Below are 45497 nucleotides of genomic sequence, written 5' to 3' on the forward strand. Positions count from 1 at the left end.
GCTGAAGAAGGTGCTGCGCGGCTACCTCGGGCCGATCGTGGGGTGAGCGGGCGTGGTGGGGGGGCCCGGGGGGGGGGGCCCCCCCGCGGCCCCGGACTGGTGCACCACCCAGTCAGATCTGCCTGCGACCGGAGCGCACGACCAGGCCGAGCCCGATGAGCAGCGTGAGCAGGCCGCCCAACGCGAGCCAGGTGACGTTCACGCCCGTCGCGGCGAGGTCGGCGGCCGTGGGCTGACGCGCCGGCCCGGCACCCGGCGCGGGTGGTTCACCGGGCGCGGGCGTGACGTCGGGCGGGGGCGTGACATCGGGTTCGGGCCGGTCCGGTCCCGGGGTCACTATCACCGTGCGCCAGGATTCGGCGCTCGCCCGGATGAAGAACGTGCCTCCGAAGATCACCTTCCAGGGCCCGACGACGTCGAACACGTACTCACCCGCCGGGACGTCCCGGAACTCGAAGGTGCCTTGGGCGTTCGTCGTGGCGCGGGCGGCGACCGAACCTGTGTCCCGGTCTTTGAGGTACACCTTCAAGCCGGGCACCGCCGGGCCGGTGTAGGGACCGCCCAACACGCTGGGTCGCGGCACGAAGCGCTCCTGCGCCACCCAGCCGGTGACCCTGGGCGCCACCGCGCCCAGGACCTTGGCGCGCACGGTGGTGCGGACGTTGCCGTTGTAGACGGGCGGCGCGCCGAACACGCACTCCACCGACAGGTAGCCGTAGTCGGCGACCGCGTCACCGATCGGGATCGGCACGTCGATGGTCAGGGTCGCGTTCCCGGGCACGGTGACGCCGGGGCCCGGGTTGTCGAGGTCCCCGAGGTCCACCTGGACGCCGCCGTTGGCCCACGACGACGCCAGCACTGCCGGGATCGACACCGCGCCGCTGTTGGTCAGGGTCAGCGTCATGCGGGCGATGTCGCCCATGCGGTAGGTCTGCCGGTCGAGCGTCGCCGACGCGGTCAGGACCGGTTCGACCCAGAGGGCACCGCGGAACAGCAGGTCCGGGTCGCGCACGCCGTCCACCCGCACCGTCTTCGGCGGGAACGACACCTCACCGGTGCCGAACAGGACGTCGTAGTCGCCGCGGGGCAGGTCGCGGAACGTGAAACGGCCGGCCGAGTCCGTTCTCGTGGTGTACAAGCCGGCCGGCCGCCCGCCTCTGACCTCGACCGGGAGGTCGGTGAGGGCTTCGCCCGCGTTCATGGTCGCGTCGCCGTTGCGGTCGGCGTAGACGGTTCCCGTGAAGGTGCCGCGGACGACGGTGACCGGGGCGCTGATCGTGGCGACGTTGTCGGCCGGGTTGGCGTCCGGTTCGTCGAGCGACCTGATCGTCACGACCATCGACGCCGGGTACTCCGTCGTCGTCACCCGACCGACGTACGTGGCCTGCACGGTCTGCCCGGGTTCGACGCGCACGCCGAAGTACCCGATCTCCTCCCAGTAGCGCTCGCCCGCCACGTTCCCGGTCGAGTCGATGGTCACGCGGCTCGCCGGCGCGGTGCCGACGTTGGTCACCGTGGCCCGTGCGGTGACCGGCTCGTCCGCGACGAACTCCGGTTTGTCGAAGACGACCGCGAGAACCAGGTCCACGAATCCTTGAACGGGTTCCGCAGCCGTGGGGTCGGCGGGTGCGGGTGACGGCGTGCTCGGGGTCGTCGTGGGCGAACCGGTCGGTGTGATCGACTCGGTCGGGACCGTCGTCGAGGTCTCGACCGGTGCGGTGGTGGTCGGCTCCGTTTCGGCCGGCGAGGTCGCGGCGGGTTCGGACGGCACCGAGGTGTCGCCGAGCGCCGGTCCCGTCGACGCTCCCGCGCAGACGACGACCGTCAACAACAGCGCGCCAATGGATCGCCGTAACCGTGACATCGTGGATCTCCCCTCTATCCGTCCTCTCTGTGAATTTCTCCGACCTCAGCGTCGTCCGTCATGCGAGAGCGGTGCAGAGGCGTCGGCACTGGACGGCCCGTCGGCGATCCCGGGCGGCACAGGGCCTTCCGCCCTGGTACCCGTGAGGTCAGACGGTCCCGGTCGACACCGGAACCGGACGCAGCTCGATACCCGCCACGCCGGGAACCGTGCGGACGAGGGCGGTCACGACGCGGCGCTCGGCCTCGTCGTCGAACTGGCCGGCCACCACGATCCGGCCGTCGGCCACGTCGACGTCCCAGCGGCGGGTGCGGCTGTAGGCGGTGAGCAGCCGGTCGACGCGGGCGGCGAGGACGTCGTCGTCCGGGGTGAGGACGCGCAGCAGGTCGCCGCGGCTCACCACACCGACCACCACTCCCCTGGCGTCCACCACGGGCAGGCAACGCAGCCGGTGTCCGAGCATCGCGCCGGCCAGCTCGGTGGGCGTGGCGGTGAGCGGCGCGCTGGTGACGTTGGTCGCCATCACCTGGTCGACGGTGGCGGCGACGCCCTGTTCGAGGTTGGCGAGCAGCAGGTCGGAGCCGGACACGACGCCGACCAGCAGCCCGCCCGGCCCGACGACCGGGAGCGCGGAGAAGCCGTGGTCGACCAGGACGGCGCTCGCGGCGCGCACGGTGGTGGACGGTTCGACCGTGTAGACGGGCCGGGTCATCACATCTGCGGCGTTCATACCCCGCAACGGTCCGCTCACCCGCCGATCGTCGGCAGGGCGCATCGGCACTTCCGGGCGATGCCTTTGGTCCTCCGGCACCGGCACGGCACGTCGGTCCCTGGTGGATCGGGACCTCCGACCCTGCGAGAGCACCCACCGCCGGTGCCACGGTCGAAAGCGAACCACAGAGACCAACAGCGTGGAGGTGAGTCGGATGGACCGCAGCCGGCCGGACGAGGAAACGATCGCGGCGGCGGTGGCCCTGGCCTGTCGCGCGCCTTCGGTGCACAACACCCAACCGTGGCGTTGGCGAGTGGGCGACCGGAGCGTGCACCTGTACGCGGACCCGTCCCGGCAGCTGCCCGCCACCGACCCGCGCGGCGCGGACCTGCTGCTCAGCTGCGGCGCCGCGCTGCACCACCTGCGCGTCGCCCTGGCCGCGCTCGGCTGGCGCGCGGTCGTCCACCGGCTGCCCAATCCGGCCGATCCCGACCACCTCGCAGCGGTCGAGTTCACCCGACGGGAACCTACCGACGCCGACGTGGCGATGGCCTCGGCCATCCCGCGCCGCCGCACCGACCGCCGACGCTTCTCCTCCTGGGACGTGCCCCGCCCGGTGCTGGACCTGCTGGCCGAACGGGCCATCGAGGAGGACGCCACCGCCCACGAGGTGACCGGCACCCGTGACCGCTTCGACCTCGCCACTGCGATCGGCAGGGCCGCGGCCGTGCAGGACGCCGACCCCACCTACCAGGCCGAGGTCCGCCGTTGGAGCGGCGGCCGCGCGAACGTCGACGGTGTCCCCGCCGCCAACGCGCCTGCCGGCGTTCCGCAGCACGGTGACGTGCAACTGCGTGAATTCCCCGGCGGCGAGCTCCTCGACGAGCGGCTGGACGAGTGGGAGGAAGACGGCGCCTCGTTGCTCGTCCTCGCCACGTCCTCGGACGACCGGCTGTCGCTGCTGCGCGCCGGCGAGGCCATGAGCGCGGTACTGCTGGAGGCGACCGCGGCCGGCCTGGCCACGTGCCCGCTCAGCCAGCCCTTGGAGGTCGCCGAGACCAGGGACCGGGTGCGCGACGAGGTGCTGGACGGCACCTCCTGCCCGCAGATCCTCCTGCGCGTCGGCTGGGCCGCGTTCAACGCCGACCCGCTGCCGCCGACACCCCGTCGCGCGGTCACCGAGCTGATCGACCAGTGGGAGCCGAGATGAGCGGCTGCGGCAGGTCTCTCGGTGGACAGGGCGCGCACGACTTCGCGATCGCGGAGTTCGTCGAGCACCTCGTCCGCCTGTGCATCACGTCGGTCTCGGTCAGCCCCGTCGCCGCCGCCAGGGCCGTGACCGGTGCGGCCGAGCGCCGGCTGGTGCTGGAGCGACGGCGGTGAAGCAGGTCCAGCGCATCGAGGTGCGGGGAACGGTGCAGGGCGTGGGGTTCCGGCCCCACGTGCACCGCCACGCGTCGGCGCTGGGCATCGACGGGGACGTGCGCAACGTCGACGGCCACGTGGTGATCACCGCAGCGGGCGAGCCGGAGGCTCTCGCCGAGTTCCGCAGGCTGGTCGGCGAGCGGCCGCCGCCGGTGTCGCACGTCGAGTCCGTGACGGTGTCGCCGCTGCCGGCCGAGGCGGCGCCACCGCCCGGATTCGTGGTGCGGGACAGCGCGGCCGACGGCGGCCCCGGCCCCCGGTGGCTGCCGCCGGACCTGGCCACCTGCGAGCGCTGCCTCGCGGAGCTGTTCGACCCGGCCGACCGCCGGTACCGCTACCCGTTCACCAACTGCGCCGAATGCGGGCCGCGGGCAACCATTGTGGAAGCGCTGCCCTACGACCGGGTCCGCACGACCATGCGCCGGTTCACGATGTGCCCGGCGTGCTCGGCGGAGTACCACGACCCGGGCGACCGACGGTTCCACGCCGAGCCCATCGCCTGCCCGGACTGCGGTCCGACGCTGTCGTGGGGCGCGTTGTCCGGCGATGACGCGTTGCGGACCGCCGTCGGCGCGCTGGCCGGTGGCGGACTGGTGGCGGTCAAGGGCATCGGCGGCTACCAACTGGCGTGCGACGCGACCGACGATGCGGCCGTGGCCAGGCTGCGTGCCGCGAAACACCGACCCACCAAGGCGCTCGCCGTCATGGTCCGGTCACACGCCGCCGCTCACGCGCTGTCCGTGGTGGAGGAGGACACGGCGTTGACCTCGATCGCCGCGCCGATCGTGCTGCTGCCGCGGCGCACGGATGCGGGACTCGCGCCCTCGGTCGCGCCCGGCCTGACCGAGATCGGCCTGTTCCTGCCCTACAGCCCGCTGCACCACCTGCTGCTGGCAGACCTCGACCGGCCGCTCGTGGTCACCAGCGGCAACCGGTCGGGCGAGCCGATCATCACCCGCGACGACGATGCCCGCACCGTGCTCGGCCCGCTTGTCGACGGCATCCTGTCGCACGACCGGCCGATCCGCTCCCGCTACGACGATTCGGTGGTCCGCGGTACGGCGCTGCTGCGGCGGGCGCGGGGTTACGCGCCCGACCCGCTGCCGCTGCCCGTTCCCGCTGCCGAGCCCGTCCTCGCGGTCGGGGCACAGCTCAAGCACACGACGACGCTCGCGGTCGACGAGCACGCGGTGGTCGGCCCGCACGTCGGCGACCTCTCCGACGTCGAGACCTACGCGGCGTTCGAGGACACCGCGCGGACGTTGTGCCGTTGGCAGGACGTCGAACCTCGGTACTGCTCGCACGACCTGCACCCCGGCTACCTGTCGACCGGGCACGCCGGGCGGTGGCCCGCCGACCGCCGCGTAGCCGTGCAGCACCACCACGCGCACGTCGTGGCCACGGCGGCCGAGCACGGCGTGCTCGGCGAGTTCATCGGTGTGGCCTACGACGGCCTCGGCTTCGGCGACGACGGCACGTTGTGGGGTGGCGAGGTGCTGCTAGCCGACTACCGGTCCTACCGCAGGGTCGGTCGGATCGGCGCCGCACCGCTGCCCGGCGGTGAGGCGGCCGTGCGGCGGCCGGCCCGGATGGCGCTGGGTCACCTGTTCGGCGCGGAGGACTTCGGCGTTCGGCCGATCAGGTCCGCCGCGCTGCTGGACCGGGTTGAGCCGCGGGAGGTCGAGCTGGTGCGTCGGATGATCGTCCAGGGCGTGAACAGCCCGCTCGCCTCCAGCGTCGGCAGGCTCTTCGACGCCGCTGCGGCCCTGCTGGGCGTGTGCGACGTCAACAGCTACGAGGGCGAGGCGGCAGTGCTGCTGGAGGCCGCCGCCTCCGGCCATCCCGACGGCGAGCCGCTGTCGTGGCGACTGCACCGTCGCGACTCGCTGTGGGTCTACGACCCCGTGCCGACGTTGCGCGACCTGGTGCTCTCCGAACAGGCGGTCGGAGTGGTCGCGGCCCGGTTCCACACGACGCTCGTGCACGCCACCCGCGCGCTGGTCGAGCAGACCGCCGACGCCACCGGCGTGCACACCGTGTGCCTCGGCGGCGGTGTGTTCCAGAACAGCCGGTTGACCACCGCCTTGGTGCGCGAGCTCGCGGACGCCGGGTTCGAGGTGCACGTCGGTGAGCGCGTGCCGGTCAACGACGGCGGTATCAGCTACGGACAGGCCGTGGTCGCCGCGGCCCGGCTGAGGGGGTGAAGGACGATGTGCCTCGGCATTCCCGGCCGGATCGTCGCGATCGACGACACCGGCCTGCGCAGTGGCACCGTCGACTTCGACGGGCTGCGCCGACCCGTGTGCCTGGTCTACACGCCGGACGCGACCATCGGCGACTACGTGATCGTGCACGTCGGCTTCGCCATCAGCCTGGTGGACGAGGTCGAGGCCGCCAAGACCCTCGCCGTGCTGCGGGCCATGCCCGACGCCCTGGCCACCGAACTGGGGCCGTCGTGAAGCACCTGGACGAGTACCGCGACCCCGTACTGGCCCGCCGGCTGCTGGCCGAACTGCACGCCACCGCCCACCACCCGTGGACCGTCATGGAGGTGTGCGGCGGCCAGACGCACACGATCGTGCGGCAGGGCATCGACGAGCTGCTGCTCACAGGCGTCCGGATGATCCACGGCCCCGGCTGCCCGGTGTGCGTCACGCCGCTGGAGGTGGTGGACAAGGCCATCGCCATCGCGGGCGGACCGGACGTGATCTTCACCAGCTACGGCGACATGCTCCGGGTGCCGGGCACGACCGGCGACCTGCTGGGCCTGAAGGCGAGGGGCGCGGACGTGCGGGTGGTCTACACGCCGCTGGACGCGGTGCGGATCGCGCAGGAGAACCCGGACCGGCAGGTGGTGTTCTTCGCCGTCGGCTTCGAGACCACCGCGCCCGCCAACGCGATGGCCGTGCTGCACGCCGCCGATTCGGGCGTGGCCAACTTCAGCGCACTGGTCAGCCACGTCCTCGTGCCGCCCGCGATCACCGCGCTGCTCGACGCGCCCGACAACCAGGTGCAGGCGTTCCTGGCCGCGGGCCACGTCTGCGCGGTGATGGGGTGGACGGAGTACGAGCCCATCGCCGAGCGCTACCGGGTGCCGATCGTGGTCACCGGGTTCGAACCGCTGGACCTGCTGGAGGGCATCCTGATGGCCGTCCGGCAGCTGGAGGACGGCCGCGCCGAGGTGGAGAACCAGTACGCGAGGGCGGTGCGGCGGTCCGGCAACACCTCCGCCCAGGAGGTGATCGGGCGCGTCTTCCGGGTCACCGACCGGACGTGGCGCGGTGTCGGCCCCATCCCGGCCAGCGGCCTGGCGTTGACCGAGGAGTTCACCGCGTTCGACGCCGAGCGCCGCTTCGCCACCGACGCGATCACCGCCCGTGAGGCACCGGACTGCATCGCGGGCGACATCCTGCGCGGCACCAAGGTGCCCACCGACTGCCGCGCCTACGGGCGCACCTGCACACCCCGCACACCGCTGGGCGCCCCGATGGTGTCCAGCGAGGGAACCTGCGCCGCGTTCCACAACGCCGGGCGCGGATCGGAGTCGAGATGACCAGCTGCCCGTTGCCCGTCGTGGAGACCGAACGCGTCCTGCTGGGTCATGGCTCCGGCGGGCAGCTCATGGCCGAGCTGCTCGCCGACGTCATCACCCCCGAACTCGGCGGTGACGGGCCGCTGGAGGACGCCGCCGTGATCGGGGTGGCCGGCGCGGACCTCGTGTTCAGCACCGACGGCTTCGTCGTGACGCCGAGGTTCTTCCCCGGCGGCGACATCGGCTCGCTGGCCGTGCACGGGACCGTGAACGACCTGGCGATGCGCGGCGCCCGCCCGATCGCGCTCAGCCTGGCCTACGTGGTCGAAGAAGGACTGCCGGTGGAAGAGCTGCGGCAGATCACCCGGTCCGCGGCCAATGCCTCCCAGGCGGTCGGCGTGCCGATCGTCACCGGCGACACCAAGGTGGTCGGTCGCGGCGCGGCGGACGGCATCTACGTCACCACCACGGGTGTCGGCGTGCGGCTGCGCGACGCGTGGCCGTCGGCTGCGGGCGGCGCGGAGGGTGACGTGGTGCTGCTGTCCGGACCGATCGGGCTGCACGGCACGGCGATCCTCAGCGCGCGAGAGGGCCTCGGGTTCGAGGCGGAGATCGCCTCGGACAGCCGTCCCCTGCACCGGCTGGTGGCCGCCATGATCGAGGCCGGCGGCCGTGACGTGCACGCGTTGCGCGACCCCACCCGCGGAGGCCTGGCCAGCGCGCTGAACGAGCTGGCACAGGCGTCCGGGGTCGCCATGGAGATCGTGGAGGCCGATGTTCCGGTGCCGCGTGCAGTCGCCTCGGCGTGCGAGCTGCTCGGCCTGGACCCGATGCACGTGGCCAACGAGGGCTGCCTGGTGGCACTCGTGGCCCCGGCGTCCGCACCGGTTGTGCTGGCGGCCATGCGCGCCCTGCCTGAGGGCGCCGGGACGGCCGTGATCGGCCGGGTGACCGGCGGGCGCGCGGGCCGCGTGACCGCGCGGACCCTGGTGGGCTCGTCGCGGATCGTGGACGTCCTCGTCGGCGAACAGCTGCCCAGGATCTGCTGACCCCACCAGGGACCCATGGACCGGCAGACCGGGCCCTTCGCCACTCCCCCGGTCGACCGGTCCCGACGAGCATCGAAGTACCACCGAGGAGGACGAGATGACGGTTCGCATTGGCATCAACGGGTTCGGGCGGATCGGACGGGACGTGATGCGGGCGGTGTTCGACCGCGGCGACACGGGCATCGAGATCGTCGCGGTGAACGACCTCACCACCCCGGAAGCGCTGGCGCACCTGCTGGCGTTCGACTCCACCTACGGGCCGTGGGCACACGCGGTGAGCGCCGGGGCGGACGCGCTGGCGGTCGACGGACACCGGGTGCGCGTCACCTCGGAGGCCGACCCGGTCGCCCTCGACTGGGACGTCGACGTCGTGATCGAGGCGACCGGCCGGTTCCGCACCCGCGAGACGGCCGGCACGCACCTCGCGCACGGTGTCCGCAAGGTGCTGATCACCGCGCCGGGCAAGGACGTCGACGCCACCATCGTGATGGGCGTCAACGAGGACACCTACGACCCGCAGCGGCACCACGTGGTGTCAAACGCGTCGTGCACGACGAACTGCGTCGCGCCGATGGCGATGGTGCTGCACGAGGCGTTCGGCATCCGCGAGGGCCTGATGACCACGATCCACAGCTACACCAACGACCAGTCGCTGCTGGACGGTCCGCACAAGGACTTCCGCCGGGCGCGGTCGGCGGCGGTCAACATGATCCCCACCTCCACGGGCGCGGCCAGGGCGGTCGGCCTCGTCATCCCGGAGCTGGCGGGCAGGCTCGACGGTCTCGCGGTGCGCGTGCCGGTGGAGGACGGCTCGCTCACCGACCTCACCGTGCTGCTGGACAAGCCTGCCACGGTCGAGGAGGTCAACCGGGCGTTCGCCGAAGCCGCCGACGGCAGGCTCAAGGGCATCCTGCGCTACACCACCGCGCCGGTCGTGTCCCGCGACATCATCGGCGAGCAGGCGTCGTGCGTGTTCGACGCCGGCCTGACCAAGGCAACCGGCTCCATCGTGAAGGTGTTCGGCTGGTACGACAACGAGTGGGGCTATGCCAACCGCACCATCGACCTGGTCCGCCACATCGCCGGGACGCTGCCGTGAGTGCCGTGCTCGACCTGGCAGGTCTCGACGCGCTGATCGCGGAACTGCGCTTCCAGGGTTACACGGTCGTCGGACCGGTCCTGCGCGACGACGCCATCACGTTGGCGGAACTGGACACCGCCGACGACCTGCCCGCCGGGTGGGGCGTGGAGACCGGGCCAGGTCACTACCGGGTCCGGCGGCGGGACGACGACGCGGTGTTCGGGCACTCCGCCGGGCCGCAGTCGTGGAAGACCTTCCTGCACCCGTCGCACCGAACCCTGCTGACGGCCGACGACGACGGCTTCCACTCCGTGGCCGACACGCGGCCCCGCTACGCGTTCCTCGGTGTGCGCCCGTGCGACCTCGCCGCGATCGGCAAGCTGTGCCAGGTCCTCGGCGAACGGGCTCCGTTCGTGGTCGCCGCCCAGTGCACCGAACCGGGTGAGCTGTGCTTCTGCGCGTCCATGGGATGCGGCCCGGACGCCCGGGACGGCTACGACATCGCGCTCACCGAGCGGATCGGCTCCGACGGGCACCGGTTCCTCGCCACGGCGGGCACCCCCGCCGGGAAGGACGTGCTCGACTGGCTGAACGCCGCCCCGGCGAGCGCGGCGGACGAAGAGCTCGCGCGGTCGGACGTCGACGCCGCGCGCCTGCGCATGGGCCGCGCCATGCCGGAACCGGACCTGCGCGACCTCTTGGCCGCCAACCGGGACTCCGCGCACTGGGAACGCGTGGCCGAGCGGTGCTTGACGTGCGGCAACTGCACCATGGTCTGCCCTACCTGCTTCTGTGTCACGGTCGAGGACGTCACCGACCTCGCCGACGGCCAAGCCGAACGCCGCCAGCGTTGGGCGTCGTGCTTCGAGACCGACTTCTCCTACCTGCACGGCGGTCCGGTGCGCACCTCCGGCGCGGCCCGCTACCGGCAGTGGATGAGCCACAAGCTGAGCACGTGGTTCGACCAGTTCGGCACGTCCGGCTGCGTGGGCTGCGGCAGGTGCATCGCCTGGTGCCCGGCGGGAATCGACATCACCGAAGAAGCCGCGGCCCTGGCGCGGGGGGCGTCATGATCCCGGACTTGGACACGGTGCCGCTGCTCGGCGCGCTCACCCCCACCCAGCGGGCGGTGCTCGCCGGCACTGGTGAACTGGAAACCCACCGACCGGGGACGCGGCTGTTCGAGGAGGGGCAGCCCGCCGACCGCGCCCGGGTGGTGCTCTGCGGCTGCGTGATGGTGGACATCCCGGTGCCCGGCCGGGGATCCGTGGCGGTGCAGAGCATCGGGCCGGGCGAACTGCTGGGCCTGTCCTGGTTCGTGCCGCCCTACCGGTGGCACTTCGGGGCGACGGTCGTCTCCCCGACCCGCGCCATCGCGTGGGACGCCGCCCGGTTGCGGGAGCTGGCCGAGGAAGACCCTGCACTGGGTTACCGGCTGTCCCTCGCGCTCGCCGAAGCCATGCTCAACCGGCTGCAGTCCACCCGCTTGCGGCTGCTCGACCTGTATCGGAACCCGCGGTGATCCCGCCGGCGGCCTGGCTGCCGACCCGGTACCGGGTGGAGCGGCGGACCAGGGAGACCGCGGACTCGGCGACGTTGACGCTGCGCCCGGCGGACGAGCCGCTGGCCCCGTTCCGACCAGGCCAGTTCGCGATGCTCTACGCGCACGGCGTGGGCGAGGTGCCCATCTCGGTCAGCGGCATCCCCGAGACCGGCGACCTGGTGCACACGATCCGCTCGGTCGGCGCGGTCAGCCGGGCGTTGCACGACTCGACGCCGGGCACCGTGCTGGGTGTGCGGGGTCCGTTCGGCACGGCGTGGCGGCTCGACGGCGTGGACGACCTGCTGATTGTCGCCGGTGGCATCGGATTGGCCCCGCTGCGGCCCGCGGTGCGCCATGCCCTGACCCACCGGCACCGCTACCGCCGGGTGGTGCTCGTCGCGGGCGCCCGCACACCCACCGACTTCCTCTACCGCGACGAACTGCGCCGGTGGGACGACGATTCCGGCGTCGAAGTCCTGCTGACCGTCGACCAGCCCGGCGACGGGTGGACCGGCCGCATCGGGTTCGTGACCGAACCACTCGCCGCCATGCCGCTCGACCCCGGACGCACCATCGCCCTGCTGTGCGGACCGGAACCCATGATGCGCGCCTGCGCCGGTGTCCTGATCGGACGCGGCGTGCCCGACCACCGCGTCCAGGTCTCGTTGGAGCGCAACATGCAGTGCGGCACCGGCCGGTGCGGGCACTGCCAGCTCGGGCCGCTGCTGCTGTGCCGCGACGGACCGGTCGTGGACTACCCGGTGGCCGCCGGCCTGCTGTCCGTGAAGGAGCTGTGATGGCCAAGCCGACCCTCGCCGTCTGGAAGCTCACCTCCTGCGACGGCTGCCAGCTCACCCTGCTGGACTGCGAGGACGAACTGCTCGTCCTCACCGACCGCGTCGAGATCGCGCACTTCCTCGAAGTGACACCGGAAACCCGACCCGGCCCCTACGACATCTCCATCGTGGAAGGATCGGTCACCACACCGGAGGAAGAGCGGCGGATCAGGTGGATCCGCGAGCAGTCACGGGTGCTGGTCGTGGTCGGCGCGTGCGCCACCGGCGGCGGCATCCAGGCGCTGCGCAACTTCGGCGACGTCGCCGAGTTCCGGTCCGTCGTCTACGCCTCCCCGGAGCTGATCGACTCGCTGACGACGTCGACCCCCGTGTCCGCGCACGTCGAAGTGGACTACGAACTGCGCGGGTGCCCCATCGACCGGGGACAGCTGCTGGAGGTGCTGTCGGCGTTCCTCGCGGGCCGGGAGCCGGACCTGCCCGACACCAGCGTGTGCGCCGAGTGCAAGCGTCGCGGGTTGACCTGCGTGATGGTGGCCGACGGCGTGCCGTGCCTCGGGCCTGTCACGCACGCCGGGTGCGGCGCGCTGTGCCCGGCCGTGGGTCGCGGCTGCTACGGCTGCTTCGGCCCGATGACGCGCCCGAACGTGCCCGCCCTAATCCCGCTGCTGCGTCGCAGCGGTATGACCGATGACGAGGTGGGTCGGGTGTTCCGCACCTTCAACTCCGGGAGGGAGTGGGCATGACGCACCGCGCCAACCGCACGCTGCGGGTCGCGGGCCTGGCCAGGGTCGAGGGCGAGGGCGCGCTGCACGTGCGCACGAAGGACGGCCGCGTCGAGGACGTGGCGTTGAACATCTACGAGCCGCCGCGGTTCTTCGAAGCCTTCCTGCGCGGCCGCGACTACCTCGAACCGCCGGACATCACCGCGCGGATCTGCGGCATCTGCCCGGTCGCCTACCAGATCAGCGCGTGCCGGGCCATCGAGGACGCGTGCGGTGTCGTGGTCGACGGGCAGGTCCTGGCACTGCGCCGACTGCTGTACTGCGGCGAGTGGATCTCCAGCCACGCCCTCCACATCTACCTGCTGCACGCGCCGGACTTCCTCGGCTTCCCGGACGGCATCGCGATGGCCGCCGAGCACCGCGCTCTGGTAGAACGCGGTCTGGCGCTCAAGCAGGCGGGCAACGCCATCATGGACCTGGTAGGCGGTCGGGCAATCCACCCTGTCAACGTCCGCGTCGGTGGCTTCTACCGCGCGCCGACCGCCGCCGAGCTGCGCCCACTGGCGGTGCGGCTGCGCCGCACGCTGGACGACGCGCTCGCCACGGTGCAGTGGGTGGCGGGCTTCGAGTTCCCAGACCTCGACGTGCCGCACGACCTGATGGCGTTGCGGGACACCGACGGCTATCCGATCGACCGAGGAGAACCGCGCGTCACCACCGGCCTGTCCTTCACCGCGGCCGAGTTCGGCGAGCACGTGGTCGAGCACCAGGTGCCGCACTCGACCGCGTTGCACGCCCGGCTGGACGGCCGGATGTACCTGGTGGGTCCGCTGGCCAGGTACACGCTCAACTCCGACCGGCTGTCCACCGTCGCAGCGCAGGCGGCCACGGCCGGCGGTCTGGGCGCCGAGTGCCGCAACCCGTTCCGCAGCATCGTGGTGCGGGCGGTGGAGGTGGTCTACGCGGTCGAGGAGGCCCTCAGGATCATCGCGGAGTACCAACGCCCCGCGCTGCCGTTCCTGGACGTGCCCTCGATGGTGGGCGTGGGGCACGGCATCACCGAGGCGCCACGGGGCTTGCTGTACCACCGCTACGAAATCGGTCCGGGCGGGCTCGTGGTCACGGCGGACATCGTCCCCCCGACCTCGCAGAACCAGTCCGCGATCGAGGACGACGTGACCCGGCTGGTGACGTCCTACCTGCACCTGGACGACCACTCGCTGGTGTCGCTGTGCGAGCGGGCCATCCGCAACTACGACCCGTGCATCTCGTGTTCGGCACATTTCCTCGACCTCACCGTGGACCGCGGATGAGCACGGCCGTCGTGGTGGGCGTGGGCAACGAGTTCCGCCGCGACGACGGGGTCGGTCCGGCTGTCGCCCGCGCGGTGAGCGCCCTCGGCGTGCGCGCCGAGATCACCGATGGCGACCCGGTGCGGCTGATGGAGGCGTGGGCGGACGCCGACCTCGTCGTGGTCGTGGACGCGGTCCGGTGCACGCCCGCACGACCGGGGCGGGTGCACCGCGTGTCGTTCCTCGACGCCGGTGGCAGCGCGACCAGCTCGCACGGCTTCGGCGTTCCGGAAGCGGTCGAGCTGGCGCAGGCGCTGGACCGGTTGCCGCGGCGGTTGGTCGTGCTGGCCGTGGAGGTGTCGGACGTGGCTTTCGGCCCCGGCCTCAGCCCACCGGTCGCCGCGGCCGTCCCCGAGCTGGTGCGCGAGGTCATGCGGGAAGTCGCGACAGACGTCCCGGGCCGTTGAGGACTTTCGACGGCGTCGCCCGTGAGCCGCGCCCAGCAGGCTGGGGACGAGGCACGAGACGAGGAGACGTAGCCATGACCGCCATTGCCGACACCAAGGCCGCGCCCCGCGCCGGCACCGGTGCGATCGCGCTCGCGGTCCTGCGGATCACGACCGGGTTCGTGTTCCTGTGGGCGTTCTTCGACAAGTTCTTCGGGCTGGGTTACGCCACCAAGCCGGCCGGCGCGTACCTGTACGGCGGGTCGCCGACCAAGGGCTTCCTCAGCCGGGTCGCGGTCGGCCCGTTCGAGTCCACCTTCCACGCCTGGGCCGGCGACTCGTGGGCAGACTGGCTGTTCATGCTGGGTCTGCTCGGCATCGGCGTCGCGGTCATCGCCGGGATCGGCCTGCGCTTCGCCGCGGTCGCCGGAACCCTGATGATGCTGCTCATGTGGGCCGCCGAATGGCCACTGGCCCAGTTCACCTCAGCCGGCGAACCCAGCATGTCCACCAACCCCATCGTCGACTACCACATCGTCTACGCCGTCGCCCTGGTCACCGTCGCGTTCACCAACGCGGGTGACACCTGGGGCTTCGGCCGCCAATGGGCGCGCCTGCCCCAGGTCCGTGACAAGGCCTGGCTGCGGTGACGCCCCGGAGCAGGCGGACCTCCCCTCCCCCGGTCCGCCTGCTCCCTCGTTCAGAGAGGAAGTCCTGCTGTGGACGGTTTCAAGCGAATCGTGGTCGGTGTCGACGGATCAGCGGCGAGCAAGGCGGCACTGGCCTGGGCGGTGCGGCACGCCGAGGAGCACGGCGCACGGGTGACGGCGGTCTCGGTGTGCCAAGTGCACCCCGTGCCCACGAACGCGTCACCGCCACTCGGGACCGGACCGGACGCGTTCCGCGGCCTGCACGAGCGGTTCCTGCGCGATGCGGTGGCGGAAGTCGGACCGGAGGCCGAGGGCGTCGAGCGGCTCGTGCCGACCGGCGGTCCCGGACACGTGCTGGTGGAACTTTCGAAGGACGCCGACGTCCTAGTCCTGGGCGGCCACGGCTACCGCAGGGCGGGACTGGAGGTCGTCGGCTCGGTGACCGCGCACTGCCTGCGGCACGGCCACTGCCCCGTCGTGATCGTCCCGGTGGGAGGTAAGGACGATGACAACGCGGACGGTGCTCACCTGTCGCGGCCTGCGCAAGAGTTTCGGTGACCTGGTCGCGGTCGACGGCTTGAGCTTCGACCTGGCCGCCGGCGAGACCTACGGGCTGCTCGGCCCGAACGGGGCGGGCAAGACGACCGCCATCTCGATGGCCGTCGGGATCCTCGAACGCGATGCGGGCGAGGTCATGGTGGATGGCAGGCGGTTGTCCACCAAGACCACCGACGCAAAGCGCCTCATCGGTTACGTGCCGCAGGAACTCGCGCTCTACCCGGACCTCACCGGTCGGGAGAACCTGCGCTTCTTCGCCCGCCTGTACGGCATGTCCGGCCGGGCCGCGACCAGGCGCGTGGACCACGTGCTCGACGTCGTGGGTCTGGCGGACCGGGCGGGTGACCTCGCCAAGGAGTACTCGGGCGGGATGAAGCGGCGGCTCAACGTCGGCATCGGCTTGCTGCACGAGCCGCTGCTGCTGGTGCTGGACGAGCCCACGGCGGGCGTGGACCCGCAGAGCCGCAACCAGATCATGGACAACGTCCACGCGCTCGCGGCCACCGGCATGGCGATCCTCTACACCACCCACTACATGGAAGAGGCCGAACGGCTGTGCGACCGGGTAGGCGTCATCGACTCGGGTCGGCTGATCGCCGAGGGCACCCGGCGCGAGCTGGTGGACCGACTCGGCGAGCACGATCGGATCTCGCTGGTGTTGCAGGGCGACACCGAGCAGGCGCTGCGCGCGGTCGGCTCGCTGCCCGTCGTGCTCGCGGCCGCCGCGCACGGCCACGAGATCGACCTGGTGGTCGACGACGCGAGCGCGTGCCTGCCCGACGTGCTCGCCTCCGTGCGCGTCGACGGGGTCGTGGTGCGGTCGGTCGAGGTTGCCGAACCGAACCTGGAGGCCGTGTTCCTGCACCTGACCGGCCGAGCGTTGAGGGAGTGAGCCGGATGCGCCACGCTGTGCTCATCGCCGCGAAGGACCTGCGCGAACGCGCCCGGGACAAGTCCGTGTTCCTCTTCGGGCTGCTGCTCCCGCTCGGCTTGGTCCTGGTGCTCAACCTGGTGTTGGGCGATCTGTCCGGCTCGTCGCCCTTCCGGTACGTCGTCGTGGACGACGACCACGGACCCGTGGCGGTCGCGTTCGTGGAGCACGTGCTGCCCGCTGCCGAGGAGAGCGGGGCGGTCGAGGTCCGCACCGCGGCCACGACCGACGAGGCGCGACGGCTCGTCGCGGACGGCGAGGTCTCGGCGGCGTTCCTGCTGCCCGCCGACCTGTCGACCGACGTGCTGTCCGGTACGGCCGCCGCCATCGAGGTGGTGGGCGACGTGAACGCCCCGCTCGGCACGGAAGTCGCCAGGTCGATCGCCGCGTCGTTCACCGACGGGTTGCACTCGACGCGTGTCGCGGTGGCCGCCGCCGTCCGGGCGGGATCGGCGCTCGACCCGGCCGAACTGGCCCGGCTGGCCGCCGCGGAACCCGACCCCCGGCCGGTGGTGGACGACCCGACCGAGCGCCGCGAGCTCGACACCACCACGTACTACGCGGCGGGCATGGTGGTGTTCTTCCTGTTCTTCACGGTGCAGTTCGGGATCACCAGCCTGCTGGACGAGCGCCACGACGGCACGCTGGCGAGGCTGCTCGCCGCGCCTCTGAGGCCCTCGTCGATCCTGGTGGGCAAGCTGCTGACCAGCGTCGCCGTCGGGTGGGTGAGCACGGCCCTGCTCGTGGTGGGCACGACCCTGCTCGTCGGCGCCCGCTGGGGCAACCCGCTCGGGGTCGCGCTGCTGGTCGCCGTGTGCGTGCCGGCGGCCACCGGAACGGTCGCCGTGGTGTCCGTGCTCGCGCGCACGGCCGCGCAGGCCAGTGGGTGGCAGGCGGTCGTGGCGGTCACGCTCGGCTCGCTGGGCGGCACCTTCTTCCCCGTCGCGCAGGTCGGCGGGGCGTTGGCGGCAGCGGCGGGCTTCTCGCCGCACCAGTGGTTCCTGCGCGGCTTGGCCGACCTGTCCGCCGGTGAGGTGAGCGCGGTGCTGCCGTCGGTCGCCGCGCTGGGCGGGTTCGCAGTCCTCACGATCGGCGCGGCGTTGCTGATGACGAAGAAGGCGGTGGCGCTGTGAAGGCGCTCGCGATCGCCGGGGTGAACCTGCGTCGGATGTTCCGCGACCGCGTCGGCCTGTTCTTCCTGTTCGTGCTCCCGTTCCTGCTCGTGCTCGTGCTGGGCGCGGCCTTCGGCGGCGGGGTGACGCCCAAGCTCGGCGTGGTGGGCGGTGACGCGCACCTGCTCGACGCCCTGCGCGCCGACCGGGCGCTCCAGGTGGAGACCTCGGCCGACGACGCCGCGTTGCGGACCGCGGTCGAACGCGGGGAGGTCAGCGCGGGTCTGGTCGTCACACCGACCGAGGTGCGGTTGCTGACCAGGCCCGACCAGGGTGGGCAGCAGATGCGGCTGGCCGTGGACGACGTGCTGGCCCGCGAGTCCGCGCGGCTCGCCGCGGCCCGGTTCACCTCGACGCAGACCGGCGTGGACCAGTCGGCGGCGTTGGCTGTCGTGGACTCGGTGGTGGACGCGGTGCCGCCGGTGTCGGTCGAGGTCACGACCAGCGGCCGATCGGCGTTCCCCGGGAGCGCCGGGCGCTTCGACACCAGCGCGTCCACGCAACTGCTGCTGTTCGTGTTCCTCACCGCGCTCACCGGCTCGGCGGCGTTGGTGGAGACCCGACGGCTCGGTGTGTCGCGACGGATGCTGGCCACACCGACGACCTCGACGGCCATCGTCCTCGGTGAAGGACTCGGCCGCGTCGCGGTGGCGCTGGTGCAGGGCGTCGTGATCGTCGCCGGGACTTCGCTGCTCTTCGGCGTCCGCTGGGGTGATCCGATCGCCGCCGGGGTGCTGCTGCTGGTGTTCGCGCTCGTCGCGGGCGGTGCGGGGATGGTGCTGGGAGCGGTCTTCCGCACCGAGCAGCAGGTCGGCGCGGCGGCGCTGATGTTGGGCATCGGGTTCGCCGCCCTGGGAGGGTCGATGGTGCCGCTGGAGCTGTTCGGCGACACCGTCCGGACCATCGCGCTCGTCACGCCCCACGCGTGGGCGAACAACGCGTTCGCCGAACTGGCCCGGCACGGCGGTCTGGTGGACGTGCTGCCCGAGATCGGCGTGCTGGCCGGCTACGCGGTCGTGCTGTTCGCGTTCGGCGCGTGGCGCCTGCACCGGTCGCTGTCCCGGTGAGGTCGGGGGGCGTGCCCCTTGCGGCCCCAGCGGAAGTAGGTCAGTGGGCCGACGATGTTCACCGCGATCGCCAGGGCCCACCAGCGCTTGCGGCCGTTGACGGCCTCGGCGGGCCGCCGCGCGAGGTCCGCCCACGCCGCGCCCGCGAGCGCGACCTCGACCGCGCTCAGCGCCAGGATGCCGCGCCGCTGCGCGGAGGTCATCTCCAACCAGGTCTTGTGCCTCTTCATACCGGCCAGCGTCCTCCCGGTGGCGTGCGAGACCACAGGGTCCTTGTACTCCGATCGCTGGACCTAGTGCCCCGCTCGTCGAGGGCCTTCGACCGCATCCACCGAGGGGTGCCGGGTGAGCTACTGGTGTCGACGAGAGGAGTGGTCATGCACTGGTATCACGGGTATGGCATCGGCTACGGCAGCGTGATGATGGCCCTGATCGGACTCCTGCTGCTCGGTGGTGCGGTCGCGATCACCGTGTTGGCGATGCGCCGCCCGCACGAAGACCAGGGCTCCGCGCTGCGCGTCCTCGAGGCCCGACTGGCCAGGGGCGAGATCGACGCGGACGAGTTCCGGCGCGTGCGCGACCTCTTGCGAAACCCCTGAACCGAGGTGATCCGCCGTGACTTCCACCCTCCCGCGTCCGCTGCTGATCGACCAGCTCGCGCCGCGGCCTGATTTCACCCGGTCCGCGCACGTCGTGGTCGAGGCCGACCCGGTCGCGACCTACGACGCGCTGCGCGAGCTCGACTTCAGTGACCTCCACGGGCCCGTGCTGGACGCGATGACCTGGGCGCGCAGGCTGCCCAATCTGCTCAAGGGGCGTCCCACCTGGCACGCCCGGATGACCTTGGACGACATCCCCGCCGATTCGGGGTGGGTCCGCCTCGCCGAACTGCCGGGCACCGAGATCGTGTTCGGCGCCATCGGCACGTTCTGGCGGCCGTTCGTGCACGTCCGCGATCTCGAAGCGCGCGACTTCCCCGACTTCGTCCGGCCGGGCTACGGCAAGGTCGTCTGCTCCCTGTCGGTCGTCCCCTACGGGCAGCGGCGGACGCTGCTGACCTATGACACGCGGACCACCGCGACCGACCCGCGGTCGTGGGCACGCCTGCGCCGCTACTGGCACCTGGCCGGCCCATTCGTCACGTTGCTGGAACACGCGGTCCTGCGGTCGATCAAGGAACACGCCGAACGAGGTGGCACCCGATGACCGTCGTCGTCCACACCAAACAGCTGAGCAAGGACTACGGCCGTCGGCGGGCGCTGCACCAGCTCGACCTGGACCTGCACGCCGGCGAGGTCTACGGGCTCCTCGGACCGAACGGCGCGGGCAAGACCACCACCATCCGCCTGCTGATGGACCTCATCCGCCCCACGCGGGGCCGGGTGGTGCTCTTCGGCGAGGACCTCGCCACCGGCTCGGTCCAGGCGCGTCAGCGCATCGGCTATGTGCCGGGTGACCTGGTGCTCTACGACCGGCTTACCGGCGAGGAGCACCTGCGGCTGTTCGCGGGGCTGCGCGGGCACCCGGACCTGACCGAGGCCCGCGTGCTGGCCAAGCGGCTCGACCTGGACCTGGGCCGCCGCGCGGGCGAGCTGTCCAAGGGCAACCGGCAGAAGCTGGGCATCGTGCAGGCCTTCCTGCACCACCCCGAGCTGGTGATCCTCGACGAGCCCGCAAGCGGTCTGGACCCGGTGGCCCAGCGCGAGTTCCACGCACACCTGCGCGAGTTCGCCGCCGACGGCGGCACCGCCCTGTTCTCCTCGCACGTGCTGTCCGAGGTCGAGCAGGTCGCCGACCGCGTCGGCATCCTGCTCTCGGGGACCCTGGTCGTCGACGCGCGGGTCGACGCGTTGAAGGCCAAGGCGTTGCGCGCCCTGACATTCACCTTCGCCGAGCCGGTGCCGGCCTCGGTGTTCGAAGGCGTCGCCGGCGTGCGCGAGGTGCGTGCCGACGGCATGTCCGTGCACTGCCGGGTCGTGGGCCCGGTCGGCGAACTGGTCCGTGCCGCGGCGTTGTACTCCCTGGTCAACGTGACCAGTCAGGAACCCGACTTGCAGGAGATCTTCCTCGACTACGTGGAGGGCGAGGACCGTGGCCGCTGAGCTGATCGGGAAGACCCTGCGGGACAACCGGGGCAGCGCGCTGGGCTGGGGTGCGGTACTGGTCGCGAGCGTCGGTCTCCAGCTGGCCGTCTACCCGGCGGTCCGCAATGCCCGCGCCGACCTCGACCAACTCCTCGATGCCTACCCCGAGGCGTTCAAGGCGCTGTTCGGCGTGCAGGGCTCGTTCACCAGTGGCGTCGGGTACGTGCAGGCCGAGGTCTTCGGCTTCCTCGCGCCGCTGGTGCTGCTCGGCGTCGTGATCGGCCAGGCCGCCCGCGCCACCGCGGCCGAGGAGCGCGCCGGGACCCTGGACCTGCTCCTGGCCAACCCGGTGTCCCGCACCAGGGTTCTGGCGGACAAAGCACTCGCGATCGTGGTGAGCCTGCTGGCCGTCACGGCGGCGTTGGCCGCCGTGCTCGTCGTCGGTGGCCGGATGGCCGGTCTGGACGTGCCGGTTCCCGGCCTGATGGCCGCGTGCGCCGCTTCGGCGGTCGTCGCGCTGCCGTTCGGGGCGCTCGCCCTGTTGGTGGGTGCGACGACCGGCCGTCCGGGGTGGGCGGTGGCGGTGCCGGTCGGTGTCGCGTTGCCCGCGTTCCTGCTTGACGCCTTGTCCGCGCTGAGCGACGACCTGCGGCCGTGGCGAGTGCTCTCGCCCTTCCACCACGCCGGGATCGACGACGCGCTCGCCGGTCACCCGGGTTGGGGCGGGATCGCGGTGCTGCTGCTCGTCACAGCAGTCCTGATGGGCGCGGCAATTGCAGTGTTCCAACGCCACGACGTCACACGATGACAGGAGCAGACGGATATGACCACCACACAACAGGAACGGACCTACACCGCACAGGTCACGGGTCAGGCGATCGTCGACAAGGCGGAGGAACTCGCGCGCGGAGCCGGCGCCCGGTACGTCGTCGTCAAGGACGACGACGGTCATCCGGTGGTGAAGATGCCGGTCATCGCCGGCGTGGTCCTCGGCGCCCTCGCGCCGATCGTGACCGCGGTCGCCGCCATCGCCGCCCTCTCGTGCGGCTGGACCATCACCCTCGAACGGCACCCGGACCGGAAGGTGGCACCATCATGAAGCCCGTGCGGATCTGGATCGGCACCGTGCTCGTCACGCTCGGCGTGCTCGGCGTGCTCGACGCCACGGACGTCCTCGACTTCGGCACCACGTTGGGCGACTGGTGGCCGATCGCCGTCATCGGCGTCGGCCTCACCGCCATGCTCACCCAGAAGCACGTCTCGCTCGGCCCGGCCGTGGTGAGCGCGATCGGGCTCGTGCTCCTGGCCGACCGCCAGGGGTGGACCACCGGCAACCTGCTGTGGCCGGTCCTGCTGCTGCTCGTCGGCGTCGCCGTTCTCGCCGGACTGCGCACCCTCCACACGGCGGACCACCACGACACCGACGACATCGGCGTGCCCGTGGCGCTGTTCGGCGGCACGAAGGTACGCAGCCGCGCCGAGCACCTGACCCGCGCCAGCGTGTCGGCCGTGTTCGGCGGAGCGGTCCTCGACCTCCGCGACGCGCACATCGACGACGAAGCTTCTGTCGACGCCTTCGCGCTGTTCGGCGGCGTGGAGATCCTCGTTCCGAGGGGGTGGCGCGTCTCGATGGGAGGACTGCCGTTCTTCGGCGGCTACGACGACAACACCGAACGCGAGACGGCGAACGCCCTCGACGCGCCCGTGCTCAAGGTCAACGCCACGGCGCTGTTCGGTGGTGTCGAGGTCCGCAACGACCCCAAGTAGCCGAAGCACCCCGCGCACGTCCGGGAGACCGTCGACAGGACGTTCTCCGGTGAGCGTCCTGTCGACGGGCCCTTGTTAACGGTTGTCGGTGGTCGCGTCGGCCTCGCCGACCGCGGCACGGCCTGCTTCAAGGCGGGCGACGGGCACCCTGAACGGTGAGCAGGACACGTAGTCGAGGCCGACCTCGTGGAAGAACCGGATGGACGCGGGGTCCCCACCGTGCTCGCCGCACACGCCCAGTGCGAGGTCCGGACGCGCTGCACGGCCCTCCCTCACCGCGATCTGGATCAACCGGCCGACGCCTTCGCGGTCGATCGTCTCGAACGGCGACACGTCGAACACGCCCTCGGCCTCGTACACCGGGAAGAACGAGCCCTCGACGTCGTCGCGGGAGAAGCCCCACACGGTCTGCGTCAGGTCGTTGGTGCCGAACGAGAAGAACTCGGCGGTCCCGGCGATGCGGCCCGCGGTGACCGCGGCGCGTGGCAGCTCGATCATCGTGCCGATGCGGTACTGGATGCCCACGCCGGACTCGAAGGCGACGTCGGCGACGGTTCGCCGGGCCCGCGCCGCGACCACCTCCAACTCGCGCGAGTCGCCGACCAGCGGGATCATGATCTCCACGTGCGGCTTCCCGCCCGCCCGAATCCGCGACGCCGCGGCTTCGGCGATCGCGCGGACCTGCAGGTCGTAGAGGGCCGGGATGAGCAGCCCGAGCCGCACGCCGCGGGTGCCGAGCATCGGGTTCTGCTCGTGCAGCCGGTCGACCGCGCGCAGCAGGTCCTCCGGTGCGTCCGTCTCGCCGAGCGCATTGGCGACCGCGACGCGAGCGGTGAGCTCGACGCGGTCGGGCAGGAACTCGTGCAGCGGCGGGTCGAGCAGCCTGATCGTGACCGGCAGGCCGTCCATCTCCTCGAAGATGCGCGTGAAGTCGGCGCGCTGCAACGGGAGCAGCGCGGCGAGCGCCTCGGCACGGGCGTTCTCGTCGCCGGCGAGGATCAGCCGCTCGACCAGCACCCGGCGGTCGCCCAGGAACATGTGCTCGGTGCGGCACAGTCCGATGCCGGTGGCGCCGAGGCGGCGGGCACGGGCGGCGTCCTCGGGGGTGTCGGCGTTGGCCCGCACCTCCAGCCGGTGCCGGCGGTCGGCGTGGATGATGATCCGGTCCACGGCCCGCAGCAGGTCGTCGCCCTCGGCGGGGCGGCGGCCCTCGAAGTAGTCGGCGACGGGGGACGGGGCCACCGGCAGTTCGCCGAGGTACACCGTGCCGGAGGTCCCGTCGACCGAGATCACGTCGCCTTCCGCGACCACCGTGCCGTCGGCGGTGGTGAAGCGGCGGGCCTCGGCGTCGATGGTCAGCGACTCCGCACCGCACACGCAGGTCCGGCCGAGACCTCTGGCGACGACCGCGGCGTGCGAGGTCTTGCCGCCTCGGCTGGTGAGCACCCCTCGGGCGTGGATCATCCCGTCGAGGTCGTCGGGGTTGGTCTCGCGGCGCACGAGGATCACCGCCGCGCCCTCCTCGCCCCGGCGGACCGCGGTCGCGGAGTCGAACACCACCTCGCCGACCGCCGCGCCGGGCGACGCGGCGATACCGGTGGCCAGCGGTGCCCGGTCGGTGTCGCCGAAGCGCGGGAACATCAGCTGGGCCAACTGCGCGCCGGTCACCCGCCGCAGCGCCTCGTCGTCGTCGATCAAGCCCTCCTCGCGCAACGCGTCGGCGATGCGGAACGCGGCGGCCGCGGTGCGCTTGCCCACGCGGGTCTGCAGCATCCACAACTTGCCGCGCTCGATGGTGAACTCGATGTCGCACAGGTCGCGGTAGTGCTCCTCCAACGTCGCCATGATCCCCATCAGCTGCTCGTGACCCCTCGGTTGCAGGTCGGCGAGGCGGTGCAGCGGCAGCGTGTTGCGGATGCCGGCCACGACGTCCTCGCCCTGGGCGTTGGGCAGGTAGTCACCGTAGACGCCGGGCGCACCCGTGGCCGGGTCGCGCGTGAACGCGACACCGGTGCCCGAGTCGTCACCCAGGTTGCCGAACACCATCGCGCACACGTTGACCGCCGTGCCCAGGTCCTCCGGGATGTGCTCGGCGTGCCGGTAGACCTGGGCGCGCTCGGTGCGCCACGACGCGAAGACCGACGCGATCGCCATGTCCAACTGCTCACGCGGGTCCTGCGGGAACTCCCGGCCGGTGTGCTCGCGGACGATGTCCTTGAACGTCGCGGTCAGCGCGCGCAGGTCGGCGGTGTCCAGGCCGAGATCGCCGGTGACGCCCTTGGCCCGCTTGGCCTCCCGCAGGGCAGCGGCGAAGTGCTCCCCGTCGACACCCAGCACCGTCGTGCCGAACATCTGCACCAGCCGGCGGTAGGAGTCCCACGCGAGCCGCTCGTCCCCCGCCCACGCGGCCAGCCCGGCCACCGAGTCGTCGGTCAACCCGATGTCCAGGACCGTGTCCATCATGCCGGGCATCGAGAACCGGGCGCCGGAGCGGACCGCGACCAGCAGCGGCTCGTCGACCTGCCCCAGCTTGCGGCCCATCGCCCGCTCCAGCGCGTGCAGGTGCTCGTCCACCTCCGCGGCCAGCCCTTCCGGCACCGCACCGGTGGCCAGGTAGGCGCGGCAGGCTTCGGTGGTGATCGTGAACCCGGGCGGCACGGGGAGCCCCATCACGGTCATCTCCGCGAGGTTGGCGCCCTTTCCGCCGAGCAGGTCCGCCATGAACCGGTTGCCCTCGGCGAAGTCGTACACGTACTTGGGCATCGTCATCGCTCCTCTTTCAGTCGCTTCTGAACAGGTGCCTGGACGGCACGGCGGAAGCCGGGAGGCTCACTCGGACCGGCACGCGCACGGGGTGGTCCCTGCTCACGCCGCTTCAGGACGTTGATCGACGCCGCCTCCGGCAACAGCCCGAAGACCGCGATGCCGCAGACGATCAAACCGCTCATGACGGCACTCCATCCGGTCCCATCCCGCCCTCTCACGATGCACCGGCCGCATCGGCCACGCCGCTGCCGAAGGTCCCCGGTCGACGCTCCGAACGTCCCTGGCCACCACGGGGCGCATCGGACACCGCCCGACACCGGGACACGCACTTCCCACCGCGGCCTCCGACCTCGGGCAACGGCGGTGCGCCGGCCGATGCCGGAATCGGCTCAACGTCGCGGTGGTCCGCCTCGACGCACGGGTATCGACTCGTCCCGCAACTGCGTCCGATATTCCCGGTAGGTAGTCCACAGCTCGCGAGCGGACGGTCGCCGCTTGCAGCCGTTCCGTCTCGCGGCGCCGTTGCCCGCCCGTCCGGCAGTCCCGACCCGAGGACGCCCTCGGACGACGAATCCGGAGGGCACCATGGACGTGACGGCACAACGAAGTCCGACTCGCCGCGCCTTTCACCGGTGCGGCAACCGGCTGCCCACACGCCGGCGTCGTCCCGGAAGGGGCCGGCCCCCTTCGACGCGGACCTCTAACCGCCAACGCCGGCACCGGCGCCGTGTGGATCCCAGGGTCGGGAGTCCCGGCCCGACGGTGCCCCTCGCCGTCCGCTGGTGTGCCGGACCACGCGACGTGTTCGCGACCCGCCGCTCGACCGGATCCGGACGCGGGCCGACGAAGCGGTGGACCACCTGCGCACGGGCACGGGTTCGTCGAGCCGCACCGCCTGCTCCTCGACCACCCATCGGCAATGCGACGGGCGCGGCGGCGACTTCGCCCCTCTCGCCCCGTGCGCGTGCGGCCCGCTGCCGGATTCATCGGTCGATCGGTCCTTCGGGGCGGGTTCCCCGCCATCCCGGGACTTTCTGCCCTGGAGGCGTGCCGCAGCGCGTCCGAGACTGGTCGGAGGAGTCGTTGAAGGCTCGTGGTCATCGGCTTCGAGCCGCGACCGAGGCGGTCGCGTTCCGCGGTGATCCCGCCATCGCCACGGGAATGTCCACAAGAGAGGTGTGACCATGTCGATCGACGTGCAACAACCGAAGGCCTACGACCTGGTGGGCGACGTGATCCAACTCGCCGGGGTGGCCGGCGGCGCGTTCGAGGCCAACTTCAACTACCGCGTGCACGAGGGCCACGACGAGGTGGTCGGGTACTTCATGGCCGGTGACGGCACCGGCGGACACGGCCAGTTCCAGGTCGCCGCGGACGTGACCGGGGCGGCGTTCACCCTGAACCGGGTATTCATCGAGGTCTACCACACCTCCCCCAAAGACGGTGAGGAACTCGACAAGGTGATCGTCCCCGTGGTCCTCGGCTCCAAGATCGTCCCCGGCTACCACTCCTACCTCGAGCACGTCGTCTCGGCGGGCGAGACGCTGTGGGCGATCGCCACCCGCTACTACGGCTCCGGCAACCTCTACTACCGACTGGTAGCCGCCAACCCGCTCACCATCACCAACCCCAACGTCATCAACCCCGGTGACGTCATCCGCGTGCCACAGGGCACCTGACCCACGGTGCGGACCGGACGACTCGACGGCGTCGTCACCACTGGTCGTCGGTTGTCGCGGTCGGAGCTCGCTCACCGGCTACGCCCTCGGCTCCGCCAGCCGCGCCGTCATCCACCAAGCGCCGTGCCCGGTTCTGGTGGTGCGCGGAAAGGAGGACGAGCGGTGACAGGATGTCGGCGGTCCGCGCCGACACGTCCGGTGAGACCCGGTTGCACTTGTCCGTCGCGTTGATCGACGTGGACAACACGGTTCGACAGCGTGAAACCAACCGCCGAGCACCGACCGTCACACGACGGCGCCGCCGTGCGGTACGCCAGAGTCGTGGATCCGGCACGACACAGGGGACTCGGGATCACCCCCCGACTCCTGCGACGGCCGATCCTTCTCACGGGCCACCGCCCGGACCACCCTGGTGGCGCACGCGGTGCCGCGGCCTCGCGGTCGTGTCAGGGCCCACGGCGGCACCGTCACGGCTGCGTCGGGAGCGGCCGGGGGAAGCACCTGCACCATCCGTCTGCCGACCCCGGACGGGCGTCCGCCGGCCACCCGACGTTCGGGAGGCCCATCGGGCTGACGACTGTGTGGCTCAGGCAGCGCCGAGCGGCCCGAGCGATCGCGTTATCCGGGCGGCCGAGCGGCTGGGGTGATGGTGGTGCCCTCAGCTCCGGGGCGTCGGCTCATGAGCCGAGGCGAGGGTGAAGTAGGCCTCTTCTTCCTGGGCGAAGTGCAGCGTCAGCACGGCGTCCAGTCCGTAGAGAGGGTGGCGCGGACGTCGTCGACCTGCTCCGGCTCGATACCGTCGGGTGATTCGCGCAGGTGCCGATCCAGCCTGCGGCCCAGGCGCTCGATCTCGGCGTGGCCGCGGCTCATCGTCACCGTGCTCTCCGGCCCGCTCAGGAGCCCGACCAACGCGGGGTACAGCTCGGTCTCCTCCGCTCGTTCGTGCGGCAGGATCCGCTCGGCGAGCAGGTGGTGCGCCCGGCGGATGGCGGCGTCGGCTTCCGGGCAGGCTCCGTCCGAGAGTGCGTCGGCGGCCTGCCGGACGGCGTTGCGCGCGGCGAGCAGCTCCCCGTGCTCGTGCGCGAACCGGTGCAGCAGCCGGCCGGCCTCGTCGGTGACGTGGCGTCGGACAGGGCTGCGCAGGGCGCGCAGCGCGTTGAGGATCACCGCCACGTCGATAGCAGCGGGCACGGCGTCGCGGTGACCAGCACCGCCACCGCACGTCCCGGGTCCCCGGTCACCGCCCACGCGACCGCGGCGAGCAACAAGGCCGCGGGCAGGAACCACACCGCGATCCGATCCGCCAGCCTCGCCACGGGGGCACTGCCCGCGGCAGCCTCACGGGCCAACCGCACCACACCGGCGTACGTGCTGTCCTCGGCCGTGGCCGACGCGGTCAGGTCCGCAGCGGCCCCCGCGTTCACAACACCGCTGCGCACCGAGTCCCCACGGACACGCGCAACGGGCGCGGCCTCCCCGGTGAGCGCCGACTCGTCGAACACACCGCCGTCGAGCAGCACGCCGTCGACCGGCACGATCTCACCGGAAAGCACCACGACACGATCGTCACGCCGGACGTCACCGATCACCACCGTGTCCACCCGGTCGCCCCGTCGCACGTGCGCGCGGTTCGGCGCCCGTTCGAGCAGGGCGGAGAGGTCGCGTCGCGCGCGGTGGCGCGCCGCGCTCTCCAGCACTCGTCCCGTGGCCACCATCACGGCGATGATCGCCCCCGCAAGGAACTCACCCACGGCCAGCGTGCCGCCGAGAGCGAGGACGGCGAGCAGGTCGGCGCCCCACCGACCGGCACGCAGGTCCGCCACGACCCAGGCGATCGCCGGGACCAACGCCACACCGGCCGCGGCCGCCCACAACACATCCGCCGGAACCGACCCGGACAACCGGGCGATCCCGCCACCGACGAGCAGCGCACTCACCGCGATCAACAGCAGCAGCTCGCGCGAGAGCGCACGGAACCGTCGCATCAGGACTCACCGACCTCGTCTACTGGACGCGTCCGGTACGGCTCACGCGTTCCACCGTCGGCGGGCGCTGCCCACGACACCGGACAGCAGCGCCGTGATCGAGAAGCCGATCGCGGCGTTGAGCACGGCCGTGAACACACGGCTCTCGGTGGCCACGTCGAGGCTCAGCGGCAGCACCACCGCGATCGCGGTCAACAGCACCATGATCCAGGTGAAGAACCGGACCGCACGAGGGGTGGTCGTCAGCAGCAACTGCACCAGGCCGGTGGCCGCGAACGCGCACACCGCCGAGACAAGCGCGTAGGTCAAGGTGTTGGCGTTGCCCCAGGCGCCCTCGCCCTTCGGTGCGAGCACCGCGATGTCGAGCAACCCGCGGGCCACGAGGATCCCGACGACCGCCAGCAGTCCGGCGACCAGCGCGGTCGCGGCTCCACCGGTCCACAGCCGTCCCGTGTGGAACCCGTCGAGCGGACGCTCTCCGGCCGGCGTGTCGGACCGGACCGTCGGGAACGCCAAGGTCTCCGGAGGATCGGCCTCCGGGGGCCACGAGACCACGAAGTCCTTCGGTTGGTCCGTGCGTGTGCCGTGGTCGTTCACGCGACTGGTCATGGCGGTTCCTCCTCCGGGTGGACGTGACGCTTCGAACACCTGCCCGTGCGCTTCCACCTTCGCCTTCCGGAACCGCGAACCCCAGGGTCGGAGGTCCTCACGGGCCAAGTCCCGGCACTCGGCGCGGATCCCGGCCTGCGCGGGTCGAAGGTCCCTGTACCGCCGCACCGCCCGGGAGAAGGCTGGAAAGCACAAAGGAGAGAGGGACGCCATGACCGCCGCGCTCGACACCATCACGACCAGCCTCAACCCCGTCGCGGACCGGTGTGACCGGTGTGGTGCGCGTGGACGGGTGCGCATTGTGCTGAGGGACGGGCAGTTGACGTTCTGCGACCACCACGAACGCCGCCACCGAGCCGCGCTCGAGCGCGTCGCCGTGCGGATCGAGCACCACGTCGAACCCCGCGACCGCTGACCACGGACACGAGAGTGAAGGAGGACCCGATGCGAGAGACCAAGCAGTGGCGCGTCAACGTCACCATCGACGAGCACGACGACAAGACCAGGGCGAAGGCGCGCCTGCACACACGCGACGACACCCACCTGGTCGGTGTCGGCACGGCAAGGCTGAACCCGGCCGACACCGACATCCCCGAGATCGGCGACGAACTCGCCACCGCGAGGGCGCTGTCCGACCTCGCCCACCAACTCCTCGACGCCGCGACGTCCGACATCGAGGGTGTCACCCACGAGCCGGCGCACCTGACCAGGTGACCGGAAACGGAGGTTCGACATGACCGAGCAGTTGGAAACCCCGCGGACCACGCGCCTGCGCGGGCAAGCACTCGTCGAGAAGGTCAAGGAACTGCTCCACGAGGGCAACGTCCGGCGTCTGGTCATCAAGGACGACAAGGGCCACACCGTGATGGAGATCCCTGTGACGGCGGGCGTCGTGGCGGCGGTCGTGGCCCCCGTCGTGACCGCCGTCGCGGCGATCGCGGCCCTGGCGAGCGAGTGGTCGATCGACGTCGAGCGGCACGAACCACCGCGGACCTGACCGGTCAGGAGGAGACGATGACGAGCACATCGATCCGACCGACCGTCACGACTGGACCACGTGCCGGCTATCTGGTCGGCACCGTGGTCAACGTGATCCTGCTGGTCCTGGTCAACGTGTCACCGGGGTGGCGTGCCGTTCCGTTCCTCACCGAGGACGCGGTCGACGTGGTGGTGTGGGTCGACGTCGGGCTGGTGCTCGGCATCGTCGTCAACACGCTCTGCGCGCTGTTCCCCCGACGCCGGCTGGTGCTGCTCGGCGACGTGCTGACGACGACGGCGACGCTGGCCGCGCTGACATCGATGTCGGCGGTGTGGCCGTTCCGGTTCGACGACGCGGGAATCCCGTGGACGACGATCACACGCACGACGCTGACCATCGTGCTCGTCGCCGTGTCGATCGCCCTCCTGGTCCAGCTCGTCAAGCTCCTGCACGCCCTGGTCGCACCGGACGTCGACCCGTGACGACCACGAGCCTCACGTGGTGCCGGACGTCCCAGTCGATCAGGGACCTTCGCCCGCGTCGCACGACCGTCGGCGGCGCGAAGCTCATGGCGAAGACGAGAGCAAGAGGAGAGAAGCCATGACAGCGCTCAGCCACTCCGGTGCCACGACAAAGGCCACGGCCCGTACGACCGCGACGACGGCGGTCCGCGCCGACGCCGGGGGCATCGCGCTCGCGGTCCTGAGGATCACGACCGGGTTCGTGTTCCTGTGGGCGTTCTTCGACAAGCTGTTCGGCCTCGGTTACGCCACGAAGGCCGCCAACGCGTGGATCAACGGCGGGTCGCCCACCAAGGGCTTCCTCAGCCGGGTCGCGGTCGGACCGTTCGAGTCCACCTTCCACGCCATGGCCGGCGCCTGGTGGGCCGACTGGCTGTTCATGCTCGGCCTTCTCGCCATCGGCGTCGCGGTGGTGGCGGGCATCGGCCTGCGCCTCGCCGCCACCGCCGGAACCCTCATGATGCTGCTCATGTGGGCCGCCGAATGGCCCCTCGCCCAATTCACGTCGGCCGGCGAACCCAGCATGTCCACCAACCCCGTCATCGACTACCACATCATCTACGCCGTCGCCCTGATCGCCGTCGCGGCGGCCGGCGCGGGCGCCACCTGGGGCCTCGGCCGCTGGTGGGCGACCCTGCCTGTGGTCCGCGACCACGCCTGGCTGCGATGACGACCACTGGAGCGGGCGGGCCTCGACGGCTCGCCCGCTCTGGCACGTCCGGGTGAGAAAGCGCGGGATCGTGACGGTCCCCCCGGCCCGCGCCGGTGGGTCTGCCCGACCTCACATCGGGGTCCGCCGGAACCCTCTCCGGGGTGGGCCTGCGGTCGGTGAGCCGGCCCAGCGGGTGATCAGCGGTCCGGTGGTGGCCAGGACGAGCACGTAGGCGGTGACCAGCGGCCCCAGTTCGGGTTGGACGACGCCGACCAGGCCCACGATGACGATGGAGAACTCGCCGCGGGCGATCAGCGCGGTGCCCGCACGCAGTCGGCCCCGGCGGGCGGCTCCGTCGCGGCGGGCGGCGTACCAGCCGGTGGCGACCTTGCCCGCGGCGCCGACCACGGCCAGCGCCAGCGCCGTCGGGAGGCTGGGCAGCAGGTCGGCGAGGCTGACGGCCAGGCCGATGGACAGGAAGAACGCCGCGGCGAACAGGTCGCGCAGCGGTCCCAGCACCTGGCGGGCACGTTCAGCGGCCTCGCCGGTGAGGGTGAGGCCGACGAGGAAGGCGCCCACGGCGGCGGAGACGTTGACGTACTCGGCCAGGGCGGCCACGACGAGGGTCGTGCCGAGCACCCGGAGCATGAGCTGCTCGGCGTCGGGGTGGGCCAGCCACCGGTTGACGTGGTGGCCGAAGCGGTGGGCCAGCACGAACGCGACGGCGACGGCCGCCACCGCGACCAGGACGCCCAGCGTCGCCTGCCACCACGTGCCGCCCGCCACCAGCACGGCCAGCACGGGCAGGTAGACGGCCATGGCGAAGTCCTCCATGACCAGCACCGCCAGCACGGCCGGGGTCTCCCGGTTGCCCAGCCGGCGCAGGTCGCCCAGCAGGCGGGCGATGATGCCCGAGGACGACACCCACGTCGCACCGGCCAGCGCGACGATGCCGACGGCGTCGAAGCCGAGCAGCCACCCCGCGCCCGCGCCGGGCCCCGCGCCCAGCACCAGGTCCACCGCGGCGGAGGGCACGTGGCGGCGCAGGCTGTGGGTGAACTCGGCGGTGGAGAACTCCAGTCCCAGCGTGAGCAGCAGCAGCACGACACCGATCGAGGCGCCGGCTTCGACGAACCCGCCGGCCGCGGGCACCGGAGCGACGCCGCCCTCGCCGAGCGCCAGGCCCGCCACCAGGTACAGCGGGATCGGCGGAAGACCGAACCGGCGGGCGGCCGTGCCGAGCGCGCTGAGGACCACCAGGATGACGCCCAGCTCCAGCAGCAGGGCCAGTGACGTGTGCACCCGTGCTCAGCCCTCGACGATCCGGCGCACGCCCTCGATGCCCTCGACCGTGCCGATCACCACCAGCACGTCACCCGCGCGAATGACCTCCGTCGGCATGGGCGAGGCGACGACGTCCTCGCCGCGGACGACCGCGACCACCGACGCGCCCGTGCGGGTGCGCGCCCGCATCGCGCCCAGCGGGTGGTCGACGTGCGGTGACCCGGCCGGCACGTCCACGCGGCCCGACACCAGTCCGGGGACCTCCCTGGACAGGTCGGCGAACCGCTCGGCGATGCGCGGGGCACCGAGGATCTCGGCGACCGTGTCCGCCTCCTGCCGGGTGAGCCGGAACAGCGGCCGGCCCTCGTCGGGGTCCTCGGGCGGGTAGGCGACCAGCTCGAAGTCGCCGTCCCGGCGGGCGATCACGCCGATCCGGTCCCCGTCGGCGTTGGTGAACTCGTAGCGCAGCCCCACACCGGGCAACAGCACCTCGTTGACGTCCATCGGATCATGATGACGCGGGAAGCAGGCGTCGCAGGACGTAGCCGGTGACGGCGGTGGTGGTGGCGGCCATCAGCAGGCCGCCCACGACTCCGATGGCCACGGTGACCGCGAGGGCCTGCCCGGGCTGCCACAGCGGCATGGTGAACCCGAGGAAGACCGCCAGCCCGAGCAGCCAGGCGACCGCCGTGGTGACGATCCAACGGCCCGCCCGCGGCACGTGCCCGCGCAGGACCAGCCACTGCGCCGCGCCGATCGACCCGAGCAGCACGCACCCGAGCGCGGCGGACGCCACGACCAACGGCACCGGGTGCCACGTCGCCATCCCCGCAGCCCAGGTGGAGGGCGCGAGGCCCGCCGAGTACGCCACGACGGCCGCTCCCGAGGTCGCTGCCACCCAGCGCGAGCGGGACACCCCCAGCAGTGCCCGCCGCAGCACGGTGGCCTGACCCCATCCGAGCACCGCCCCCTCGACCGCGCCCGCGGCCAGAAGCGCCGGGACGACCAGCGCGGCTGCCTTGTCCGCGGTGAGCGCACCGACACCCGCAGGCACCGCGAACCCGAGGAACTCCGCGAAGGTGACGAGCGGGAACCAGGTGCGGAACAGCGCCCGTCCGCGCAACGGCGGACCGCCGGCGGGCAGGCCGGTGATCGCCACGACCTGGACGTCGTCGGTGGTCCGGGGGAAGACTCGGCGGTAGACCTCCAGCGCTGCCGTGCGTTCCGAGGCGTCGAGCACCACGCCCGACGCGGTGACCCACCGACCGCCCGACCGCACCTCGACGGGCGCAGCAACGCGGAAGTGGCGCCACCACCGCTTGCCCGACGCCCGACCCGCGACCACCACCAGCCGGTCGCCGTCGCGGACGTACTGCACCGGCAGTTCGACGGTGGCACCACCGCCCGCGCGATACCGCAACCCGCACACCTTGCCGTCCAGCGCACGGCGTCCCACCGTGCCGAGCAGGCGCAGCACCACCCGGTTCACCAGGGGCGCACGCCGACCCTCGGGCGTGTGATGGCTTCCCGACACGAGCACCATGCCCCCCAGTCCACCTCGCGGGTGGGCGGTGGAACAGGGTCGACGGACCCGCTGCGGCCGGGACGTCGGGCACGGCTCCGAGGTGCCCGATGTGCCCGCGCACCACCCGGAGGAGCGGCAGAGGCCAAAGTCCCGACCGAGGTGGCCCCATGATCCCTGGCCGCCGAGGCGGGCGTTGTCCAGTGTTGTGGCCGAGACCCCCCTCCCCACCCTGAGGAGACAACCCGTGCTGTCCGCTGCTTCCGCCGAGGTGGTGCGCGCCACGCTGCCCGCCGTGCGCGAGCACGCCGTGCAGATCACCGGCGTGTTCTACCCGTCGATGTTCGCCGCCCACCCCGAGCTGCTCGACCTGTTCAACCAGGGCAACCAGGCCAACGGGCAACAGCGCGTCGCGCTGGCCTCCGCCGTCGTGGCCTTCGCCGAGCACCTGCTCGACCCCGCCGCCCCGCCCTTCGCCCCGATCGCCGAGCGCATCGCGCACAAGCACGTGTCGCTGGGCATCCGCGCCGAGCAGTACCCGATCGTCGGCCGCCACCTCATGGCCGCCGTGGGCACGGTCCTCGGCGACGCCGTCACCGCCGAGGTCGCCTCCGCGTGGGACGAGGTCTACTGGCTGCTCGCGTGCGAGCTGATCGCCGCCGAGGCACGGCTGTACGAGCGCGGCGGCGTCGACCCCGTGGCGCTCTGGCGCCGATGGCGGGTGGCCAAGCGCCAGGACGAGGCCGTCGACGCGGTGTCGTTCACGCTCGTGCCCGACGACGGCGGCCCGGTGCCCGACTTCGCGCCCGGCCAGTACGTCTCCGTCGCCGTCGACCTGCCCGACGGGCGACGCCAGCCCCGGCAGTACTCCCTGTCGCAGGGCCCGGCGCGCGGCTCCTTGAGGATTACCGTGCGCCGCGTGCGCGCTCTCGGCGACGCCCCGGACGGCGCGGTGTCCAACCACCTGCACGACCACGTCCACACCGACGACACCCTGCTGGTCGGCCCACCGGCAGGCGAGAACACCCTCGCCGCCGGCACCGGACCGGTGCTGCTGGTCAGCGGCGGCATCGGCATCACCCCCACCGCGGCGATGCTCGACCACATCTCCCGCACCGACCCCACCCGACAGGTGGTGGTCGCGCACGCCGAGCGCTCCCCCGACCGGCACGCCCTGCGCGTCGAGGTCGACCACCTCGCCACCGGCCTGACCGACGCCGACGTGCTCACCTGGTACGAGACCGGCGAGGACGGACTGCCCGGCCTGATCGACGTCGACGCCCTCCCGCTGCCCGACGACGTCACCGCGCACCTGTGCGGCCCGCTGCCGTTCATGCGTCACGTGCGGGACGGCCTGCTGCGCCGGGGCGTGCCCGCCGACCGCATCCACCACGAGGTGTTCGGGCCGGGCATGGTCGACGGCACGAGCGGCTCACCGGCATGACGCGGCCGGAAGTCCTCTCCCGACGGTTGCCTTCGGCCCTGCCGCCCGCCCAGGGGTTCGAGCAGGCTCAGACGTGGAGGTGCCACTCATGACGAGCACGATTCACGCCGGTCCGATCACCGCGGGCGACCTCGCCCACCTGCCCGAGCCGGCACAGCGCTACCTGAGGTTCGCCCTCGTGCCGGGACGTCCGGCCGACGTGTCGTTCCACGCCACCGCGCACGGCTTCTTCCGGACCCGCCCGGACCAGCGCTGGGTCGCCTGCACCAGCGAGCAGCACAACGACGCCACCAGCCTGACCCGCGACTTCCGCCTGCGCCTCAGGCTCGCGCACCTCATCCCGGTGCGGGCGCAGGACGTCTACGAGCACGGACACGGCCGGATGCACGCCACCGCCCTGGGCCTGTTTCCCGTCGCCGACGGCGAGGGCCGCGAGTTCGACCTCGGCGAGCTGGTCACCTTCCTCGACGACGCCGTCCTGCTGGCCCCGTCGATGCTGCTGCGCCTTCCCGTCGAGTGGACTCCGACCGACGAGCACACCTTCGGCCTCACCCTCACCGACCACGACAACACCGTCACCGCACAGGTCACCGTGGACGACCGAGGCGCACCACGCGAGTTCAGCACCGACGACCGCTGGGCGGACCTGCCCGAGGGCCTGGTCAAGACCCGCTGGTCCACCCCCGTCGACGGCTGGTGCCTGGTCGCGGGCCGCATGCGCCCCCGTCGCGGCACCGCCGTCTGGCACCTGCCCGACGGACCCTTCGCCTACGCCCAGTTCGACTACACGAACGCGGACATCACCTACAGCACAGTGCCCGACTGACACGCCAGTGCACCTCACGCGGCGCCGTCGGGCTCGGCCACCTCCACGCCGACCACCCCCGGCACCGCACCGGCCACCACGGTGGCGACGTGCCGCTCCCCGTCGTTCGCACCTTCACCCGCAAGAGTGACCACCCCATGGGTGACGGAGATCCGCCACGGCACGCGCCCCGCCGCGACGGCCAGCTGGTGCCGCACGTCGGTCGCGATCACGTCGTCGTCCCGCGCGATCATGCGCAACAGGTCGCGCCTGCTGACCACGCCGACGAGGACGCCGTTTCGCACGACAGGGACGACGCGCAGGTGCTTGTCCAGCATGAGCCTGCTCAACTCGGACACGTGCGTGCGCGGGTCGACCGCGACCACGTCGGTCGTCATGACCTCCGCGACGGTCGTCGACGCCGGCGCGAGCGGCTCGGGCGGCTGTCCGTGCACGAATGTCCGCGGGTCGGGGAGGACGCGGTTGCGCAGCAGATCCGCCTCGGCGACCACGCCCACCAGGCGGTCGCCGCCCTCGACCACCGGCAGCGTGGTGAAACCGTGCTCCACCAGCAGTCGCGCCGCGTCCTTGGCGGCCATCCCCGGCCGCACGGTCACCACGGCGTGTGTCATCAGGTCCTGGGCCTTCATCGCAATCTTCCCCTGATCCGGTGATTTCCGTCGACAGCGCCTTCCGGTGGGCGGCCACTCCTTGCCGGCGGGTCCTCACCAGCGCCTACCCGGCACACCGGACCGGAAACCACGCGCGGCGGACCACGGACCGTTCACCGTCCGCAGCGGTGTGGCTGGTGCTCTGCCGTCCTGTCGGTCGTGAGCGCACCCCGCACGACCAGGCGGGTCACGTCCGGCTGGTGGCGCGGATGGTCCGGGCCCAGGCCGTCGCACGCTCGATCTCGCCCTCCAGCAAGGGGCCCGGGGTGCCTCCGACGTAGAACGACACCGGCGCGCCCGCGAGGGTGAAGCGCAGTCGCCGCAGGCGCTTGGTGATCGCCTTGGCGGCCGAGCCCGGCAGCCATCCCACCTTGACCTTGGTATCGAACGCGATGGCGCTCACAGTGCGGTCGACGGGCGCGAGCGCGTCGAGCCACTCGCGCACGCCGCGTCCACGCGACACCAGTCCACCGGTCGCCTGGTCGGCGGCGGACTTGCGGGTGGAAACCCGGCTCAGGCTGAACGCGTGCGTCGGCGCGCCGACCACGAGCAGGTCGACGCCCTCGGGCAGCACGTCCGGCGCCGCGGCGACCTCCACGACGTCGACCTGCCTGCCTTCCGCCAAGGCCGCACCCACCGCCTCGGCGACCGCCCTGGTGTTGCCGAACATGGATTCGAAGACCACGAGTGCCCGTGCCATCGCCGGTACCACCTTTCTCTGCTTCGTCGTCTCACCACGCTGCCCCTCCCGCGGACCGGCCGACAGCGGCCAACTGCCCTGTCCTGCCGGGACCTCGGGCTCTGCCTCCCGGACCGGCCCGGGTGGACGCTCGGAGTGGACGGAATTCGAGGAGGAGACGATGAAGGCACTCGTTTATCACGGTCCGGGCCGACGGGCGTGGGAGGACGTGCCCGACCCGGAGCTGGTCGACCCGACCGACGCGATCGTCCGGATCACCGCGGCCACGATCTGCGGCACGGACCTGCACATCCTCAAGGGCGACGTGCCCGAGGTGGAGCCTGGTCGGATCCTGGGCCACGAAGGTGTCGGCGTGGTCGAGCGGGTCGGCGCGGCGGTCACCGGGATCAAGCCGGGTGACCGGGTGCTGCTGTCGTGCATCAGCGCGTGCGGTCGGTGCTCGTACTGCCGGACCGGTGTGTACGGGCAGTGCCTGGGCGGGGGCGGCTGGGTGCTGGGCCACACGGTGGACGGCACGCACGCGCAGTACGTGCGGGTGCCGTTCGCGGACACCTCGACCTACCTGCTGCCCGACGGCGTCACCGACGCCGCCGCGGTCATGCTGTCGGACATCCTGCCCACCGCGTACGAGGTCGGCGTGCTCAACGGCAAGGTAGAGCCGGGCCGGACGATCGTCGTCGTGGGCGCCGGACCGATCGGTCTGGCCGCGATCGAGACCGCCCGCCTTTACAGCCCCGGCCACGTCGTGGCGGTGGACGTGGCCGAGTCGCGGCTGGAGGCGGCCAAGCAGTTCGGTGCGGACCTGACCGTCAACGCGGCCGACGATGTCGAGCGGGTGGTGGCCGAGCTGACCGGCGGCATGGGCGCGGACCTCGCGATCGAGGCGGTGGGCGTGCCGGAGACCTTCGAGCTGTGCGCGCGGCTGATCCGCCCCGGCGGCCGGGTCGCGAACGTCGGCGTGCACGGCAAGCCCGCCACGCTGCACCTGGAGCAGCTGTGGATCCGCAACGTCACCATCACCACCGGCCTGGTCGACACCGTGACCACACCCACGCTGCTCACGATGCTGGCGAACGGCCGGCTCGACGCCGAGCGGTTCGCCACGCACCACTTCGCGCTGGACGAGATGGACCTCGCCTACGACGTGTTCGCGCGGGCCGGCGAGACCGGCGCGCTGAAGGTGGTGCTGACCCGATGACCGCCGTGGAGGAACGGCTGGACGCGTGGACCGGGTTCCGCGGCGTGGACTGGCGGCACGACATCGACGTGCGCGGGTTCATCCAGGACAACTACACCCCCTACGAGGGCGACGACGCGTTCCTGGCCGGGCCGACCGAGCGGACGACGGGCCTGTGGCGGGACCTGTCCGGGCTGTTCGCCGAGGAACGCCGGCGCGGGATCCTGGACGCGGACGTGCACACCCCGTCCACCATCACCTCCCACCGTCCCGGCTACCTCGACCGGGCGCAGGAGCTGATCGTCGGGCTGCAGACCGACGCGCCGCTCAAGCGGGCCATCATGCCCAACGGCGGCCTGCGCATGGTGGAAGCCGGGCTGCAGGCTTACGGCTATGAACTCGACCCGGCCGTGCGCGAGATCTTCACCAAGTACCGCAAGACGCACAACGATGGCGTGTTCGACGCCTACACCGACGAGATCAAGCGCGCCCGCCGCGCCGGTGTCATCACCGGCCTGCCCGACTCCTACGGGCGCGGCCGGATCATCGGCGACTACCGGCGGGTCGCGCTGTACGGCGTGGACCGGCTGATCGACGCCAAGCGGGCCGAACGGGCCGCGATCGACGACGTCCCGTCCACCGAGGAGATCATCCGGGACCGCGAGGAGCTGGCCGAGCAGATCCGGGCGCTCGACGAGCTGAAGCAGATGGCGCTGTCCTACGGCGACGACATCTCCCGGCCGGCGACCACGGCCCGTGAAGCCGTGCAGTGGTTGTACTACGCCTACCTGGCGGCGGTGAAGGAGCAGAACGGCGCGGCGATGTCGCTGGGCCGCACCTCGACGTTCCTGGACGTCTACCTCCAGCGCGACCTCGACGCCGGTCGGTTGACCGAGTCGCAGGCGCAGGAACTGGTCGACGACCTGGTGATCAAGCTGCGGATCGTGCGGTTCCTGCGCACCCCGGCCTACGACGAGCTGTTCTCCGGCGACCCCACCTGGGTCACCGAGAGCATCGGCGGCATCGGCGAGGACGGCCGTCCACTCGTGACCAGGACGAGCTTCCGGTTCCTGCAGACGCTCTACAACCTGGGCCCGGCGCCGGAGCCGAACCTGACCGTGCTGTGGTCGCCCGCGCTGCCGGAGGGCTTCAAGCGGTTCTGCGCGAAGGTCTCGGTGGACACCAGCTCGATCCAGTACGAGAACGACGAGCTGATCCGGCCCCGCTTCGGCGACGACACCGCGATCGCCTGCTGCGTGTCGGCCATGAAGGTCGGCAAGCAGGTGCAGTTCTTCGGCGCGCGGGTCAACCTGGCCAAGGCCCTGCTGTACGCGATCAACGGCGGCCGCGACGAGATGACCGGCGAACAGGTCGCACCGCACCGTCCTCCGCTCGCGCGCGAGTACCTCGACTACGACGAGGTCCGCGCCGCGTTCGACCGGATGCTCGACTGGCTGGCCCGCACCTACGTGGACGCGCTCAACATCATCCACTACATGCACGACAAGTACGCCTACGAACGCATCGAGATGGCACTGCACGACCACCCCGCCCAACGGCTGCTCGGCTGCGGCATCGCCGGTCTGTCGGTCGTCGCGGACAGCCTCTCCGCGATCAAGCACGCACGCGTCAAGGTGATCCGCGACGACACGGGCCTGGCCGTCGACTTCGCGGTGGAGGGCGACTTCCCCCGCTACGGCAACAACGACGACCGCGCCGACACCATCGCCGTCGGACTGGTCGAGGACTTCATGGTCCTGGTGCGCCGCTACCCGACCTACCGGCACGCCGTGCACACCCAGTCGGTGCTCACCATCACCTCCAACATCGTCTACGGCCGCCACACCGGCAACACCCCGGACGGCAGGCGCGGGGGCGTACCGTTCGCACCCGGTGCCAACCCGTCCAACGGCCAGGACCGCCACGGCCTGGTCGCCGCGGCCCTGTCGGTCGCCAAGCTGCCCTACGACGAAGCGCTCGACGGCATCTCGCTCACCGCCGGCATCACACCGAACGGGCTGGGCCGCGACACCGAAGAGCGGGTGACCAACCTCGTCGGCGTGCTCGACGCCTACACCGACGCCGGCGGCTTCCACCTCAACGCCAACGTGCTCAACCGCGAGGTGCTGCTCGACGCCATGGCACACCCCGACAAGTACCCGCAGCTCACCATCCGCGTGTCCGGCTACGCGGTCAACTTCGTACGCCTGACACCCGAACAACAACGCGACGTGGTCAACCGCACGTTCCACGGAGGACTGTGATGACCACCGGGGCCGTCCACTCCTGGGACCTCGCCACGGCCGTGGACGGCCCCGGCACCCGGTTCGTCGTGTTCACCGCCGGGTGCCCGCTGCGCTGCCTGTACTGCCACAACCCGGAGACCCGGTTCACGCGGTACGGCCGGCGCGTCACGGTGAACGACGTCATTGCCGAGATCGCGAAGTACCGCCGGTTCATCGAAGTCGCCGGAGGCGGCGTGACCGTCAGCGGCGGTGAACCACTGCTCCAGCCCGAGTTCACCGCCGAACTGCTGCACGCCGTCAAGGACCTGGGCCTGCACACCGCCCTGGACACCTCCGGCTTCCTCGGCGACCGCGCCACCGACCAACTGCTCGCCGACACCGACCTGGTACTGCTCGACATCAAGTCGTGGGACCCGACCACCTACCGCCACGTCACCGGCGGCGAGGTCCAACCCACGCTGCGGTTCGCCCGCCGCCTCGCCGACCTGGGCAAACCGATGTGGATCCGGTTCGTCCTGGTACCAGGACAGACCGACGACCCCGACAACGTCGACGGCATCGCCTCGTTCGTCGCCACGCTGCCGTCGGTCGAGCGGGTCGACGTGCTGCCGTTCCACAAAATGGGCGCACCCAAGTACGAAGCCATCGGCCTGCCGTTCCCACTCGCCGACACCCCCACGCCCGACGCGGAACTGGTCGAGCGGGTGCGCGGCCAGTTCGCGGCGCACGGCCTGCGGGCCTGATCAAGGCAGCAGGTCCCGTTTCCTCAGCAAGGTTCGGGCGTGGTCGATGGCGTCGGGCGTGTGGTCGAACGCGGGCAGGTCCGTCGTGCCCAGTGCGCGGCGGTGCTCGTCCCGCACGCCGGAGAGCAGGACGGTGATGCCGCGGTGTTCCAGGCGCCGCACGGCGTCGCGCAACACCTGCACGCCGGTGGCGTCGACGGCGGACAGCCGCGACATCCGCAGGATCACCACCGCGACGGGCGTGACCTCGGTCAGCTCCAGCAGGAACCGGTGGGCGGCGGCGAACAGCAACGGGCCGTCCAGCCGGTAGGCGACGATGTGCTGGGCCAGCAGGGCGCGTTCCTCCTCGCGGTGGTCACCCGGTTCCAGCGGCACCTCCTCCAGGCGCGCGGTCCGCGACACCGCGCGCAGGGCGAACACGCCGGCCAGCACGAGACCGACGATGACGGCGGTGACGAGGTCCAGCGCGAGCGTCGCCACGGCGGTCAGCCCGAGCACGGCGGCGTCGGGCCGACCGGCCCGGGCCAGGGCGCGCACCGAGCCGACCTCGACCATCCGGACGGCCGTGGCCAGCAGCACGCCGGCGAGCACGGCGAGCGGGACGCCGGCCACCCACGGCGCGGCGACCAGCACGATCAGCAGGAGCACGACGGCGTGGGTGAGGGCGGCGAGCCGGGAGGTCGCGCCGGAGCGGACGTTGACCGCCGTGCGGGCGATGGCCGCCGTGGCGGGCACACCGCCGAACAACGGCGCCACCAGGTTCGCCAAGCCCTGGCCGAACAGCTCCCGGTCCGGGTCGTGCCGCTGGTTGACGCTCATCCCGTCGGCGACCGCGGCCGACAGCAGGCTCTCCAACGCGGCGAGCGCGGCCACCGCTACCGCCGACGGCAACAGCGACCACAGCGCGCCGAGGTCCAGGAACCCCAACGACGCTGCGGGCAGCACCCTCGGCAGCGCCCCGATCGTGGCAACGGGCAGCGCGGCCCACTGCGCGACGACCGTCGCCACCACGACGGCGGGCAACGAGAACGGCACGCCGGGACGCCACCGGGCGCCGATCAGCATCACCGACGCCACCCCGGCCGCCAGGGCGACGGCCTCCCAGCGCGGTGCCGCGACGAAGTCCCCGACAGCCGCCACGGCGGCGAGCACCACGTGGTCCTCGCCGGGTGCGGACACCCCCAGGGCTGCGGGCACCTGCTGCAACGCGATCACCGCCGCGATGCCGATCGTGAAACCCTCCACCACCGGCACGGGCACGTACCGCATGTAACGGCCCGCACGCGCGACCGCGAGCAGCACCAGCAAGATCCCGGCCAGCAGCCCCACCGTGAGCACGCCGTCCACGCCGTAGCGCGCGACGATCGGCACCAGCACCACCGTCATCGCACCGGTGGGTCCGGACACCTGGAGGCTGGAACCACCGAACACCGCCGCCAGCGCCCCCGCCACCACGGCCGTGACCAGGCCGGACGCCGCCCCCAGCCCGGAAGCGACACCGAACCCGAGGGCCAGCGGCAGGGCTACGATCGCCACCGTCACCCCCGCCACGAGGTCTCTTCGCGTCGCACCGGCCCAGTCCGTTCTGGCCGGCAGGAACGCCGTCACGCCCGCTCCTCTTCGCGCAGCATCTCCAGCAGCTCGTTCTGGCCGGTCAGCAGACCTGTCAGGACCTTGCGCGCGACGCGCAGCAGCTCGGCCACGTCGTCACTGGTCAGCGCGTAGACCACGGTCGTGCCGTCCCGGGTAGCCGTGACGATCCCCGAACGGCGCAGCACCGCCAGCTGGGCCGAGAGGCTGGACGCCTCGATGCCGATGTCGGCAAGCAGGTCGCGCACCGGCTTCGGGCCGTCCTGGAGCAGCTCGAGCACCCTGATGCGCGCCGGATGCCCCAGCATGCGGAAGAACTCGGCCTTGGCCTGGTACAGCGGGAGTGGCACGACGGCCTCCGACAAGTTGCAAAGTTGAAAACTTCTTCAACTCTACAACACGGTGTCGGCGGCCAACGTGGTCCGCGTGCCGGCCGCGATCTCGACGTCCTCCCGGGCGGTGACGACCCAGACCGGCGTCCGGGACGTCTTCGCGCCGATTCCGGCATCGCCCGAAGCCGCGGCGTTGGCCTCGCGATCGAGGGTGAGACCCAGGAACGCCAAGCCGTCCACCACTCGGGCTCGCACTTGGTCGTCGTGCTCGCCGATGCCTCCGGTGAAGACCAGCAGGTCCAGTCCGCCCATCGACGCGGCCATGGCGGCGATGCCCTGGCGCAGGCGGTGGGTGAACACGTCCAGGGCCAGCGCGGCGTCGGCGGAACCGGCCGCGAGCGCAGCGTGGACATCGCGCAGGTCGGCGTGTCCGGACAGACCCGCCAGGCCGGAGTGGTGCGCGAGGCCGTCGGCGAGTTCGTCGGTGGTGAGGCGGTCGAGCAGGTGCAGCAGCAGGCCGGGGTCGAGGTCGCCACTGCGGGTGGCCATGGGCAGACCGGCCAGTGGGGTGAAGCCCATCGTGGTGTCGACCGAGCGGCCGTCGTGGACGGCGGACAGCGAGCAGCCCGCGCCGAGGTGGCAGGTCACGACGCGGGTGCCGCCGCCCGCCAGCTCGACCGCGCGGCGGGAAGCGTATGCGTGCGAGAGGCCGTGGAAGCCGTAGCGGTGCAGGTCCCAGCGGTCGCGCCAGGCGGCCGGCAATGGGTAGGTGGACGCGGCGGCGGGCAGGGTGCGGTGGAACGCGGTGTCGAAGCACGCCACGTGCGGCACGGCCGGGAACAGTACCTGGGCGGCGTCTATGCCGGCCAGGGCCCTCGGCTGGTGCAGCGGCGCCAGGTCGGTCAAGGCGGCGATCTCGCGGCGGACGTCGGCGGTGATGAGGGTCGGGCTGGTGAACCCGGTGCCGCCGTGCACGACGCGGTGGCCCACGGCGTGCACGGGCGGCAGGCGCAGGTCGAGGCCGGGGCTGCCGTCCCAGCGTTCGACGTGGTGCTGGGCGAGGACGGGGTCGGGCGCGCCCACCACCCACAACATAAGGC

Annotated in this window: 50 protein-coding genes and 1 pseudogene; 36 read left to right on the forward strand and 15 right to left on the reverse strand. The window is 72.0% G+C overall.

What is annotated here, in order from left to right; genetic code table 11:
• Positions 1–112: 112 nt before the first annotated feature.
• Together ABTZ99_RS33965 and ABTZ99_RS33970 are read right to left on the reverse strand one after the other, a co-directional pair.
• Positions 113–1588 (reverse strand): carboxypeptidase-like regulatory domain-containing protein, encoded by a 1476-nt coding sequence (locus ABTZ99_RS33965; RefSeq protein WP_499617172.1) that lies wholly within the window; start codon positions 1586–1588, stop codon positions 113–115.
• A gap of 424 nt (positions 1589–2012) precedes the next feature.
• A complete protein-coding gene (locus ABTZ99_RS33970; protein ID WP_498781119.1) occupies positions 2013–2594 on the reverse strand; it encodes a CBS domain-containing protein in 582 nt (193 codons plus the stop codon).
• 196 nt (positions 2595–2790) lie between these two features.
• Between ABTZ99_RS33970 and ABTZ99_RS33975 the strand changes: the two genes are divergently transcribed.
• The 18 genes from ABTZ99_RS33975 (at position 2791) to ABTZ99_RS34060 (ending at position 18841) form a co-directional block, all read left to right on the forward strand.
• Positions 2791–3786 carry an Acg family FMN-binding oxidoreductase gene (locus tag ABTZ99_RS33975; RefSeq protein ID WP_498781120.1) on the forward strand — a complete coding sequence of 332 codons (996 nt, stop codon included), beginning with the start codon at positions 2791–2793 and terminating at the stop codon, positions 3784–3786.
• On the forward strand, positions 3783–3959 hold the full coding sequence (locus ABTZ99_RS33980; RefSeq protein WP_498781121.1) for a hypothetical protein: 177 nt from the start codon (positions 3783–3785) through the stop codon (positions 3957–3959). The genes ABTZ99_RS33975 and ABTZ99_RS33980 overlap by 4 nt, the downstream gene beginning before the upstream one ends.
• Complete coding sequence (gene hypF / locus ABTZ99_RS33985) at positions 3956–6205, forward strand: carbamoyltransferase HypF (RefSeq protein ID WP_499617178.1); 2250 nt, start codon at positions 3956–3958, stop codon at positions 6203–6205. The genes ABTZ99_RS33980 and hypF overlap by 4 nt, the downstream gene beginning before the upstream one ends.
• Before the next feature lie 6 nt (positions 6206–6211).
• Positions 6212–6460, forward strand: a complete 249-nt coding sequence (locus tag ABTZ99_RS33990; RefSeq protein WP_498781125.1) for a HypC/HybG/HupF family hydrogenase formation chaperone — start codon at positions 6212–6214, stop codon at positions 6458–6460.
• A complete protein-coding gene (hypD, locus tag ABTZ99_RS33995) occupies positions 6457–7554 on the forward strand; it encodes a hydrogenase formation protein HypD (RefSeq protein WP_499617181.1) in 1098 nt (365 codons plus the stop codon). Before ABTZ99_RS33990 ends, hypD begins: the two co-directional genes overlap by 4 nt.
• Positions 7551–8582: a hydrogenase expression/formation protein HypE gene (gene hypE, locus ABTZ99_RS34000; RefSeq protein WP_498781128.1), complete on the forward strand. Its 1032-nt coding sequence runs from the start codon at positions 7551–7553 to the stop codon at positions 8580–8582. The genes hypD and hypE overlap by 4 nt, the downstream gene beginning before the upstream one ends.
• 97 nt (positions 8583–8679) lie before the next feature.
• Positions 8680–9681, forward strand: coding sequence for a type I glyceraldehyde-3-phosphate dehydrogenase (gene gap, locus ABTZ99_RS34005; RefSeq protein WP_499617184.1), 1002 nt, complete (start codon positions 8680–8682; stop codon positions 9679–9681).
• Complete coding sequence (locus tag ABTZ99_RS34010; RefSeq protein WP_499617187.1) at positions 9678–10736, forward strand: 4Fe-4S dicluster domain-containing protein; 1059 nt, start codon at positions 9678–9680, stop codon at positions 10734–10736. Before gap ends, ABTZ99_RS34010 begins: the two co-directional genes overlap by 4 nt.
• Positions 10733–11185, forward strand: coding sequence for a Crp/Fnr family transcriptional regulator (locus ABTZ99_RS34015; RefSeq protein WP_498781134.1), 453 nt, complete (start codon positions 10733–10735; stop codon positions 11183–11185). Before ABTZ99_RS34010 ends, ABTZ99_RS34015 begins: the two co-directional genes overlap by 4 nt.
• Positions 11182–12003: an FAD/NAD(P)-binding protein gene (locus tag ABTZ99_RS34020; protein ID WP_498781135.1), complete on the forward strand. Its 822-nt coding sequence runs from the start codon at positions 11182–11184 to the stop codon at positions 12001–12003. The genes ABTZ99_RS34015 and ABTZ99_RS34020 overlap by 4 nt, the downstream gene beginning before the upstream one ends.
• Positions 12003–12746, forward strand: a complete 744-nt coding sequence (locus tag ABTZ99_RS34025; RefSeq protein ID WP_498781136.1) for an NADH-quinone oxidoreductase subunit B family protein — start codon at positions 12003–12005, stop codon at positions 12744–12746. The genes ABTZ99_RS34020 and ABTZ99_RS34025 overlap by 1 nt, the downstream gene beginning before the upstream one ends.
• Positions 12743–14038, forward strand: coding sequence for a Ni/Fe hydrogenase subunit alpha (locus ABTZ99_RS34030; protein ID WP_499617191.1), 1296 nt, complete (start codon positions 12743–12745; stop codon positions 14036–14038). The genes ABTZ99_RS34025 and ABTZ99_RS34030 overlap by 4 nt, the downstream gene beginning before the upstream one ends.
• Entirely contained in the window at positions 14035–14484 is a 450-nt protein-coding gene (locus ABTZ99_RS34035; RefSeq protein ID WP_499617193.1) for a hydrogenase maturation protease, read from the forward strand. The genes ABTZ99_RS34030 and ABTZ99_RS34035 overlap by 4 nt, the downstream gene beginning before the upstream one ends.
• 74 nt (positions 14485–14558) lie before the next feature.
• The gene (locus ABTZ99_RS34040) at positions 14559–15113 is read left to right on the forward strand and encodes a hypothetical protein (RefSeq protein WP_499617196.1); all 555 of its coding nucleotides are present in this window, start codon (positions 14559–14561) and stop codon (positions 15111–15113) included.
• A gap of 69 nt (positions 15114–15182) precedes the next feature.
• Positions 15183–15671 (forward strand): universal stress protein, encoded by a 489-nt coding sequence (locus tag ABTZ99_RS34045; RefSeq protein WP_498781141.1) that lies wholly within the window; start codon positions 15183–15185, stop codon positions 15669–15671.
• Positions 15619–16563 (forward strand): ABC transporter ATP-binding protein, encoded by a 945-nt coding sequence (locus ABTZ99_RS34050; protein WP_499617199.1) that lies wholly within the window; start codon positions 15619–15621, stop codon positions 16561–16563. The genes ABTZ99_RS34045 and ABTZ99_RS34050 overlap by 53 nt, the downstream gene beginning before the upstream one ends.
• Before the next feature lie 5 nt (positions 16564–16568).
• A complete protein-coding gene (locus ABTZ99_RS34055) occupies positions 16569–17735 on the forward strand; it encodes an ABC transporter permease (protein ID WP_498781144.1) in 1167 nt (388 codons plus the stop codon).
• Positions 17732–18841, forward strand: a complete 1110-nt coding sequence (locus ABTZ99_RS34060; RefSeq protein WP_499617203.1) for an ABC transporter permease — start codon at positions 17732–17734, stop codon at positions 18839–18841. The genes ABTZ99_RS34055 and ABTZ99_RS34060 overlap by 4 nt, the downstream gene beginning before the upstream one ends.
• Here ABTZ99_RS34060 and ABTZ99_RS34065 read toward each other — a convergent pair.
• Complete coding sequence (locus tag ABTZ99_RS34065) at positions 18781–19071, reverse strand: PLD nuclease N-terminal domain-containing protein (protein ID WP_498781146.1); 291 nt, start codon at positions 19069–19071, stop codon at positions 18781–18783. The two genes, ABTZ99_RS34060 and ABTZ99_RS34065, sit on opposite strands and share 61 nt — an antisense overlap.
• Positions 19072–19218: 147 nt before the next feature.
• Between ABTZ99_RS34065 and ABTZ99_RS34070 the strand changes: the two genes are divergently transcribed.
• The 6 genes from ABTZ99_RS34070 to ABTZ99_RS34095 are packed head-to-tail and all read left to right on the forward strand — an operon-like array spanning position 19219 to position 22692.
• The gene (locus tag ABTZ99_RS34070; RefSeq protein WP_498781148.1) at positions 19219–19440 is read left to right on the forward strand and encodes an SHOCT domain-containing protein; all 222 of its coding nucleotides are present in this window, start codon (positions 19219–19221) and stop codon (positions 19438–19440) included.
• A gap of 16 nt (positions 19441–19456) precedes the next feature.
• A complete protein-coding gene (locus ABTZ99_RS34075) occupies positions 19457–20047 on the forward strand; it encodes a hypothetical protein (RefSeq protein WP_498781150.1) in 591 nt (196 codons plus the stop codon).
• Positions 20044–20943 (forward strand): ABC transporter ATP-binding protein, encoded by a 900-nt coding sequence (locus tag ABTZ99_RS34080; protein WP_499617209.1) that lies wholly within the window; start codon positions 20044–20046, stop codon positions 20941–20943. The genes ABTZ99_RS34075 and ABTZ99_RS34080 overlap by 4 nt, the downstream gene beginning before the upstream one ends.
• A complete protein-coding gene (locus tag ABTZ99_RS34085; protein WP_499617212.1) occupies positions 20933–21733 on the forward strand; it encodes an ABC transporter permease subunit in 801 nt (266 codons plus the stop codon). Before ABTZ99_RS34080 ends, ABTZ99_RS34085 begins: the two co-directional genes overlap by 11 nt.
• Positions 21734–21748: 15 nt before the next feature.
• The gene (locus tag ABTZ99_RS34090) at positions 21749–22024 is read left to right on the forward strand and encodes a DUF4342 domain-containing protein (RefSeq protein WP_499617215.1); all 276 of its coding nucleotides are present in this window, start codon (positions 21749–21751) and stop codon (positions 22022–22024) included.
• Positions 22021–22692: a LiaF transmembrane domain-containing protein gene (locus ABTZ99_RS34095; RefSeq protein ID WP_499617218.1), complete on the forward strand. Its 672-nt coding sequence runs from the start codon at positions 22021–22023 to the stop codon at positions 22690–22692. The genes ABTZ99_RS34090 and ABTZ99_RS34095 overlap by 4 nt, the downstream gene beginning before the upstream one ends.
• 75 nt (positions 22693–22767) lie before the next feature.
• Here the strand turns inward: ABTZ99_RS34095 and ppdK are convergent, their stop codons facing one another.
• The gene (gene ppdK / locus ABTZ99_RS34100; protein WP_499617220.1) at positions 22768–25461 is read right to left on the reverse strand and encodes a pyruvate, phosphate dikinase; all 2694 of its coding nucleotides are present in this window, start codon (positions 25459–25461) and stop codon (positions 22768–22770) included.
• Complete coding sequence (locus ABTZ99_RS34105) at positions 25458–25640, reverse strand: hypothetical protein (RefSeq protein ID WP_499617223.1); 183 nt, start codon at positions 25638–25640, stop codon at positions 25458–25460. Before ABTZ99_RS34105 ends, ppdK begins: the two co-directional genes overlap by 4 nt.
• A 1002-nt stretch (positions 25641–26642) precedes the next feature.
• Between ABTZ99_RS34105 and ABTZ99_RS34110 the strand changes: the two genes are divergently transcribed.
• Both ABTZ99_RS34110 and ABTZ99_RS34115 read left to right on the forward strand, forming a co-directional pair.
• Positions 26643–27137 carry a Gmad2 immunoglobulin-like domain-containing protein gene (locus ABTZ99_RS34110; protein WP_498781163.1) on the forward strand — a complete coding sequence of 165 codons (495 nt, stop codon included), beginning with the start codon at positions 26643–26645 and terminating at the stop codon, positions 27135–27137.
• Positions 27106–27303 carry a universal stress protein gene (locus ABTZ99_RS34115; protein ID WP_498781164.1) on the forward strand — a complete coding sequence of 66 codons (198 nt, stop codon included), beginning with the start codon at positions 27106–27108 and terminating at the stop codon, positions 27301–27303. Before ABTZ99_RS34110 ends, ABTZ99_RS34115 begins: the two co-directional genes overlap by 32 nt.
• Positions 27304–27795: 492 nt before the next feature.
• Here ABTZ99_RS34115 and ABTZ99_RS34120 read toward each other — a convergent pair.
• Both ABTZ99_RS34120 and ABTZ99_RS34125 read right to left on the reverse strand, forming a co-directional pair.
• Positions 27796–29122: pseudogene (locus ABTZ99_RS34120) on the reverse strand (heavy metal translocating P-type ATPase).
• Positions 29123–29164: 42 nt separating this feature from the next.
• Positions 29165–29731: a DUF6069 family protein gene (locus ABTZ99_RS34125; RefSeq protein ID WP_499617226.1), complete on the reverse strand. Its 567-nt coding sequence runs from the start codon at positions 29729–29731 to the stop codon at positions 29165–29167.
• Between the two features lie 211 nt (positions 29732–29942).
• Here ABTZ99_RS34125 and ABTZ99_RS34130 point away from each other — a divergent pair, with 211 nt between their 5' ends.
• From ABTZ99_RS34130 to ABTZ99_RS34150, 5 genes are all read left to right on the forward strand, one after another.
• Positions 29943–30146, forward strand: coding sequence for a DUF7455 domain-containing protein (locus tag ABTZ99_RS34130; RefSeq protein WP_498781167.1), 204 nt, complete (start codon positions 29943–29945; stop codon positions 30144–30146).
• Between the two features lie 29 nt (positions 30147–30175).
• Positions 30176–30445, forward strand: a complete 270-nt coding sequence (locus tag ABTZ99_RS34135; protein ID WP_498781168.1) for a DUF1876 domain-containing protein — start codon at positions 30176–30178, stop codon at positions 30443–30445.
• Between the two features lie 19 nt (positions 30446–30464).
• On the forward strand, positions 30465–30728 hold the full coding sequence (locus ABTZ99_RS34140) for a DUF4342 domain-containing protein (protein ID WP_498781170.1): 264 nt from the start codon (positions 30465–30467) through the stop codon (positions 30726–30728).
• Positions 30729–30745: 17 nt separating this feature from the next.
• Positions 30746–31192 carry a hypothetical protein gene (locus ABTZ99_RS34145; RefSeq protein ID WP_499617231.1) on the forward strand — a complete coding sequence of 149 codons (447 nt, stop codon included), beginning with the start codon at positions 30746–30748 and terminating at the stop codon, positions 31190–31192.
• A 118-nt stretch (positions 31193–31310) separates the two neighbouring features.
• The gene (locus ABTZ99_RS34150) at positions 31311–31901 is read left to right on the forward strand and encodes a hypothetical protein (RefSeq protein WP_499617233.1); all 591 of its coding nucleotides are present in this window, start codon (positions 31311–31313) and stop codon (positions 31899–31901) included.
• A 111-nt stretch (positions 31902–32012) separates the two neighbouring features.
• On the opposite strand, the gene ABTZ99_RS34155 is transcribed toward ABTZ99_RS34150, so the two are convergent.
• Genes ABTZ99_RS34155 through ABTZ99_RS34165 form a run of 3 tightly spaced genes read right to left on the reverse strand, consistent with a single transcriptional unit; the run spans position 32013 to position 34656 of the window.
• Positions 32013–33185: a cation:proton antiporter gene (locus ABTZ99_RS34155; RefSeq protein ID WP_499617236.1), complete on the reverse strand. Its 1173-nt coding sequence runs from the start codon at positions 33183–33185 to the stop codon at positions 32013–32015.
• Between the two features lie 6 nt (positions 33186–33191).
• Entirely contained in the window at positions 33192–33671 is a 480-nt protein-coding gene (locus tag ABTZ99_RS34160; RefSeq protein WP_498781177.1) for a cation:proton antiporter regulatory subunit, read from the reverse strand.
• Positions 33672–33675: 4 nt separating this feature from the next.
• A complete protein-coding gene (locus ABTZ99_RS34165; protein ID WP_499617239.1) occupies positions 33676–34656 on the reverse strand; it encodes a PNPOx family protein in 981 nt (326 codons plus the stop codon).
• A gap of 280 nt (positions 34657–34936) precedes the next feature.
• Here ABTZ99_RS34165 and ABTZ99_RS34170 point away from each other — a divergent pair, with 280 nt between their 5' ends.
• Both ABTZ99_RS34170 and ABTZ99_RS34175 read left to right on the forward strand, forming a co-directional pair.
• The gene (locus tag ABTZ99_RS34170) at positions 34937–36133 is read left to right on the forward strand and encodes a globin domain-containing protein (protein WP_498781181.1); all 1197 of its coding nucleotides are present in this window, start codon (positions 34937–34939) and stop codon (positions 36131–36133) included.
• A gap of 88 nt (positions 36134–36221) precedes the next feature.
• Complete coding sequence (locus tag ABTZ99_RS34175) at positions 36222–36959, forward strand: DUF6544 family protein (protein WP_499617242.1); 738 nt, start codon at positions 36222–36224, stop codon at positions 36957–36959.
• 14 nt (positions 36960–36973) lie between these two features.
• Here the strand turns inward: ABTZ99_RS34175 and ABTZ99_RS34180 are convergent, their stop codons facing one another.
• Together ABTZ99_RS34180 and ABTZ99_RS34185 are read right to left on the reverse strand one after the other, a co-directional pair.
• Positions 36974–37588 carry a CBS domain-containing protein gene (locus tag ABTZ99_RS34180; RefSeq protein ID WP_499617245.1) on the reverse strand — a complete coding sequence of 205 codons (615 nt, stop codon included), beginning with the start codon at positions 37586–37588 and terminating at the stop codon, positions 36974–36976.
• A 208-nt stretch (positions 37589–37796) separates the two neighbouring features.
• Positions 37797–38309 carry a flavodoxin family protein gene (locus ABTZ99_RS34185; RefSeq protein WP_498781186.1) on the reverse strand — a complete coding sequence of 171 codons (513 nt, stop codon included), beginning with the start codon at positions 38307–38309 and terminating at the stop codon, positions 37797–37799.
• A 160-nt stretch (positions 38310–38469) separates the two neighbouring features.
• Between ABTZ99_RS34185 and ABTZ99_RS34190 the strand changes: the two genes are divergently transcribed.
• From ABTZ99_RS34190 to pflA, 3 genes are read left to right on the forward strand one after another with little or no spacing between them, the layout of a single operon-like run.
• Entirely contained in the window at positions 38470–39507 is a 1038-nt protein-coding gene (locus ABTZ99_RS34190) for a zinc-dependent alcohol dehydrogenase family protein (protein WP_499617249.1), read from the forward strand.
• Positions 39504–41750, forward strand: coding sequence for a formate C-acetyltransferase (pflB, locus tag ABTZ99_RS34195; protein ID WP_499617252.1), 2247 nt, complete (start codon positions 39504–39506; stop codon positions 41748–41750). The genes ABTZ99_RS34190 and pflB overlap by 4 nt, the downstream gene beginning before the upstream one ends.
• Positions 41750–42475, forward strand: coding sequence for a pyruvate formate-lyase-activating protein (pflA, locus tag ABTZ99_RS34200; RefSeq protein ID WP_498781192.1), 726 nt, complete (start codon positions 41750–41752; stop codon positions 42473–42475). The genes pflB and pflA overlap by 1 nt, the downstream gene beginning before the upstream one ends.
• On the opposite strand, the gene ABTZ99_RS34205 is transcribed toward pflA, so the two are convergent.
• The 3 genes from ABTZ99_RS34205 to ABTZ99_RS34215 form a co-directional block, all read right to left on the reverse strand.
• Complete coding sequence (locus ABTZ99_RS34205) at positions 42476–44083, reverse strand: SulP family inorganic anion transporter (RefSeq protein WP_499617255.1); 1608 nt, start codon at positions 44081–44083, stop codon at positions 42476–42478.
• Positions 44080–44415 carry an ArsR/SmtB family transcription factor gene (locus ABTZ99_RS34210; RefSeq protein ID WP_499617258.1) on the reverse strand — a complete coding sequence of 112 codons (336 nt, stop codon included), beginning with the start codon at positions 44413–44415 and terminating at the stop codon, positions 44080–44082. Before ABTZ99_RS34210 ends, ABTZ99_RS34205 begins: the two co-directional genes overlap by 4 nt.
• A 42-nt stretch (positions 44416–44457) precedes the next feature.
• Positions 44458–45497, reverse strand: a 1040-nt coding sequence (locus ABTZ99_RS34215) for an acetate/propionate family kinase (RefSeq protein WP_499617261.1), incomplete at its 5' end; no start/stop codon positions are given.

The sequence above is a fragment of the Actinosynnema sp. NPDC002837 genome (assembly GCF_040295345.1).
Classification (GTDB): domain Bacteria; phylum Actinomycetota; class Actinomycetes; order Mycobacteriales; family Pseudonocardiaceae; genus Actinosynnema.

Excerpts from the sequence above, each read along its gene's own strand:
- ABTZ99_RS33970 (WP_498781119.1), bottom strand. The coding sequence starts at position 2,594 with ATGAACGCCGCAGATGTGATGACCCGGCCCGTCTACACGGTCGAACCG.
- ABTZ99_RS33975 (WP_498781120.1), top strand. The coding sequence starts at position 2,791 with ATGGACCGCAGCCGGCCGGACGAGGAAACGATCGCGGCGGCGGTGGCC.
- ABTZ99_RS33980 (WP_498781121.1), top strand. The coding sequence starts at position 3,783 with ATGAGCGGCTGCGGCAGGTCTCTCGGTGGACAGGGCGCGCACGACTTC.
- ABTZ99_RS33990 (WP_498781125.1), top strand. The coding sequence starts at position 6,212 with ATGTGCCTCGGCATTCCCGGCCGGATCGTCGCGATCGACGACACCGGC.
- hypE (WP_498781128.1), top strand. The coding sequence starts at position 7,551 with ATGACCAGCTGCCCGTTGCCCGTCGTGGAGACCGAACGCGTCCTGCTG.
- gap (WP_499617184.1), top strand. The coding sequence starts at position 8,680 with ATGACGGTTCGCATTGGCATCAACGGGTTCGGGCGGATCGGACGGGAC.
- ABTZ99_RS34015 (WP_498781134.1), top strand. The coding sequence starts at position 10,733 with ATGATCCCGGACTTGGACACGGTGCCGCTGCTCGGCGCGCTCACCCCC.
- ABTZ99_RS34025 (WP_498781136.1), top strand. The coding sequence starts at position 12,003 with ATGGCCAAGCCGACCCTCGCCGTCTGGAAGCTCACCTCCTGCGACGGC.
- ABTZ99_RS34030 (WP_499617191.1), top strand. The coding sequence starts at position 12,743 with ATGACGCACCGCGCCAACCGCACGCTGCGGGTCGCGGGCCTGGCCAGG.
- ABTZ99_RS34035 (WP_499617193.1), top strand. The coding sequence starts at position 14,035 with ATGAGCACGGCCGTCGTGGTGGGCGTGGGCAACGAGTTCCGCCGCGAC.
- ABTZ99_RS34040 (WP_499617196.1), top strand. The coding sequence starts at position 14,559 with ATGACCGCCATTGCCGACACCAAGGCCGCGCCCCGCGCCGGCACCGGT.
- ABTZ99_RS34050 (WP_499617199.1), top strand. The coding sequence starts at position 15,619 with ATGACAACGCGGACGGTGCTCACCTGTCGCGGCCTGCGCAAGAGTTTC.
- ABTZ99_RS34055 (WP_498781144.1), top strand. The coding sequence starts at position 16,569 with ATGCGCCACGCTGTGCTCATCGCCGCGAAGGACCTGCGCGAACGCGCC.
- ABTZ99_RS34065 (WP_498781146.1), bottom strand. The coding sequence starts at position 19,071 with ATGAAGAGGCACAAGACCTGGTTGGAGATGACCTCCGCGCAGCGGCGC.
- ABTZ99_RS34070 (WP_498781148.1), top strand. The coding sequence starts at position 19,219 with ATGCACTGGTATCACGGGTATGGCATCGGCTACGGCAGCGTGATGATG.
- ABTZ99_RS34080 (WP_499617209.1), top strand. The coding sequence starts at position 20,044 with ATGACCGTCGTCGTCCACACCAAACAGCTGAGCAAGGACTACGGCCGT.
- ABTZ99_RS34090 (WP_499617215.1), top strand. The coding sequence starts at position 21,749 with ATGACCACCACACAACAGGAACGGACCTACACCGCACAGGTCACGGGT.
- ABTZ99_RS34095 (WP_499617218.1), top strand. The coding sequence starts at position 22,021 with ATGAAGCCCGTGCGGATCTGGATCGGCACCGTGCTCGTCACGCTCGGC.
- ppdK (WP_499617220.1), bottom strand. The coding sequence starts at position 25,461 with ATGACGATGCCCAAGTACGTGTACGACTTCGCCGAGGGCAACCGGTTC.
- ABTZ99_RS34105 (WP_499617223.1), bottom strand. The coding sequence starts at position 25,640 with ATGAGCGGTTTGATCGTCTGCGGCATCGCGGTCTTCGGGCTGTTGCCG.
- ABTZ99_RS34110 (WP_498781163.1), top strand. The coding sequence starts at position 26,643 with ATGTCGATCGACGTGCAACAACCGAAGGCCTACGACCTGGTGGGCGAC.
- ABTZ99_RS34125 (WP_499617226.1), bottom strand. The coding sequence starts at position 29,731 with ATGACCAGTCGCGTGAACGACCACGGCACACGCACGGACCAACCGAAG.
- ABTZ99_RS34130 (WP_498781167.1), top strand. The coding sequence starts at position 29,943 with ATGACCGCCGCGCTCGACACCATCACGACCAGCCTCAACCCCGTCGCG.
- ABTZ99_RS34135 (WP_498781168.1), top strand. The coding sequence starts at position 30,176 with ATGCGAGAGACCAAGCAGTGGCGCGTCAACGTCACCATCGACGAGCAC.
- ABTZ99_RS34140 (WP_498781170.1), top strand. The coding sequence starts at position 30,465 with ATGACCGAGCAGTTGGAAACCCCGCGGACCACGCGCCTGCGCGGGCAA.
- ABTZ99_RS34145 (WP_499617231.1), top strand. The coding sequence starts at position 30,746 with ATGACGAGCACATCGATCCGACCGACCGTCACGACTGGACCACGTGCC.
- ABTZ99_RS34150 (WP_499617233.1), top strand. The coding sequence starts at position 31,311 with ATGACAGCGCTCAGCCACTCCGGTGCCACGACAAAGGCCACGGCCCGT.
- ABTZ99_RS34160 (WP_498781177.1), bottom strand. The coding sequence starts at position 33,671 with ATGGACGTCAACGAGGTGCTGTTGCCCGGTGTGGGGCTGCGCTACGAG.
- ABTZ99_RS34175 (WP_499617242.1), top strand. The coding sequence starts at position 36,222 with ATGACGAGCACGATTCACGCCGGTCCGATCACCGCGGGCGACCTCGCC.
- ABTZ99_RS34180 (WP_499617245.1), bottom strand. The coding sequence starts at position 37,588 with ATGAAGGCCCAGGACCTGATGACACACGCCGTGGTGACCGTGCGGCCG.
- ABTZ99_RS34185 (WP_498781186.1), bottom strand. The coding sequence starts at position 38,309 with ATGGCACGGGCACTCGTGGTCTTCGAATCCATGTTCGGCAACACCAGG.
- ABTZ99_RS34190 (WP_499617249.1), top strand. The coding sequence starts at position 38,470 with ATGAAGGCACTCGTTTATCACGGTCCGGGCCGACGGGCGTGGGAGGAC.
- pflB (WP_499617252.1), top strand. The coding sequence starts at position 39,504 with ATGACCGCCGTGGAGGAACGGCTGGACGCGTGGACCGGGTTCCGCGGC.
- pflA (WP_498781192.1), top strand. The coding sequence starts at position 41,750 with ATGACCACCGGGGCCGTCCACTCCTGGGACCTCGCCACGGCCGTGGAC.